At 36.2% G+C, this 48406-nt stretch carries 39 protein-coding genes; 8 read left to right on the top strand and 31 right to left on the bottom strand.

All coding sequences use genetic code 11. The features are described 5' to 3' along the window. The first annotated feature begins 595 nt into the window (after positions 1–595). Together ACE1OF_RS14455 and ACE1OF_RS14450 are read left to right on the top strand one after the other, a co-directional pair. Complete coding sequence (locus ACE1OF_RS14455) at positions 596–6706, top strand: MBG domain-containing protein (protein ID WP_448895353.1); 6111 nt, start codon at positions 596–598, stop codon at positions 6704–6706. A gap of 11 nt (positions 6707–6717) precedes the next feature. Then, complete coding sequence (locus ACE1OF_RS14450) at positions 6718–8514, top strand: ShlB/FhaC/HecB family hemolysin secretion/activation protein (RefSeq protein ID WP_448895352.1); 1797 nt, start codon at positions 6718–6720, stop codon at positions 8512–8514. Positions 8515–8606: 92 nt separating this feature from the next. Here ACE1OF_RS14450 and hemH read toward each other — a convergent pair whose 3' ends face one another. From hemH to ACE1OF_RS14425, 5 genes are read right to left on the bottom strand one after another with little or no spacing between them, the layout of a single operon-like run. After that, positions 8607–9698, bottom strand: a complete 1092-nt coding sequence (gene hemH / locus ACE1OF_RS14445; RefSeq protein ID WP_448895351.1) for a ferrochelatase — start codon at positions 9696–9698, stop codon at positions 8607–8609. Positions 9699–9700: 2 nt separating this feature from the next. Continuing rightward, positions 9701–10984: a c-type cytochrome biogenesis protein CcmI gene (ccmI, locus tag ACE1OF_RS14440; protein ID WP_448895350.1), complete on the bottom strand. Its 1284-nt coding sequence runs from the start codon at positions 10982–10984 to the stop codon at positions 9701–9703. Between the two features lie 5 nt (positions 10985–10989). After that, entirely contained in the window at positions 10990–11526 is a 537-nt protein-coding gene (locus tag ACE1OF_RS14435) for a cytochrome c-type biogenesis protein (protein WP_448895349.1), read from the bottom strand. Between the two features lie 2 nt (positions 11527–11528). Then, positions 11529–12077, bottom strand: coding sequence for a DsbE family thiol:disulfide interchange protein (locus ACE1OF_RS14430; protein ID WP_448895348.1), 549 nt, complete (start codon positions 12075–12077; stop codon positions 11529–11531). Further along, entirely contained in the window at positions 12078–14099 is a 2022-nt protein-coding gene (locus tag ACE1OF_RS14425; RefSeq protein WP_448895347.1) for a heme lyase CcmF/NrfE family subunit, read from the bottom strand. A 304-nt stretch (positions 14100–14403) separates the two neighbouring features. On the opposite strand from ACE1OF_RS14425, the gene ccmA reads away from it, so the two are divergent. The 5 genes from ccmA (at position 14404) to ccmE (ending at position 17453) form a co-directional block, all read left to right on the top strand. After that, on the top strand, positions 14404–15069 hold the full coding sequence (gene ccmA, locus ACE1OF_RS14420; RefSeq protein WP_448895346.1) for a cytochrome c biogenesis heme-transporting ATPase CcmA: 666 nt from the start codon (positions 14404–14406) through the stop codon (positions 15067–15069). Between the two features lie 111 nt (positions 15070–15180). Beyond that, positions 15181–15870 carry a heme exporter protein CcmB gene (ccmB, locus tag ACE1OF_RS14415; protein ID WP_448895345.1) on the top strand — a complete coding sequence of 230 codons (690 nt, stop codon included), beginning with the start codon at positions 15181–15183 and terminating at the stop codon, positions 15868–15870. 58 nt (positions 15871–15928) lie between these two features. After that, positions 15929–16696, top strand: a complete 768-nt coding sequence (locus ACE1OF_RS14410) for a heme ABC transporter permease (RefSeq protein WP_448895344.1) — start codon at positions 15929–15931, stop codon at positions 16694–16696. Further along, a complete protein-coding gene (gene ccmD / locus ACE1OF_RS14405; protein WP_448895343.1) occupies positions 16696–16932 on the top strand; it encodes a heme exporter protein CcmD in 237 nt (78 codons plus the stop codon). Before ACE1OF_RS14410 ends, ccmD begins: the two co-directional genes overlap by 1 nt. Next, positions 16929–17453, top strand: a complete 525-nt coding sequence (gene ccmE / locus ACE1OF_RS14400; RefSeq protein WP_448895342.1) for a cytochrome c maturation protein CcmE — start codon at positions 16929–16931, stop codon at positions 17451–17453. Before ccmD ends, ccmE begins: the two co-directional genes overlap by 4 nt. A 92-nt stretch (positions 17454–17545) precedes the next feature. Here ccmE and ACE1OF_RS14395 read toward each other — a convergent pair whose 3' ends face one another. From ACE1OF_RS14395 to ACE1OF_RS14305, 19 genes are all read right to left on the bottom strand, one after another. Further along, positions 17546–17779 (bottom strand): TIGR02922 family protein, encoded by a 234-nt coding sequence (locus ACE1OF_RS14395; RefSeq protein WP_448895341.1) that lies wholly within the window; start codon positions 17777–17779, stop codon positions 17546–17548. 367 nt (positions 17780–18146) lie between these two features. Further along, on the bottom strand, positions 18147–19451 hold the full coding sequence (nagP, locus tag ACE1OF_RS14390; protein WP_448895340.1) for an N-acetylglucosamine MFS transporter NagP: 1305 nt from the start codon (positions 19449–19451) through the stop codon (positions 18147–18149). A 143-nt stretch (positions 19452–19594) separates the two neighbouring features. Continuing rightward, entirely contained in the window at positions 19595–20728 is a 1134-nt protein-coding gene (nagA, locus tag ACE1OF_RS14385; RefSeq protein WP_448895339.1) for an N-acetylglucosamine-6-phosphate deacetylase, read from the bottom strand. 100 nt (positions 20729–20828) lie between these two features. After that, positions 20829–21782, bottom strand: coding sequence for an N-acetylglucosamine kinase (nagK, locus tag ACE1OF_RS14380; RefSeq protein ID WP_448895338.1), 954 nt, complete (start codon positions 21780–21782; stop codon positions 20829–20831). A 298-nt stretch (positions 21783–22080) separates the two neighbouring features. Continuing rightward, positions 22081–24795 carry a family 20 glycosylhydrolase gene (locus tag ACE1OF_RS14375; RefSeq protein WP_448895337.1) on the bottom strand — a complete coding sequence of 905 codons (2715 nt, stop codon included), beginning with the start codon at positions 24793–24795 and terminating at the stop codon, positions 22081–22083. 144 nt (positions 24796–24939) lie between these two features. Beyond that, the gene (locus ACE1OF_RS14370) at positions 24940–27582 is read right to left on the bottom strand and encodes a TonB-dependent receptor (RefSeq protein WP_448895336.1); all 2643 of its coding nucleotides are present in this window, start codon (positions 27580–27582) and stop codon (positions 24940–24942) included. 387 nt (positions 27583–27969) lie between these two features. Next, a complete protein-coding gene (locus ACE1OF_RS14365; RefSeq protein WP_448895335.1) occupies positions 27970–29265 on the bottom strand; it encodes an amidohydrolase family protein in 1296 nt (431 codons plus the stop codon). Between the two features lie 10 nt (positions 29266–29275). Further along, a complete protein-coding gene (locus tag ACE1OF_RS14360) occupies positions 29276–30640 on the bottom strand; it encodes an amidohydrolase (protein ID WP_448895355.1) in 1365 nt (454 codons plus the stop codon). Positions 30641–30884: 244 nt separating this feature from the next. Then, positions 30885–33104: a bacteriohemerythrin gene (locus tag ACE1OF_RS14355; protein WP_448895334.1), complete on the bottom strand. Its 2220-nt coding sequence runs from the start codon at positions 33102–33104 to the stop codon at positions 30885–30887. A 154-nt stretch (positions 33105–33258) separates the two neighbouring features. Then, complete coding sequence (gene msrQ, locus ACE1OF_RS14350) at positions 33259–33867, bottom strand: protein-methionine-sulfoxide reductase heme-binding subunit MsrQ (RefSeq protein WP_448895333.1); 609 nt, start codon at positions 33865–33867, stop codon at positions 33259–33261. Positions 33868–33905: 38 nt separating this feature from the next. Beyond that, positions 33906–34916 (bottom strand): protein-methionine-sulfoxide reductase catalytic subunit MsrP, encoded by a 1011-nt coding sequence (msrP, locus tag ACE1OF_RS14345; protein WP_448895332.1) that lies wholly within the window; start codon positions 34914–34916, stop codon positions 33906–33908. Positions 34917–34996: 80 nt separating this feature from the next. Then, positions 34997–35365 carry a glutaredoxin family protein gene (locus ACE1OF_RS14340; protein ID WP_448895354.1) on the bottom strand — a complete coding sequence of 123 codons (369 nt, stop codon included), beginning with the start codon at positions 35363–35365 and terminating at the stop codon, positions 34997–34999. Positions 35366–35503: 138 nt separating this feature from the next. After that, positions 35504–36274: a glucosaminidase domain-containing protein gene (locus tag ACE1OF_RS14335; RefSeq protein ID WP_448895331.1), complete on the bottom strand. Its 771-nt coding sequence runs from the start codon at positions 36272–36274 to the stop codon at positions 35504–35506. 72 nt (positions 36275–36346) lie between these two features. Continuing rightward, positions 36347–37588, bottom strand: coding sequence for a DEAD/DEAH box helicase (locus ACE1OF_RS14330; RefSeq protein ID WP_448895330.1), 1242 nt, complete (start codon positions 37586–37588; stop codon positions 36347–36349). Positions 37589–37676: 88 nt separating this feature from the next. After that, entirely contained in the window at positions 37677–38135 is a 459-nt protein-coding gene (locus ACE1OF_RS14325) for a DUF1456 family protein (RefSeq protein WP_448895329.1), read from the bottom strand. A gap of 120 nt (positions 38136–38255) precedes the next feature. Continuing rightward, the gene (locus ACE1OF_RS14320) at positions 38256–39527 is read right to left on the bottom strand and encodes an O-acetylhomoserine aminocarboxypropyltransferase/cysteine synthase family protein (protein WP_448895328.1); all 1272 of its coding nucleotides are present in this window, start codon (positions 39525–39527) and stop codon (positions 38256–38258) included. 126 nt (positions 39528–39653) lie between these two features. Beyond that, positions 39654–40343, bottom strand: coding sequence for a glutathione S-transferase (locus ACE1OF_RS14315; RefSeq protein ID WP_448895327.1), 690 nt, complete (start codon positions 40341–40343; stop codon positions 39654–39656). A gap of 40 nt (positions 40344–40383) precedes the next feature. Beyond that, positions 40384–40995, bottom strand: a complete 612-nt coding sequence (locus tag ACE1OF_RS14310) for a 3'-5' exonuclease (protein WP_448895326.1) — start codon at positions 40993–40995, stop codon at positions 40384–40386. A gap of 9 nt (positions 40996–41004) precedes the next feature. Beyond that, positions 41005–41427, bottom strand: coding sequence for a MarR family winged helix-turn-helix transcriptional regulator (locus ACE1OF_RS14305; RefSeq protein ID WP_448895325.1), 423 nt, complete (start codon positions 41425–41427; stop codon positions 41005–41007). Between the two features lie 169 nt (positions 41428–41596). Between ACE1OF_RS14305 and ACE1OF_RS14300 the strand changes: the two genes are divergently transcribed. Continuing rightward, entirely contained in the window at positions 41597–42565 is a 969-nt protein-coding gene (locus ACE1OF_RS14300; RefSeq protein ID WP_448895324.1) for a catalase, read from the top strand. Between the two features lie 222 nt (positions 42566–42787). Here ACE1OF_RS14300 and ACE1OF_RS14295 read toward each other — a convergent pair whose 3' ends face one another. The 7 genes from ACE1OF_RS14295 to ACE1OF_RS14265 all read right to left on the bottom strand — a co-directional run. Further along, positions 42788–43576 carry a GNAT family N-acetyltransferase gene (locus tag ACE1OF_RS14295; protein WP_448895323.1) on the bottom strand — a complete coding sequence of 263 codons (789 nt, stop codon included), beginning with the start codon at positions 43574–43576 and terminating at the stop codon, positions 42788–42790. Next, positions 43566–44021, bottom strand: coding sequence for a DMT family transporter (locus ACE1OF_RS14290; RefSeq protein ID WP_448895322.1), 456 nt, complete (start codon positions 44019–44021; stop codon positions 43566–43568). The genes ACE1OF_RS14295 and ACE1OF_RS14290 overlap by 11 nt, the downstream gene beginning before the upstream one ends. A 1-nt stretch (position 44022) precedes the next feature. Next, positions 44023–44649 carry an NAD(P)H-dependent oxidoreductase gene (locus ACE1OF_RS14285; protein WP_448895321.1) on the bottom strand — a complete coding sequence of 209 codons (627 nt, stop codon included), beginning with the start codon at positions 44647–44649 and terminating at the stop codon, positions 44023–44025. Positions 44650–44802: 153 nt separating this feature from the next. Then, positions 44803–45420, bottom strand: coding sequence for a Crp/Fnr family transcriptional regulator (locus ACE1OF_RS14280; RefSeq protein ID WP_448895320.1), 618 nt, complete (start codon positions 45418–45420; stop codon positions 44803–44805). A gap of 472 nt (positions 45421–45892) precedes the next feature. After that, a complete protein-coding gene (locus ACE1OF_RS14275) occupies positions 45893–46996 on the bottom strand; it encodes a DNA alkylation repair protein (protein ID WP_448895319.1) in 1104 nt (367 codons plus the stop codon). An 8-nt stretch (positions 46997–47004) separates the two neighbouring features. Continuing rightward, a complete protein-coding gene (locus ACE1OF_RS14270; RefSeq protein ID WP_448895318.1) occupies positions 47005–47832 on the bottom strand; it encodes an RNA polymerase sigma factor in 828 nt (275 codons plus the stop codon). A gap of 30 nt (positions 47833–47862) precedes the next feature. Further along, on the bottom strand, positions 47863–48406 hold a 544-nt coding region (locus tag ACE1OF_RS14265; protein WP_448895317.1), incomplete at its 5' end, for a hypothetical protein.

Here is a 48406-nt window from a genome sequence, read left to right as displayed (position 1 = left end):
ACAGGATTAAACCCGCTCAATTACGCATCGCAATAAATCACCTTATTCAGTAAGAAACAGACCTATAAAGTCACTATTGAGGCTTATGAAACCATTACCGTCACCAATAATTGAAGTGGTGGTAGCACTAACTCGCTGCTGTTATTGATTTCTTTTACTTTACTACTAATTCGATACAAAAATTGGTGTGATAGTTAAGTGTATTGCCCTATAACATCCTGAGAATTAAATCTCCTACCATTTCAGAATCATACTTTCGGTTGATAGGATTCTACCTTTAAAATGATAAAATCATCACTAATAGCTTAATTTTATTATGAAAAATCATTATTAGTAATAAAAATATCCGTTTAGAGCATAATAGGCGATATTCAAGCAAATAATACCAGTGTTTTTATACATTAACTACAGCTGTTTAATAAATAAATTATTATATTTTTACGTCTAAAAAACTCACAACCCGTTGTATTAACTATTAAAAATAATAAATATCTATTGTAATTATAGGTGTAACGTTAAACGCTTATAAGCGTTTAACGTTACACCTGATATGAGCACAGTGATCTTTGTATTAGAACTAAGGATTTGTAGTAATATGAAATATACAAACAACCACAAAAACAAATTTACTCTTTCTCGCCTTTTTTTGGCAATAAATGCCGTCATTTTACCGTTTGTTTGCAGAGCACAACCTGAGTCGCCGGTTATAACTCACGGTAATATTGAGTTAAGTCAAGCAGGCAATCAGCTTAATATTACTCAAACTACTCAACACGCTATTGCCAACTGGCAATCATTTTCAATTAATGAGGATGAAAGCGTTAATATTCAACAATTAAACGCTAATTCTGCATTACTTAATCGTGTTACGGGTTCTGATCCATCACAGCTTTTGGGTCAGCTTACTTCCAACGGCCAAGTTTACCTAATTAACCCTAATGGTATATTGGTAGGAAATGGCGCTCAAATAAATGCAGGCGAATTCATTGCTTCAACTTTAGATATCTCTGATGCTGATTTCTTAAATGGCGGAGAGCTTCTGTTTACTGGTGATTCTACATCGAATATCACCAACTTTGGATCAATTACAAGCTCCAATGGCGATGTTGTATTAATTGCTTCTAGTATTACAAACAATGGAACGATAGCTGCACCAAATGGTTTAGCCGCTTTGGCTGCAGGTAATGAAGTTTTGTTAGCCAATGAGGAAAATCAAAGGTTAATTGTACGTAGTGCTATTGAATCAGTTAATAAAACTGGTATTGATAACGACGGAGTTATTGAAGCAACTGAGGCTGCTCTTGTTGCTGCAGGTGGTAGTATTTACGATTTAGCTATCAATCAATCTGGTATTATTAAAGCAACTGGAGTTGAAAACAAAAATGGGCGCATATTATTAACAAGTGATTCTGGCAACATTGAATTCTCAGGCCAAATTAGCGCCCATAACGTTGACGGTAGTGGCGGAAAAATAAATATTGGTGGTGGTCTACAAGGAAACGACAGTAGCATAGTAACAGCAGCCAATACACTAATTACTGAGCGCGCCACTATTGATGTTAGTAGCTCAAATGACCGTGCTGGTGAAGTCATTATTTGGGCAGACAACAATACTGACTTTTTTGGAACGGTTAATGCTAATGCAACTGGTTTATCTGAAAATGATGCTGGTTTTGTTGAAGTATCAGGCAAACATTCTCTCGATTTTAGAGGACAAGTTGATCTAAGTTCTGAATCAGGTTCAGCTGGTACATTATTACTCGATCCTGACAAACTCACAATACAAGCGTCTGATCCAGGTGACAATGTATTATTAGTCTCTACGCTAGAAGCCCAGTTAGCAACAGGCAATGTCATACTGGATACAGGTTCGTTTATTCCATTCGATGCAAACGAAAACAGCACAATTACAATCAATGATGCCGTAGCTTGGACATCAGGTAACAGCCTTTCATTAAAAGTCAGTAATGATATTAATATTAATGCAGATTTAAATGGAGGCGCAGCAAACATAAACTTAATGGTGGGCTTTGTTGAGCCTGTAGTTCGCGGATCAGGGCCAACAGCATCCTTGGTTGTAGATAATAACGCATCTATTATTGCAAATACGTTAACAGTTACAAAAAATCCTGATGCACAGATTACTGGATCGAATAGTTTTGATGGAGCTATCGGCTCTATTTTGATTAATGGCATGCTAGATGTTTCAACATTAGATATTCAGTTAAATCCCGTAGATAATTCAAAGTTCAATAGCAGTGAAGTTAACGGTAACGTCATAATTGACAATGCAGCTAACCAGATAGAAATGTTAACCAATGGAGGTACTGGTTCCACCATTGGTGGTTTATTTACTGTTGTCGACAGTTCTGGAGGGTTAAATGTTTCAGGAAGTTTTGAAGCAGCAGATACAGTGACAATTAATACGGTTGGTGATCTTAGCCTACTAAATGGAACCAATATCACAACCACTGATACCAATGTTAATATAATTTTAGCCGCTCAAAATGGCTCTTTTATTAACAATGCCGGTACACTAGCCATTAACCCATATGCTGATGAAAGCTTTCCAGAAAGCAATGGTCGTTTTCTTATCTACTCAGATAATCCTGATAATACCTCATTAGGCGGAATAATTGCAGCACCTGTCTACAATAAATCCTGGGAAATCGATTCACCAAGTTCAATAACGGCAATAGGGAATAGAGTTTTATATGAATTAGCACCTACGCTGATATTAACGGCCAACAACAATGAACGAGAAGAAGGTAGTGCAAATCCTACTCTAACTTACAGTATTTCAGGGTTGGTAGGCGATGATGTTGCCAGCGATGTATTTAGTGGTACTCCTTTGTTGTCAACAACGGCGAATGCTGGTAGTTCTTTGGGTGATTATCTCATCAGTATTGCAAACGGTTCAGTTACTTTATCAGACTATGGTTATGGTTTATCACTACAATCTGGCACTTTGAGTATTGTAGATAATGCAACGAGTTTATTAACAGTAACGGCAAATGACTTAAGCCGAATATATGGTGACCAAAATCCTAATTTTACCGCCAACATTACAGGTTTTAAATCAGGTGAGGATGCATCCGTGGTGAGTGGCTTACAGTTTTCAACCACTGCAACTCTGGAATCTTCTGTTGGTACATATTCCATCATCCCATTCGGTGCAACTGCGGATGACTACAATTTTTCTTACGTACCAGGCACCTTAACGATTAATCAACGTGATTTAATGATTACCGCCGATAGTACTGATAAAATATTTGGTGAAGTTCTTTCTCCACTTGCCTTCACAGTTACAGGTTTAGCAAGTTTTGACACTCATGAAGCCTTAGGCACAATAAACACATCTACTTCAGGTTTAAGCCGCTTATCATCCGTCGGCAATTATGCTGTTGTCCCCAGTGGAGCGACAAATCCAAACTACAATATAACTTATGTCAATGGTAATCTTAACATAACACCTGCAGATCTCACCATAACAACTCATAATATTAGCCGTATTTATGGTACTGCTAACCCAGCTTTCAGTATTAGTACATCCGGGCTTGTCACTGGTGATTCTCTGAACACAACAGGGTTAACATTTTCGACTACAGCAACATCAAACAGTGCTGTAGGAACATATGATCTAATAGCTAGTGGCATTACTGACCCTAATTACAATATTAATTTTGTTCCAGGCTCTTTAAACATAACCCCTGCACAATTAACACTGTCCGTTGATAGTGCTTTTAGAGATTATGGCTCAACCAATCCAACATTTACTTATACGTCAGCAGGATTAACAGCAGGGGATGCTATCAGCAATATTATCAATAATACTTCTTTAAGTACTTCTGCTACGCAAAGTTCAAATGCTGGTATTTATAATATTAATTTAACAACAAACTTACTTAGTAATAATTATAAGCTCACCATTAACAAAGGCACTTTACGCATTAATAAAGTCGATGTTGATTTGTTCCTTAGTCCCGCTTCACGTTTGTATGGTGACCCAAATCCAGCACCAGAGCTTATTGCTTATGGCTTAGTGAATGGCGATTCTAGCGCTGTATTTAACAACGTTGATGTTAACTATTTAGTTGCCGATACATCTGATGTAGGCACCTACACAGCTCAATTGTTAGGGGCATCTAGTGTAAATTACAATATCAAATCTTTAAATAATGGTATTTTGAATGTATTACCTAGACCTTTAACCATTAGAGCAAATAATGCAACGCGTGAATATGGTGAAACGAACCCTGAATTTACCGTAACTTTTGATGGTTTAGCAAGTTTCGATGATGAATCAGATATTAATGGATTAACTATAAGTACTACAGCGACACCAAAGGCTAATGTACTAGAATACGGAATCGATGTTACCGCTGGCTCAAACCCTAATTACATTATAAATACTTTTCAGGGTATTTTGACTGTGACACCTGCCCCAATCAGCATTTCGATTAGTGATTATGAACGTTTTTACTTTGAAAATAATGAATTTCCCCTTTTATTAGCGGAGTATTCTGATGGTTTGAAGTTTGATGACACATTTAATGCTCTAAATTTACAATTAACATCAGATGCAATATTAACTTCAGATGTTGGCGAGTATACCATTCGTGCAATTAGTAATAACCCTAATTATGAAGTTGATATGGTTAATACAGGAACTTTATTTATTCGCCCTGTTGATCTAACCGTCAACTTAAAAGATATAACAACCATTTATGGTGAAGAAAGTAATCGTACTTTTAATGACTATTTTTCAGGGGCTTCAGGGCTTAAGACAGGTCAAATTGAAGATGTTTTGACCATTACTTCACCAGAGATAACAACTCACGTAGGTAAGTATCAATTAGAAGCTAGCCTCAATACAGATAATTATAACCTAACCGTTAATGGTGGTGAGTTTACAATAATTGAACGAAATATTGCGATAAAACCAGAAAATATCCTACGCATATACGGTGATCAAGACACAACATATAACTATATAGTGGCCGGTGATGGCTTAGCAAGTTTTGATACAATTGACGATGTTGTCTCTACTAACAATTTATTGGTTGATGGCGATTTTGGTGAATATGCTTCGGTTGGTTTAAGAACATCATTGGCACAACTTACCAATAATCCAAATTACATTGTTACAAATGTGCCAGGACTTTACGTAGTATTTCCTCGACCTATTCAAATTACAGTTGATGATGCCGATGCAGTTGGCAATTTTCCACTTCCTGGATTTAACGCTTCTGCAACAAATCTAGCTTCTTTTGATACCTTGTTTACAGCATTTCCAAATTCAACTTTTAGAATATTTCGTGACAATGAACCCGCTCCTATTCAAGTCGTTTCATCAACACCAGAAACGTTCGAAGTTCCTGAGTTATTTAAAGATGATGTAATGTTAACCCGGTTTCCAAGCAGAATAAGCGATCCAACGGCTGAGTATGACAGCAATGTACCTACCGTCAGTGAAATTGACCCAATAGAGATTATTGATATTATCGGTTCAAATGACACCATGACAGGCGTTGTTGTCTCTAACTCGTTTATTATCCCATCTAATTTTTTCTCTACCGAAGAACAATCAACCGATCAATCTGTCACTCAATACATTCAATTCTATGGTAGTAATCCAAACTACAGAATTGTATCAAACACGAGTGGGCTATTAAATTGGACAGCGGATCCATCTGTTGTAGAAAAACGACAAGAAATTGCGGCTGAACTAGCTATTTTTGAAGAAAATCGAGCCTCTTTCTGGGAGACTACATCTAATTCAGGCGACAACTTTATGGGCTTACCAACAGAAGCCTTGCCTAATGTTATTTTAGCGATACAAGAAAGACTTTTATTAGAAGAAAGTGAAGGTGAAAGTTCATTGGCATTCGCAATTGAAAGAGCTGGTGGATTGGCTAGAGGTACAGCCTCACGTAATCTAACAGGTGCTAAATATCAAGACTTTGATCTTTACGCATTTCTAGAAGCAGCTAAAACTGTGCCTGCTTATGCTCAAATTCTTGGTGAAATAATGAGTGAGTATGTTATGGACTTGATTGAAGTTGATCCAGCAACATACAGCCCAGCTCAACAAGCATTGGCTGATCATATGTCTTCGCACATCGAAACAGCACAGCAAGGTATTGCAAACAAAGCTAAAGAAAAATATAACGCTTGGGCAGAACAAGAAAGCAATATACGTGTAAATGGAATGTCAAATCTATATGGCGCGTCTACACCATATGACGAATTTATCGGTGATGCTGCTTCTGACTTTTTAGTAGAACACATCGCAGGACAGTCTGCTTTAATATCTGGCGGTATAGCGGCCACAGCTGCAATTACAACCACAGTTGGTACATTTATGGCCACAGCTACCAGTGTGGTATTACCTTATACCGCATCAGTTCATAGCATCACTACCAGTATTATAGCATCGGGAGGAACAGTAAGCTCTGCAATTGGTACTGGCGTTGGCGCAGCCACAATGCCCATAGGAGTAATAACCATAGCGCTTGTGGGTTCTATTACCCGTGCTGTGCAAGTAATGGATGAAGTTCAACAAAAAGAAGTGTATGAATCTTTGGCTAATAATCAACCTATGCAACTCTCAGATCTACATCAAACAAGAGAAAATGGTGAAAGCAATACACTCAATCAAATCATTATGGCAACAGCATTAAGCTCAATGTTTAGTAGTATTTAGGAAGTAATATAATGAAGTTAATTAATAAATTCAATTTAGCTAATGGGTTAACAGATATTGTTATTTTTATCAGCTTATTGGTATTAAATACAATACAATTTTCCCGAGCGCAAGACTTGAATGACCTCATACCTAAAAAAGTACCTCAACAAATTGCTCCAACTAAAGAACAAAGCTTGAAAGCTATAAATAGAGTTGCAAACTTTGGAGCAACAAATGATGAAGATATCATTCTAAAAAAATTAAAAGGACTTATATTTTTAGATAGTCCTGATGCGTTAAAACAAGAGCCTGCTACCTATATGGGAACAAAGATTCTTGATGTATCTCTCTTTACTTTTTTACAAGATGAAAGCTTTTCCGTTGCTGCAAATACTTTTATTGGTTTACCCGTTTCTCGTGAATCTTTAAAACGATTAGAACGCATGACCAGTATTCACCTAAAACACCTAGGACGTCCTTTTACTGTGGTGTTTCTACCCGAACAAGATATTACAGACGGTTATGTACAAATTGTTGTATTAGAGTCTAATTTTACTGGCGAAATAGAGGTGCAAGGTAATCAATATTTTTCTGATGAACAGTACCAACAATGGATACGACAATCAAAAAATGATGTCATCGATACACATAATTTAAATCAAGACATTGATTGGATAAATCGAAATCCTTTTCGAACCGCTACTGTCATCGCTAGCCCGGGAGATGAACAAGGAACAACTAAACTAATAATAAAAGCCAGAGAGAAAAAACCGGTTCGTGTATATACAGGTTTTAATAACACAGGTTCTCAGTCTACTACTGAAGATCGAGCATTAGTGGGCGTGAATTGGGGCAATGCTTTTGGCCTTGGGCATCAACTAAATATGCAATTAACATCCGATCTTGATTTTAAACGGTCTAAGAGTTTATCAGGAAGCTATAACTTTGATACCACTTGGCGTCATTCAGTTAGCGTCAGCGCGGCTTATTCAGAAACCGATGGCATCGTTCAAGAACCTTTCAGCTTAAAAGGAAAGTCTGGTCAGGTGGGCGTATTTTATACTTTACCCTTTTCCCCTAAAATGACAGGCAATTACACACATAGCCTCAATATCGGTGCCGACTTTAAAGTTTCTGATAATAACTTTGATTTTGCCGATATACCTATTTCAGATAACTTAACTCATGTTATTCACGGAAAAATTCAATATTCAGCTTCATTAGTAGATAGTTATGGCAGTACTAATGGTTCAATCACCTTGATCGCGGCTCCAGGTGGATTAACAAGCCGCAATGAGGATGAGTTTTTTAAGTTAAGCCGATCTAATGCCTCGGCAAATTATATCTACAGCACATTAAATTTAACAAGAAATACTCAATTAACGGGAATATTATCTGGCTGGCAATGGAGAGTTAGGGGTAAATTACAACTATCTAATAGCAACCTCATTGGTAGTGAGCAATTTGGTGCTGGTGGTTCAAATAGTGTTCGTGGTTATGAAGAAGGTGAAGTATTCGGTGATGAAGGGGTTTTGTTTAGTCAAGAAGTAATAGCTCCTAAGATCAGTTTAACGAAAATGGCGAATATGACTATGCCAGACTCCTTAAGTTTGTTTTTATTTCAAGATTATGCACAGACTAGAAGTGTTGTTAAACTTCCTGATGAGAAAAATTTTATTTTACATAGTGTCGGTGTTGGCTTTAGGTATCAACTAGCACAACTATTAACCGTCAATGCTTCCTATGGACACCAACTAAAGGATAGTGGAAGTAGTGATACGGGTAAAGATCACCGCTTGCATTTATCAATGCAGTTAAGTTTTTAGATTCCAACCTACTCAGTTACGATCATGTGAACAGAGCTTTAGCAATAATTTTCCTCTCAATACAATATAAATGTTTGATAGAGAAATAATACCTATTTATTGAAATAGGTATTAACTCTAGGCTCTAACATTTTAACAATAGCATCAATATGATCATCTCGATCGTTTAACGCTGGAATATAATGATACTCTTGACCACCTGCCTGCATAAATACCTCGCGGTTTTCATGCTCAAGCTCTTCGAGTGTTTCTAAACAATCAGCACTAAATGCAGGGCTCATAATAGCAATATGTTTATGCCCTGCTTTAGCCAAGCTTGCTAAGGTTTCATCAGTATAAGGTTTTAACCATTCTGCTTTACCAAAACGAGATTGGAAGGTCATCACAAAAACTTCATCTGTTAAGCTTAATTTTGTAGTTGTAACACTCTGCTCTGCTCTTGCTAATAATTCTTGCTTGAGTAAGTTAGTCGTTACTTGACAAAAATCATAATAAGGATCACCCCACTGATAAAATAATTCAGGCATACCATGATAAGAAAGGACGAGTTTGTCTGGTTTACCTTGCTTTTGAATATGTTCTTCTACAGTATTCGCAAGCGCATTGATGTATCCTTTATTATTATGATAGCTATTAATAAAACTTAAACTAGGCACATAACGCCATTTTTTAAGTTCTTTACTCACCGCATCGAACGTTGAAGCTGTTGTTGGACCAGCATATTGAGGATATAACGGTAACACAACAATGTTATCAACACCTTGCTGTTGAAATTTTCGTAATACACTCGCGATAGAGGGCTCTCCATAACGCATGGCAAGGTCAACGATAACATCTGAACCATACTTTTCTTGTAGTTTTGCCGACACTTTTTGTTGTTGATCTTTGCTAATAACCAATAAAGGCGCACCTTGATCTATCCATATTGATTGATAAAGTTTCGCTGACTTTTTCGGACGAACAACTAAAATAATACCGTACAAAATGCTCAACCAAATAAGGCGCGGTATTTCAACAACTCTGGGATCAGATAAAAACTCACGTAAATACTTACGTACTGCACCAGTAGTCGGTGCAGCAGGAGAACCAAGATTAGTTAATAAAACACCTGTTTTAGCCACAGGCTTTTTATTTGTTTGGCTTCCCTCATGTTTGTTATTTCTAGCGGTAAATCGTGATTTCATCTTTATTTTTCTTCTTCAACAAGACTATCAATCACTAAATTAATCGTCTCTGTACTATCTACAGAGATGTGACTAGCTTCAGCCTTGTAGTCCCCAGGCTTAATACCAGCACCACCAAGTTTAGAGACAATAGCAAAAATATTAACTTCGCTAACACTACTCAAGTTACTTTGTGCTGACATAGCATTGCCGTTACTTAAGGTAACCGTTTTAGGTAAATCGCTGGCCATTACTTTCAATGCGGCAAGTGGGATTCGCTGTCCATCCGTTGGAATAGCATAAACAAAAACAACTTTATCTTCACCTTGTGCAAGTTTAGCTGCAATCTCGTCAGATAAAGTTACATTAACGGTAAGCTGCGGTCCTTCAATAGCAGATGAGGATGGTTTTTCTATTGAAGGCATACCAAGACGTCTTTCTGCTTCAGTGACCGCTTCTTTTAATGCTGCAATATTGACACCTTGCTTATTGGCATCTATCACTCGTTGCCAATATTCAATAGCTTGGGCATAATTTTGTCCCATAAAATTATGCATACCTAATAAAATATTAGTTGAAGGGTCGTTAATATCTAAGGCAAACGCTCTATCGATTAAAGATTGCACTTGTTCATCTATTTGCTGGTTATTTCTATAATAACTTGCCTGAGCAATAGCACCAAGTATATCTGCATGCTCTCCTTCAATTCGGATAACTTGTTCATATGCTGTAATAGCAAAATCAAATTCACCAGCACCTACAAAGGTTTGTCCCAAATTATACCAAGCTTCACTGTCATCTGGTTTTTCTTCTAAATGTTGCTGTAAATTTTTGATATACGCTAACATTTGTTCTTGTTGCTGTTGTTCTGCTTGCTCTGTTGACTGAGCAGTTTGCTGATTAGCCGTTGGTGTCGTCATTAAAGCTTCTAACGTTCCTTGTTTCATATAGACAACCACAGTAAACACTACAATAAAAAGCGATAAACCTATTGGCCAAAATACACTAAATTGCTTACTTTCCACTGGAATATCTGATTTCTTCTCTGCTGCAGCAATATCTTGCAGTAAACTATTATCTAGTTCAGCTAACAAATATTGATAATTTTCTTCATCTATCGCACCATCACTAAAATCTTTTTCAATTTCAGCTTTGTGTTCTTTATACAACTGCACATTAGTATCATCACGCAAAGTGTGATTTATTATTTCATTGTCTTTTTCTTCCTTTGTATTTTTAAAGAAAGGTAACCAAACAACAAACAAAAATAAGACAATAAAGCCAAGGGTTATTAATACTATTTCCATAACAGTTACTTCTCTTTATTTTCTTTAGTTATATTCAAATTGTTTGTATTGATATTAGATGTATCTAATTGCTCTGGTTGTAATAGTTGTTTTAATTTTTCTTGTTGTTGGCTGTCCAGTGCTATATTTTCTTTCGTTGCTGGTTTTTTTCTTAATATCACTATTACGACAAGCACACCTATTAAGATCAATAATACGGGACCAAACCATAAAATATAAGTTACGCTTGATACACGAGGGCGGTATAGTACAAACTCCCCATATCGCCCTACCATTAAATCAATAATTTCTGCGTCTGATCTACCTTCAATCAATAAATTATAAAGATCCAACCGCAAAGCAGAGGCTACGGTAGAGTTTGAATCAGCTAAATTTTGATTTTGACATTTAGGGCAACGTAATTCTTTACTTAATGCTTGAAAACGAACCTTAGTTACTTCATCTTGAAATTCAAAAGTTTCTACAGGGCTTGCCTTAACAATATTTATAACAATAAAATTCGCTATTATTAAAAAACAAATTCCTAAAATTCTTGTTAACATCACTATTTACCTTGCTGCTTTTCGGTTATTAATTGTTTAATGAGCGGTTCAAACTCTTTACGCCACACACGAACATCAATAGCACCAGCAAATCGTTTGCGGATAATGCCATGATGATCAATAACAAAGGTTTCTGGTGCGCCAAAAACACCTAATTTAACACCAAGCAATCCTTCTTCATCAAAAATAGAGAATAAATAGGGATCTTTATAATCCGTTAACCATTTTTGTGCAGGTAATCTTTCATCTTTATAATTAACACCATAAAGCTTCACTTTAGGGTTATTAGAGAGTTCAAGTAAATAGGGATGTTCATATTTACATGTAGGACACCAAGTAGCCCAAACGTTCAAGAGCACAATATCGCCTGTCACATCAGCTTTAGATACTATTTTATTAGGATCATTAACAATAGATAATGAAAAATCAGGCATTGGATTACCGACTAAAGCTGACGGCATCTCGTTAGGGTTTAACGATAGGCCTCGATAAAGCACCACACCCAGAGCAATAACTAATACTAAAGGTAAAAATCGAATGATCTTATTCATTTAAGCATGCTCCGTTACAACTTGATTACTGTTAGCTAATTTTTTCGTTACTTCACTTTCACGGCTTACTTTAGCTTTTTTTCCACGGTAACGTTTATCCATCATGGCTAAAATACCACCAAAAGCCATAAAGAGAGAACCTAACCAAATCCAACGTACAAAAGGCTTATAATGCACACGAATTGCCCATGCTCCCCCGTCAAGAGGATCACCTAACGCCACATAAATATCTCTAAATAAACCACCGTCAATACCTGCTTCAGTCATTCCCATTGATTGCACACGATAAGCACGACGTTCAGGTTTTAATAAAGCAACAAAATCATCGTTTTTATACACATTAATTTGGCCTTGTTCGGCACTATAGTTAGGCCCTTCCACCTGTTTAATTCCATTAAACTCAATTTGATAACCTGATATTTCAACTTTTTCATGTAATGCCATTCTTACATTGGTTTCACTTTCATAACTAGAAACCAAGGTTACACCAATAATAGTAACGGCTATACCAGCATGTGCAACTGTCATACCCCATTGGCTTAAACTTAATGCTGACCTGAGTTTGTACTGATTTAATAAATCTTTAACCACCACAAGGAAAACCCATAAAGCTAAGGTCATTCCCATTGCAACTAATGCATTAAACTCACCGCCATAAACGATAGGAAATAACATACCTAACACAATACTAATAATAGAAGGTTTAATCAGCTGCTTACGCAATTCTCCTTTTTTCGCTTTTTTCCAGCGAATCAGTGGCCCAATTCCCATAATAATAAATAAAAAGCTCATAATAGGGACAAATACCGCATTAAAATATGGAGGACCAACAGAGATCTTTCCATAACCTAATGCATCAACTAAAAGCGGATACAAAGTTCCTAACAGTACTGTTGTTGCAGCAATAACTAAAATAATATTACATAACAGTAATGCTGTTTCACGGGAATACAGTGCAAAGCGACTAAAACTGGCAACATTGCTTGCTCTGAAGGCATACAAAGTCAGAGAGCCACCCACGGTAATTGCTAATAAAACGAGTATGAAAACACCGCGCGACGGATCTGCCGCAAAAGAGTGTACTGAAGTAATAACACCAGAGCGTACTAAAAAAGTGCCTAACAAGCTTAAACTAAAAGCAAAAATAGCCAGTAACACCGTCCAATTTCTAAACGTGCCTCGTTTCTCTGTCACCGCTAAAGAGTGAATTAACGCAGTACCTACTAACCATGGCATAAAGGAAGCATTTTCAACGGGATCCCAAAACCACCAACCGCCCCAGCCAAGTTCATAATAAGCCCACCAACTACCCAGTGATATTCCAAGGGTTAAACATATCCAAGCGCCCACAGTCCAAGGACGAGACCAACGAGCCCAAGCCGCATCCATTTTACCAGACATTAGTGCTGCGACAGCAAAGGCAAAGGCAACAGCAAAACCTACATAACCTAAATACAATAACGGCGGGTGAACAATTAAACCGACATCTTGCAAAAGCGGATTTAAATCACGCCCTTCCATAGGAATATTTGGCCAAAGGCGTTCAAAAGGGTTTGAAGTAAGTAAAGTAAAAGCAATAAAACCTAACGCAACCATACCCATGATAGCAAGCACGCGAGCGATGAACTCTTGTTCTATATTTTTTGAAAAAGTGGCTACGGCCATTGTCCACGCAGTTAATGAAAAAACCCAAAGTAATAAAGACCCTTCATGTCCGCCCCACACAGCACTTATCTTAAAGTAATAAGGCAAATGCGTATTCGAATGGCTCGCAATATATTTTATAGAAAAATCATCGACAACAAAGCTATACGCTAAAATCACGATACTAATTGCGGTAAAAATAAATAGACCAAAGGTCAGCGGTTTTGCATAATTAATGAGTTTATGTTGAGCAGTATGTACTCCAATCATGGGAATAACACTCAAACATAAAGCAAAGGCAAAGGCGATAACCAAAGCGAGATGACCTAGTTCTGGTATTAAACTAGGAATCAACTCAGGCAAAAGTTGGGGGTTCATTCATTTCTCCGTATACGCTTTTATAGATAATATAAATAGTCAATTTAAAAATGCTGCCAGAACAGTTGCGCAATTCTAGCACACTTTTTTTGTTAAACAGGCTAAATGCATTAATCAACTAAGCATGATAATTGTTTCTTAATGTTACAAATTCCCATATAACAAATTTGCTAAAACTTATGCTTGCTATGGTATGATATTGCACAGAGATATAATACGATCCAAATCAAAAATTCACTGACAAACATCAGTTAGACTTTGCATATAATGTATAGGTCATCAAAAAAATAGAGAAGTATCGACTTTGCCAACAAATCAAACCATAAGCGAACCTTGCCCTTTACTCAGCGCATCAAGCTTGACTTGTATACGTGAAGATCGCTTGCTGTTTGATCAATTAAATATAGAAATATATGCTGGTGATATAGTTCAGGTTGAAGGACCTAATGGTTCAGGAAAAACAAGTTTACTGCGAATTCTCGCTGGCTTATCCCAGCCTTTTGAGGGCGAGGTTTTATTCAATAACCAATTAATTAGTCAATTCCGAGAAGAATTTCATCAACAGTTACTTTACCTTGGCCATTTACCAGGCGTAAAAGGTGAAATGAATGCTCAAGAAAATTTAACCTTCAATCTTGCATTACAAGGGTTAACAACGAGTGAAAGCAATATAAAGCAAACCTTAGCAGCAGTTAATTTAAGTGGCTTTGAAGACAGTTTGGCATCGCACCTTAGTGCAGGACAACATAGACGAATATCATTAGCTCGTTTATATAAATCAACTGCGCGTATCTGGATTTTAGATGAACCATTCACCGCGATAGACAAGCAAGGTGTGCATGACTTAGAACAGCTATTTAAAACACACATAAACCAAGGTGGTTGTATTATTTTAACTACCCACCAAGATTTGCTTACATTTGAGTCATCAAACATAAAAAAAATTACGTTAGACTATATTATTGACTAACTGTAATTGAATAATAAAAATTAAATCGCAACAATTGAGCACTGAGGATTAAGTAACAAGTTATGAGCGTTAAAAAGCAAACATACCATCAAGCAAGAAGTCAAACACGCCATGACAACTGTTAATTTGTCTTACCGTGCGGTATTTTCTTTAGTACTCAAGCGCGACTTAACGATTGCAATGCGTCATAAAGACGACATTATCAACCCACTACTGTTTTTTGTGATTGTCATCACCTTGTTTCCCTTAGGCATAGGCCCTGAAGCACAAACTCTAAGCCGTATTGCCCCTGGTATAATCTGGGTTGCAGCCCTACTCTCAACTTTACTGTCTTTAGACCGATTATTTAAATCAGACCATAATGATGGCTCGCTTGAGCAAATGCTACTAAGCCCACAACCTGTATTTATTTTAGTACTCGCTAAAATTGTTGCTCATTGGTTAATTACTGGGCTTCCTCTTATTTTAATTGCCCCCTTATTAGCAGTACTACTACACTTTAATGAGCAGAGTTATGGTGCATTGATGTTAACGCTATTATTGGGCACCCCAATATTAAGTTTACTTGGGGCAATTGGCGTTGCTTTAACGGTAGGTATAAAAAAAGGCGGGGTACTCTTAAGTTTGTTAGTACTGCCTTTATATATACCCGTGTTAATATTCGCGACCAGTGCTATCGATACCGCGGCACTTGGTTTACCATATAGTGGACAACTTGCTATAATCGCAGCATTATTTTTTGGTTCGTTAACGCTAGCGCCATTCGCCGTTGGTGCAGCATTAAAAGTAAGCACTAACTAACACGCAATTTCAATAAATTGAGTGTTAGCTTTTAGTCTAAAAAAGAAGAGCATAGTTTATGTGGAAATGGTTACACCCTTACGCTAATCCTGAAGTGAGCTATCACTTTACTGGGAAATTGATCCCTTGGCTGAGCGCATTAACAGTTATATTTTTATCTATCGGTATGGTGTGGGCATTAGCTTTTGCCCCTGCCGATTATCAACAAGGCGATAGTTTTCGTATTTTTTATATCCATGTACCTGCCGCTTCGCTTTCTATGGGAATTTATTTTGGCATGGCAATCGCTGCATTTACCTCCTTAGTTTGGCAATTTAAATTAGCCGATGCCTCTGCTGCGGCAATGGCACCTGTTGGTGCTGTGTTTACTGCAATAGCATTAATTACTGGTGCTGCTTGGGGAAAACCAATGTGGGGAACATGGTGGATATGGGATGCACGTTTAACATCAGAGCTGATTCTATTATTTTTATATCTAGGAGTTATAGCGTTACATAGCGCGTTTGAAGATAAAGCGTTAGCAGGCAAAGCCGCAGGTATTTTAACGCTTGTGGGTGTAATCAATTTACCAATAATTAAATATTCGGTTGAATGGTGGAACACCTTGCATCAGGGGTCTACGGTCAGCAAACTAGGAAAACCTTCGATGTCAGTGGATATGCTTTGGCCATTTATATTTAGTTTCCTGGGTTTTGCCTTGTTGGTTGGTACAATAATCTGTATTCGATTCCGTAGTGAAATTTTAACTCGCAACAGTATTCGTCCTTGGGTAAAAGCGATTGCTTTAACACACACAGCATCAAGTAAAAGTGCGGAGATTCAATAATGCAATTTGACAGTTTTAGTGATTTTTTAGCCATGGGTGGTTATGGATTTTATGTCTGGTTATCTTTTGGTATATCAGCAGCACTAATTTTAGTATTAATTTTCAACTCAATATTGAGTCATAAACAAGTTCTTAAAAATATAGCTAGTCAACAACTTAGAGAAAATAAATTACGTCAACTTCGTAAACAACGTAGTAATAACAACCATAATACAATCAAAGAGGTTAACCAATGAATCCCCGTCGCAAAAAACGCTTAACCATCGTTGCCTCAATATTAATTGGTATTGCGGTTGTAGCTGGCCTTGTGCTTTATGCACTTAGCCAAAATATCGACTTATTTTATACGCCATCAGAAATTACCCAAGGTAAAAAAGATTCGGGTATAAAGCCTAGTATTGGCCAACGTATACGTATTGGGGGCTTAGTCGTGCCTAATTCAGTAAAACGAGATCCTGATAATTTAAAAGTATCTTTTCAGCTTTCTGATATGAAAATGCCAATAGTTTTTAACGAAAGTGATCCAATGATATGGGTATATTATGAAGGAATCTTGCCAGATCTATTTCGTGAAGGACAAGGTATTGTTGCTAATGGTACTCTTGTACAAGAAGCTGCGGGAGGGTTACGTATAGAGGCCAGTGAAGTATTGGCTAAACATGATGAAAACTATATGCCTGCAGAGCTAGCAGATGCCGCTGGTAAAGATTATAAAAAGTTAGAATATAGTGATAAACAGCTAGAAAGTAAAAATTAATAGCCTATTCCTACCGTTAAATAAAAACCGCTAACATTTAAAATGAAGCGGTTTTTATAGATAATTTTTCTTAGGTAGCAACGTTACTTAAACTAATGATTATTATCAGAAGTAACATAATTAACAGAGAGGATACGATCACCTACTTTGTTAAGTATTTGTACTTCTCCATCACACACTGCAATAATTGATTTCCCTTCTTTAAATGCAGGAGGGATAATGACTCGACCATCTTGGTTTTGTTCAAACGTTTTTACCTTGTGATGTAACTCTAAACCGTCATCCTGATAATAAATTATTGTTACTTTGCGTTCTGTTTTTACCATATTATCTACAACTTAAATTATAATATTGAATATGCGAATATACACTATCGACTAGTATAGTAAATGTTAGCCTATTTATTTTCATGTACTTTTAGTAATGGAACAAGATAAAAGCTAACTTAACAAACTGATATAAAAGCATTAATTTTTTTATAAAAAAACCCTGAACTTTTAATGCTCAGGGTCGATCAAATGACCGTTTAACGCACCCTCAACTCTCCAAACTAATGTCATTTAAAAAAACATCATTAACTAAGATTGCAGAGTTTTTTACACATACTGATAAAATATATTAAGCAAAGCTCAGATTATATTATACCAATATTTGTAATTCTATCGTTAGTCATAGCCGTTTTGTTATAACAAACTACTTCCAACTTTTCATTTTGCAGCCTTTCACGGCATAAAATAAAATAAATAAATAACAGGGTAGCATCACAACATAACCACCTTGTTGCCCCATAGAAGTACCACTTGCTAGCCCCCAAAACAAAGGACCAAATGCACCCCCTGAAATACCCATCACCAATAACGCTGAGCCAACACTGGTTAATTTTCCCATTCCTGATAAAGCAAGGGGGAATACCGCAGGCCATACAATAGCGTTAGCCAAACCAAGGAAAGCAATCAAAATAAGCGTATCAGGAAATAAAGCTTCACCTAAAATAAATGACAAGGCATTCGCAATAACAAGTGAATTATTATCACCAAGTACAACTCCTAAACTCAAAAAGACACCTAACATAGCTGACATAGTAAGTGCTGTTTGCTGCGATATGTAACGGGGAATTAATACAATACCGAGTATGTAACCAATAACCATGCACCCCATTGTATACGAGGTCATAACACTGTAATTTTCAATACCCAAAGACAACGCAAAAGTACCAATGGTATCGCCAGCAATAACCTCTACAGCAACATAGAAGAACAAAGCTAACACACCTAAAGCCAAATTAGGGTGAGAAAGCGCTTCTTTCAAATGTCCTTTATTTTCACCTTCTTCTTTTTCTAATTCAGGTAAAGGTGATTTTTTAACCGCAAAGCCTAATAAACCTATAAACAGCGCCATTCCTAAATATGGCATAACGAGAGCATCAGCCATATTATCAATTTGTGTTGTTGTTAACTCTGTACCTGAAGTGTCGCTGAAACCACTTAAAATAAGTGCTGTAAATACAATGGGAGCTACTACGCCCGCACCTTTATTTAAAATACCCATAATAGAAATACGCGCAGCTGCAGATTCTTCGGGCCCAATACGTACAACATAAGGATTAACTGCCGTTTGTAATAAGGTTTGACCTGCCCCCATGATTAACTGAGCCAATAAAAAAAGCACAAATATTTGTGTTTTAGCTGCTGGAATAAATAATAAACCTGCAAGCATCATGGTAGCCATACCTAATGCCATACCATTTTTGTAACCTACCCTACGAATAATGGCGGCAGACGGCAATGCCGTAAATGTTACAGCAATGTAGAAAGAAAACAGAATCAATGACGCCTGAAAAGGTGACAACTGTAAAATCTGTTTTAAATAAGGCATTAAAGAGCCATTAAGCCAAGTAGCAAAACCTAATATAAAAAACAATCCTGCAACGATAACCATAGGCAGTGCATTGTTTTGTTGGCTCTCTTTTGGTTTTTTTTCATCAGTAGACAATGACATTCCCCTAATTTCCTCAGTTATTAATTTGTTAATGACTACAGCATTAACGACTTAATTTTATAATGCTTGGATTTTAACCCAACTAAAGAGAAATAAATTATCCCTGCATCAGATGTTTTTTTAATTCTTAAACTCATTATTTTTTAATAAATTTTTTCTCCACCAATCCAAGTTGACACTACACTAAAATCATTATTTAACACTGTCATATCAGCCTGCATTCCAACTTTTAGTTGACCTCGACTGAGGGTATTATTTTTATATAAATACTGAGCTGGATATAAACTTGCCATGCGTATTGACTCATCTAATGGGATTTTTAGCTCTAGATGTGTATTTTTTACCGCGGTGGCCATATCTAATGAAGACCCCGCTAGCTCACCTGTCGTAGAGGTTAATTTTCCGTTTTCAACATAAACAGTTCTATCGTACAAAGGAAACTTTTTTATGTTTGTGCCAACAGGCGGCATAGCATCTGTGACTAAAAAGATACCGCCGACAGGTTTTGTTTTAATGGCTAACAGGCAACTTGCATAATCAACATGATGACCATCAACAATTAAACCACACTGCGTGTCATCATTTAATAAGGCACATCCCACTACACCGGGTTCTCTTCCTTGCAGAGGTGACATAGCATTAAACAAGTGTGTAAAACCTGAAGCCCCAGCATTTACTGCATTTTGTGCGGTAGTAAAATCTGCATTGGTATGACCTAAACAAACCTTAATGCCCAATTCAACCATACGTGAAATATCTTTTGCTGATACGGTCTCGGGCGCTAAAGTAACCATCACTTGACCAATATCTTTACGTGACAAGATTTGCCATTCAGCGTCTGCAATAGGACGGATCAGTTCAGCACAATGAGTACCTTTTTTGGCAAACGATAGATGTGGCCCTTCAAAATGAATACCAAGTATGCCAGGTATGTTCTGAGTTATTGCTTGAGAAATAGCATTGGCCGCTTGTGCCATTACCTCAATTTTATCAGTAATTAAGGTTGGCATCATTGCCGTAGTGCCATATTGAGCATGAGCGGTCATGATGGCTTTGAGTTTTTCAACTGAGGGTGAGTCGTTAAACAAAGCACCGCCGCCGCCATTAACCTGTAAATCAATAAAACCAGGCACCACAAGATCTGATACGGTAATATCAACATCATTGGTATTGTTGTCTATGGCGCTAATCTTTCCATTAGTAATAGTTAGCACTTGGTCATCAAGAAAATTTTGACCATCAAATAAGTGCTTTGCATAAAAACGAAACTGTGACATATAACATAATCCTAATTAACTGTTGGTCATTTGGTATTAACGAATGACTCTGTTACTTATTGGTTTGATGAATTCATAGTTTAACTCATACCTTAATTCATCAAGCACTTTGTTTTGCCTGTATATTTTGTTGCTTTATTTCTTGATGCTCAGATGCTTTTAACTTTTCTAACACCTGACGAGCAAATAAAACTGCACCAACCTCAGGCTCACTTAGTGGCTCTGACAATTGTGCTTTTAATGTTTCATCTAGTCTAGGTTTTAAACGTATGGCTAACCCACCTAAAATTGATATTCGTGCTGGTTTATTGGCAAGTAAAATACGCGCAATACTATTAATGTATTCAGCTCCTTCTTCAACAATTGCAAGCGCAACTAAATCACCTTGCTCTGCCGCATCAAAAACTAAGTTGGCAAGTTGAGCATAAAACGTTGCTGTTTTACCTGCAACTTTTTCAACTACCGAAGTAACGTCGTCACAACCTAGTTTTTTTAATAGCAAGTTATTCAATAGCGATGGTTTTACAATGCCGTCAAGTGATAGCAAAACCTGTTTAGTTGCTTGTAAACCAAACCAAGCACCGCTGCCTTTATCCCCTTGGGGAAAACCGTGCCCACCAATGACAACTTCTTTTCCATCAATACATGAGAAACCACAAGACCCCGTACCCGAAATAATAACAGCACCATTATTACTGTGATGCGCACCTAAACAGGCAATAAGTAGGTCATGTGCTAAAAACATTTGCTTAAAAGGGTGCTGCCATGATTGCATTTGTTTAAATAGAGCAGGTAAATTAACCCCCGCAAGACCAACACCAGCATGCAACTCATTTAACGGAATATCTTCAAGTCCAGCATCTGCTAACGCTAATTCGGCTGACTTAGTGATTGAATGACATGCTTGTTCAAATCCATGTAAAGGGTTACCTGGCCCAGAAATGCCTGTACCTAATACATCATTATTTGCATTCATCACAATAGCTTTACATTTGCTACCACCACCATCTATACCTAAAAATAGTTCTTTGCTATTGCCACTGCTTGTGAACATACTAACCTCAAAATTCTCTTAGTTATTCAATATCTTGCTTACTTGATATTCAGATTGTTTGCCTTGACTTTAACTAGCTATTAACGATAGAAAGAATGCAATCAAATTCATATTTTTATCTTACACCAAAATGACAGCGTTGTCATTTATTTTTTTACTATTTAACCTGATGTGATGGTCTCCTCCCATACGGCATCTATGTGACATGATTGAAGTTGTTACACACAATCTAAACGCGGTTTAAGCTACTTATAATCAATTGAAATATTTAACAATATTGTTTCAACTTAAGATGTTCTTAGTGTACTGGCACTTTAGTAATACGACCTGTTCTTAAACCATTTATTGACCGACTACGAATGAATACTGCAGTGTCAACAACTACTGGTTTGGTATACGTTAACCAAGGTTTATCGTCAACATTATCACCTTGTAATTGATATTCTATCGTTAACCCTGGAAAAGTAATATTTGCTTTTAATATACCTTGCTCAATCACTGCCCCTACTGTTGGTAGACGATAGTTAATACCAGCAAGCTCTAGTTTAGCAAACTCCTTTTTTCCCAAAACATTTGTAAATAAATGCCAGTTATTGTCACGTGATTTTTGCATATCGGCAGTAAAGGCTTGCGTTTTATTACTGTAAACAGCCCCTTTATAGTTATAAGGTACAGCCCAATTAGGCAAGTGCCAAGCCCGCTCTGCTAATGCTAATAACCTCGGATATATTTTATGCTCAGCTATTTCATCACTGCGGGTATTTTCACTCCATAATTGTCCTTGAACCCCCAAAAATTTTTGTCCTTTTTCTAGGGGTGATTTAGTATCATCAGCAGTGTAAGGGTTATCTTCTCTATCTAACCAAATTTCTGCATGAGCGGGTAAGTTATCAGGCATAAACTGAAATACTTTTTCCGTATTAGTATGACGAGATGCCCAGTAATAGCCATGCTCTTTAGGGTCGGCTTCGTAAGGAAAATCAAAATACAGCACATCTGGCGATGAAATAACCACTTGCCAGTTTCGATTTGCCAATGTGTGTACTTTATTATGACCCCCCCAAAATAAAACATCCCAAGCATTAGCCTGAACAATAGCTGGCATATTTTCTTTTCGAGTATGCTCCATACCATCGCTCCAACCTGCGGTTTCAATGCCAAGATTAGATAAAATACCCGCAACCCGTTCAATAAAATAAGCACCAAGCTCACTCATTTTTGTGATCCCATGCTCGTTATTTGCCACAAACGCTTTACAAGCAGGAGAATTAACCCACGCGCCTGCCGTTTCATCAGCACCTATATGGTATCGAGTTAGTGGCTGCCCAGCATCTGCATGAATTTTTTTTACTTGTGTCATAACTTCTAATACAAAAGCATATGATGACTCTAAACAAACATTAATGGTATTGTCGTTATAAAACTGTACCGAAGAGTATTGCGTTTTGTCATCAAAATCATCAAGTAAAAATTGTGTCGCTTTATGTTCATCTTCAAGGGCTTGATATTTTTTATACCGTGCAGTCATGGCCTTCATGGCCGCGCGAGAATGTCCTGGCATATCTAACGACGGGATAACTTGAATATGTCGAGCTGTTGCAGCTTGTAAAATTTCTTGATAATCACTAACACTATAATATCCGTTGACAGAAGAATGACTGTCAATGCCTGCACCAAGCTGTGGAATAAGACACGTTTGCTCTTGCTTGTCATTGTAAATAGGGAAACAACGTTTACTTGCAACTTCGGTAAGTTCTGGCAAGCTTGGTATCTCTAGACGCCAGCCTTCGTCATCTCCAAGGTGCAAGTGCAACTTATTTAATTTATACGCCGCCATTTGCTCAAGCAAAGATAAAATAAATTCTTTTGAATGAAAGTTTCGTGCAACATCAACTAACATACCTCGAAAACTGTAATGAGGTTCATCTTCTATATTCACAACAGGTAATGTTTGCCGACCTACGGTATATAAACTAGCCAGCGATTGTAGGCCATTAAAAACGCCATTGCTATCAACACCAATAATGTGAATACTTTTATTACTAACATTAAGTTGATAACTACCTATCACTTTGGTTTTATCAGCCTTTATTTGTAGTGTAACAGGGAAACCATCTAGGGTTTGCTTCAAACCTAAATTTGATAAATGCTCTAACGCTGCATTGACTTCATTTATGGCTACATTTGAAAAATCAACAGTCAATCCGCTACTAACATCAATAGTGGCTTTATTCTCATCAAACTGAATTAATTTAGGCGTTGGGATTATGGCTCGTTCTACTGCCAACAAATGTTCTAATGAACTGCCCTCATTTTGTGCATTACGTTGGTAAAGTTCTTGGCTTGTTAACCAAACTGTTTTGTCGTTACTTGTGCGTTTAAATTGGGTTGTTTCATCCGTAAAACGCTGCACAAAGGGCAAAATTTCTAAACCTGTTTCTTTTTCAATTACTGCCTTTGTACTCTCAATAATTTTAGCTTGAAGTTTACCTTGCGAACCCGAGGCTGTAACAATGTAATTTGGTAGGGCATCCGTTTCTGATAACATCCAAAAGTTGGCTCTAAAAATTATTTTTTTCGTTTCGCCCGCTTTAATGCCTGAATACTTATCTAAAAGTGATATTTTATGTAAATCACCATTTAAATGCTTAACGTTAAATATTTCACTTTCTGAAGACTGAATAGGTGATATATGGCTGAAATATATAGCCCAACCTTTAGCTAAAATAGCCTCGTTAGCCGTTAAACTTAATTCAACCTCAAAACAAGCACCATCAGCAACTTTACTATCACATTTATCTGTGGGTATATTAGTTATAAGGCGATAATTTACTACCAATGTTTTTGCAATATGATCAATTGCTTTCTGAGTAATAGGCGCAAAAGAAATGTTAGTTTTACTTAGCTCATTATTAGAAGTGTTTTTTGTAAACTCAATTTCTTTATTTCTATCACAAGAGGTTATCAGAGTTAACATTGCTACGATAACGATAATAAGTATTTTATTGTTCATAGTGTTCTCAAGTTTGGGCTAACAACGAGCGCTATACTCTTATTTAATGCCTAAGTTAGACTTTTGGTCTGTTATTCTCAATTTTTATATTCTAGCGATTAAAAAACCCAGTCGAAACTGGGTTTTTATTACCACACATATATTTTACAATTTAAAACTAACCCCTAAAGAATAGGTAGTTTCACCATTAAATGACCATGTTGGAAAACCATCTTGTAAGGCTGGTTTCACAGCAGTGCCGGTAGCAGCAGCACCATATTGCACATCATCTTCAGCCGTTAAATTAGCAACTTCAAGCCTAACGGTAATATTATCTGTTGCCTTCCAACCTAAGGTAACATCTAAAGTACCAAAGTCATCATGCATTCTGTTTCCATAGTACTTACCGTATTCACGTACCATGTATTTTGAGCGCCAGTTATAAGCCGCACGTGCAGAGAAGTCGTCATTTTCCCAATAGCCTACAAGGTTAGCTGTATGCTTAGAAGATTCTGTAAATACACCGATGTTGTCAGTATATACTTGAGCAGGAGCTTCACCATCAGATAAAGTATAGTTAGCATTTATGCCAAAACCACTGTCCCACGCGTGATTAATTTGAAGTTCTATACCGTCAATAGTACCGCCACCAGCATTGATATAATTGTTTACAGTCCAGTCATCTGCTGGAGTTTCAAGATCATTATTTATCACACCAATTTCTTGGTTGTAATCTGTAGTTGCTACAATAAAATTACTAATATCTTTAATAAAGTAGGTGGCTGATAATAAGTTACCGTCACCATAATAATATTCTAGGCTTAAATCAGCTTGAGAAGATTTCATCGGTAATAAGCCAGGATTACCATAAGTAATTTCTTCATTACCTTGGCGATCATCTGGGTACCCCGTCAAACTAGATAAAAACAAGTTATCATAATTAGGGCGTGTAATTGCTTGTGCTGCAGAGAAACGTAAAATCATATCTTCTCTTAAGTCGAAGGCTACGTTAAAACTTGGTAACACATCATTATAACTATCTTCAACAGAGTGTATTTCTTCACTCCAACCTGTATTTACCGCTAAGTCATCTGCAGGAGAATTATCAACAACATGGCCGCTTGAAGTGACATCTGTACTGATATAACGTAAACCAAAGTTACCACGGAAGCCATCTCCTGCAAAAGAGAACATACCATAGAGAGAGAAATTATCTTCCTCAATTAATCCATATGCGGAACGACTATAAGCAAACTTGTCAACTAAACTAATGGTGCCATTAAGCATTGCATCTAAATTACCTTTTGGCACAGTGTACCCAGCTGCACCCAATGGCATTGTGCCACTGTAAAGCTCTGAAGGGCTGAAAGAGTTAGCTTTGTCAGAATAAATAGCTCTGTTTTCAGATTTTTCAAACTCGTGCTGTGTAAAACGAACTCCCATTTCAAATTTATTTATTGCACCAACATCTAAATCAAAGTCAGCATCAAACTGTACATATGACTCTTCATCTGAATTTGGACCTTGAATGCCTGTCCATTGTGAAGTGCCTACCGTAGTATCAAGTTGATCTTGAGTGAAACTCATATCAGCGCCATCAATTTTGATTTGCTTACCAGTAGCATCAACGTCACCCGACCATTTAACTTGGCTAAATTTATCACCCCACCAACCATAACCAAAATTAGCACTCATTCCGGTACCACCTTCAGCACGGGTATTACCCGCGATAGCTGTAATAGTGTATCCATTACCTTCGTATTCAGCATTTAACTCAAATGTATCTGAGGTCATTTCACCTCGACGCGCCCAGTTTTGAAAAAACACATCAGTTGGTGCGCTTGCTGGCGTTGAGCTAATGGTACAAACACCTGCAGTATTAAACTGTTGACAGTTTGACTCACCTACTCCCCAGTTTGTATCAGTATTAATATACATATTAGCGCCAAGGCTATCTGCACCTAATGTAAGAGAAAGCACATGTGCACCAATTTCAAAATTTTCAGAGGGTCTATATTGAAAGGTTGCATCAATTGCCGTGCGCTCTTGGCTTTGCAGAAAGCTGGAAGGTTGGATAGAAGAACGTCCTCCCCAGTCTAAATCAGACTCGGTACCACGACGTAAATATTCACGATCAGCATAAGCACCAGAGATGAGAATACCAAACGTTTCTTCATTGTTTTTCCAGCTATATAAACCAGAAACTTCAGGCGTTACTTCTTCATTAATTGAACCATAGTTTCCTTTAACTGAGCCAAAAACGGTATTGCTTTCTAAATCAAGTGGCTTACGCGTTTTCACTATAACCGTACCACCAATACCACCTTCAACAAGATTAGCTTGGCTTGATTTATATACTTCCATTCCGCCAACTAACTCAGATGGTAACATGGAGTAGTTAAACGAACGGTCTGTATTCACTTGATCATACCAACCAGTAGAGGCAACATTTTGACCATTTAATGTGGTCAAGGTCATTAATGGATCAGTGCCACGTATTGACACTGATGCACCTTGACCAAACGAACGACCAACAGTAACACCAGGGATACGTCCCAATGCTTGGCCAACATCTGAGTCAGGGAATTGACCAATGTCTTCAGCACTGACTGCATCTACAACAGCATCTGAAAACCTTTTAGCGTTAACACTAATTCTGTTAGAGCCGCGAATACCCGTAACTTGAATAACTTCAATATTTTCATCTGAAATTTCTTCGGCAGCCATAACCATAGGTGCAGCACCACCAGCTAGGATTAAAGCGATAGAGCTCGCTAACACGCCTTTTTTAAATATTTTTGATGACATCGACTTTCCCTTAAACACGTTTGTTTTTTAAATTTATTTTTCAATACTACTAATAATAATTATATATCTTTCTACGACAGCGCTGTCATTTCCTTTTAAAAAACATGACAACGCTGTCATAAAGTAAGTAAAACCATAACGCTTATTTTTTCATTTGGCTAGTATAAATTTTAAAATAATTACACTTTTTACACTAAAAATTAGTTAAGCCTTTAAAATATCGATATTTTTATTTTTTGATTTTTTGATTTTTTTTGCATAATGCTAGAGTTTTTCTGGTTCTTTCTATCCTTAAACTGTTTAAAAAAACCAACAGATAAATAAAAACAAAAAAGGTAGGGACTTGCCCTACCTTCGTTTTATTAAAAATAAATTGAAAAATTATGACTACTTTGAATAAGCTTTTGGCATAGTAGATTTTTTTAAATAACGATCACGTAAATCATCTTGTCTAGAGCGTGTAGAAACAGGTTTACCATTAATCCACATACTGTCAACCTTGCTACTTAATTCAAAAGGATCAGCACTCCATAGTACTAAATCCGCATTTTTTCCTACCGCAACACGACCTGAATTTAGTTTAAATACATCAGCCACATTTGCGGTTAATGCTAAAAAGGCATCCTCTCGAGGTACGCCATTGGCAATAGCAATACCTGCATCAAAACGCAATTGATTTAAATTATGGCTTTCACCTTTTGGCGCAAGTATAACCTTAACACCCGCTTTAATTAATACTGCCATACTGCCTAAGGAAACATGTAATGAATCAAAGCTACTAGGTAGGTTGTCAATCGAGCTTAAAATCACGGGCACGTTAGCCGCAACAATTTCGTCTGTAATAAGAACAGCATCACTCGCACCAACTAGCACTAAGTCAATACCATATTTTTGTTTTAAAGCAATTAAAGCCAATAAATCTGTCGCTCGGTTTGCATACGCTAATAACGGTTTTTCGCCCGCTAACAAGGCATTAATGATTAGCTCATCACGTCTAGGCTCTTTTGAGTCTTTATCCTTTTTTGTTTTTGTTGTTTTTTTCAAAGCTAATGCTTTTTGAGCATCTTCAAATTTATAATCAAGCGCTTGTAGTTTTTGTGCCCTTGAACCTTCCTTTTCAGCGCCTAAGTGAACTATCACTGCATTTTGCTTTGTTATAACACTGTTGAACTCACCAGAAAGGTCAACAGCAAAGGATTGCCCAGCAAACAAGTCTTCTCCACCATGTGGGGCAACGATATTACTGGTAATTCCCCCTTTGCGCGTATAGGCAATCAAGGTTGATTTAGGGTTAAACGCCAAGCTCGCATCAAAAGTAATATCGGCCTTTTTATCTTTACTATCACGACTTCTAGCAACAGCACCCACTTCAACTAAGCCTAAGGCATTCATACTACTAATAAAACCTGGGGTGAGTATTCTGCCTTTTGCATCGATGATTTCATCAGTATCAAAATTTTCAGGTGCATTCTCGCTTGCATAAACTTGCGTAATTTTGCCTTTATCAATAATAATCGTTGCTTGCTCTAAAATGCCTTGACTAGCAAGGGTGTAAACAGTGGCATTAGTAATTGCCGTGCTTTTAGCTTGTACCGCACAAACCAAAAGACTTAATATGACAGTCGATGCTTTCAAAAACGAATGTAGAGTAATGTTTACTTTGTTAGATTGCATATATTTCATTAGTATTCCTCTACTCTTGTCCTAAAAGAAAGTCACTTTTCGCTTGATATTTGTCATCAAAACGATCATAAACTTTCGCACCATCAACAAAAACTTGTTCAGCCTGTGCGTACACACTAAACGGATTGGTATTCCATAACACTACGTCAGCATTTTTACCTGCTTGTAAACTTCCCGTTTTATCATTAATACCCAACGATTTAGCTGCATTAGCGGTAATCCACTTTATGGCATCTTCTTCTTTTAGTTTGAAGCCATTATCATTGGCACGATAAAGCACTTTACCTGCTTCTTGGTTTAATCGTTGAATGGTTGTGTCAGAATCTGAATGTACGATGGCACAAGAATTTTTTGCTGCATCCACAATTGCAACGTTTTCTTCCACCATGTCATAAGCTTCCATTTTAAAGCCCCACCAATCTGGCCACATAGCGACACAATTACCATTCTCCGCAAGCTTATCCGCAATTTTATAGGCTTCTATACCATGGTGAAAAGTGCCTGAATGGTAGTTAAATTCTTTACCTATATCGATCATTACAGCCATTTCTTCGGCTTTATAACAATGATTGTGAACTAAAATATCACCGTCTAATACCCCCATTAAAGTATCTAATTCAAGATCTCTTATTGGTGCTTCTGGGTTTTTTCCTGCCGCATAGTCACTTTCATACTTATGCCAAGCACGTTTATATTCAACAGCTTCAGCCCAAGCAGCTCTGTAACCAGCAACATTACCCATACGTGTTGACGGGGCTTGTTTTTTGCTACCGTAGACACGTTTTGGATTTTCACCACAAGCCATTTTTAAACCATAAGGGGCATCAGTAAACTTCATCGCTTGCATTGTTTGACTCGGTACATTTTTTAAAGTGACACCGCGACCACCAAACAAATTTGCTGAACCAGGTAATATCTGCAACGTTGTAATTCCGCCAGCTCTTGCAGCTTGAAAGCCAGGGTCTTGTGGCCAAACACTGTGCTCAGCCCACACCTCTGAGGTATTTGGAGCCGTCATTTCGTTCCCATCAGAATGAGATTCAACATTTGGGCTGGGGTAAACGCCAAGGTGTGAATGCACATCAATAATACCTGGTGTTATCCATTTGCCTTTCGCCTCTATAATCTCTACGTTGGCTTCATCGGTTACATTTAATCCAACCCCAATTTTGATAATTTTGCCATCAACAAACAAAACATCTGCATTATCAATGCGCTCACCAGTTCCAGTTAATACAGTAGCGTGAGTAAATAAAGTGTTTTGTTGCGGTAATACTTGATAAGTACTTGGAAATGGATTTTTATTAATAGTTACTTTGTCATCTTGCGGTTCATTAGGTAAGCAAGCCGTTAAAGTAAGCGATATTAAAGCCATAACCAAACTGAGTTTAAAGGGAGGTTTATTCATAAAGATTCCTTGCGGTATTAACAGGCTACTCAATTTTCTGTATTTCTTTAATAGAAAACTATTATTATATATTGAATAGGATTAATTTAGACTTAAAAAGAATATTACCTTTTTGCTCTAACGACAAGTCCTCAGCAAGGGATAACGCTGATTTAAAGGGAGAATTACGACCAGTGGTAATAAAAATAAGTTAGTTAACATGATTCGTTTTTCACAAACACACAACCCTGTTTCTTCCTTGATTTTTAGCTTTATAAAGTAATCTATCCGCATCAGAAACGAAGTCTTCTGCACTAGAAAACACATCTTTCTGCCACTGACTTACACCAATACTGGTGGTTAATTTAACAATATTATCATCAATAGTGATATCAAGATTTTCAATATTTTTTCTTAAACGTTCTGCAAACTGATAAGCACTTTGCACATTAGTTTTAGGTAAAACAATCACAAATTCTTCACCACCAATTCGTGCCACAACATCATTACTTCTCACTGCTTTTTTGCAAGCATTATAAAAAACAATTAACACATCATCACCAACACCGTGACCATAGGTGTCATTTATTTTCTTAAAATAATCAATATCAAGCATTAAAATAGATAAGTCCTGCTGATCTCTATTGGCACATGATATTTCCTCATTCAACACATGATCAAATTGATGGCGGTTTACGGCACCAGTTAAGGCATCAGTAAACGCTAACACTTCAAAACGTTTCTGTTGTGACTTTCTATGAGCAATTTCTTTTTTCTGATTATCAACTACTGATTCAAATATTCCTACTTGCAATAATTTCCGTCGCAACTCTTCACATGCTATTTGTATAGAGCCGATTTCATCATCAATAGATACATGATTAAAATAAATGGTTAAGTCACCTTTAGACATACTATTTAATGCATGGGTAATATGTCTTATTGGGTTAATAATGCTAAAATTCAAAATAGAAGAAAACAATATCATACCTAATAAAAAGAAAGACAATATAAACAATATAGCTAAATATTGTAGCCGTAAACTTTGACTTTCTGCAGCAACAGTATTTTTTAAATTTAATGTTAACGTACCTGTAAAAACTTTTAATTCATCAATTTTTCCTGACATAAAATCAAACCAATATTGACTTTTTTCATCCACAGTATAATTATTCATCATATAGAAAAAAGTTTGTTTAAGCATAGCAACGTACTCAGTTTCATTGCAAAAATCGGCACAAGCTTTTATCTGCTGTTCATTAGCCGATGATTTAAAAACACGTAAAGCATGCAGTTGCTTACCAACCAACAAGCTAATCTCTAAATGGCTGTATATGTCACTGCTGTTGTCATGAAGTTTATTCATGCCTATCGCTCTAATCTGCCCCATATACTCTTTAAATACCAACATAGAGTTAATCGCTGAAATGTTATTTGCCAACGGTGAATTCATGTCTATATTAGTTAAATTTTCAGAGATAGACAAAAGCTGTTTAATTAATAAGGTATATTCCCTATGTACTTCAGAAAAACTTTCAGATTGATCATCTAAATGTTGTCTATGAACAGCGAGTTCTTTTAGACCCAAGCGAACTTGTTCAAAATAAGCCTGAATATTTTTTTGCACTGATGGGTCTATTTCATTTTCCATTAGGGTTAACAGTTTAGTAACAGCTTGATCTGTGACTAATCGTTGATTAAATAAAGCACCTGTTAAATTATCGGTACTAGAACTGACTACGCCAGAGGAAAGTCCTCGTTCTGATTGTAAAGAATGACTGACATTATCTACTTGCATAATAATATTATTTAAACTCAGTAATAATGTCTTGTTTTTATATGCTTGATAATTATCTTGAATCACCATTAAACTCAGCAACAGCACGCCAAAAACAGGAATAAAAGCAATGAGAAACAATCGCTTATTTAGTTTTGTTTTTTGAGAAACAAAATAAGAAAACTTGGCTAATAAGGAGTTATTTTCTGAATGATTAGAAGCACCATGTGGAGTGCTTGACTCTGTATTTTTTAAGCCTTGCACCTCTGGACTGTCATTGCTTTGTAAAGCACCAATATAATCAAAATCTTCTTTGAATATATGCTCAACAAGCCAATTATTTAAAAAAGAAGTAATTTCTTCGCAGCATATGTCATTATCTCTCGTTAACCACTTACGTTTGAGTTGGGGCAGTTTTTCAATAAACTTTTGATGACTAGCTTTATGCTTATTAAGATCTTTATAACCTACTTTTTCTAATAGTCGTTCCTCTCGGCTAAAGTGAATGATTACATAGGTTTCAAGCTCAGCAAAAATTTCTTCTATGAATTTATCGAAGATATCATGGCAGTTAATGGTAGATAATTTAGCAAGTATCGAGATGATCTTTTTATGATCTTCATCAATAGCGTCAATGCCAACACTCATGCCGTCATTCCATACTAGTTCACTCATTATTCACCTAATTATGCTAAACACCTTATCAGTATAGAATAACTACGTATTTTCTAACATGATTCAAAACAACATTGACTGATTATTCTATCTCTAGCATCAAAAAAAATCACTATGGTGTATGAGAATATTATTTCAAATCGATTAGAAGAAATCAGCTAAACTTTTTTAGAACCAAGCCTTTTATTTTTTTGTATCGATATAATAACAATACAATAGCCATCAAAAAGTAAAGTCCAGGTGATGTTAATTCAGATTTAACCGACCAATAAAAATGAACACAGACAAGCAGAACAATAATATAACTGGTATTATGTAATCGTTGCCAAGATTTACCCATTTTCCGCTTAAGTTTATCAATTGAGGTGATAGCCAAGGCAGTTAGCAGTAAAAAAGCCAGCATACCAATAGTAATATAAGGACGTTTAATTACTTCACTAAGAAACAACTTAACATCAAATTGTACTTCAAAAGCCAAAAAATTGAGTAAATGAAATACCGCATAAGTGTATGCATAAAGCCCTAATACACGCCTTGTTTGCAATAAATATCCCTGCTTAGCAATTTTAGCTAAGGGCGATACGCATAAAGTAATTAACAACAAATTAAGCGCACCAATACCAGTAAAGTGAATCACTGTTTCAACTGGATCGGCTCCTAATTGATCATTAAATGCTAAAAAGTATAAATTCACTAAAGGCAATAATGCGCCTAAATGAATTAGCACTTTTAGCAAGATAATTTTAGTATTATTTTTAATCATATAAATTCAAATAAATATTCAGGCATGCTAAAAAATCATTAGTAATATTTAGACAAATCCATCCCTTTGTATAACTCAGCCACTTCTTCGCTATAGCCATTAAAAGGTAGCGTAGCGATTCGATTTCTTGAGAATATTCCGCCCGTAGTAATTAGGCGCTCGCTGGCTTGACTCCACCTTGGATGATCATGTTCAGGGTTAACATTGGCATAAAAACCATATTCCTTTGCGGCTAACTGATTCCACGTTGTAGGAGGCTGGTGTTCTACTAATTTAATGCCAACAATAGATTTTATGCTTTTAAAGCCATATTTCCATGGTACAACTAACCGAATAGGCGCACCGTTTTGTGGTGGTAAGGTTTTTCCATATAACCCTACGCTCATTAGAGTTAATGGATTCATCGCCTCATCAATTCTCAAACCTTCAACGTAAGGATAATGAATACCGCCTCCTAAACGCCTATTCTCCTGACCAGGCATTTGCTTAGGATCATACAAGGTTTCAAAAGCTACATATTTTGCTTTTGAATTAGGCGATATTTTTTTTAATAAGTCTGCTAATGAAAAACCTATCCAAGGAATAACCATAGACCAAGCTTCAACACAGCGTAGTCGATAAATACGCTCTTCCAACGGAAACATTTTAGTTAAGTCATCATAATCTAATACGATTGGATGATCACATTCGCCTGATATCGTTAATTTCCATGGTTCAACCTTAAAAGCCTGAGACAATTCTACAGGTTCATTTTTTTTCGCTCCAAATTCATAGAAATTATTATGCGAAATCACCTTTTGTTCCGGTGTTTTAGTTAATGTTTGGTTTTGTTTGTCTTGAGCATAAGTTAGAGGAGTAGTTTTAAAGGTCGGCTTTTCATCGTTACTAAAAAAACTCGCGCTAGCTTTTTGTGAAATAGCAGAGCTTAATAAGGCACCAGCACCTAAAAAACCCATTTGTTTTAATAACTGTCGACGTTTGTCATAAATCTTTTCTTCAGTAACACTGGCGTCTTTTAGGTAATATTTTTTTGGGGTTTTAATTAACATAGCCGAGCCTAATAATTCAATTTAATTTACGTACATAAATTATTAGACACGAATTGAAAAGAAATAATTTCAATGCATTTTTATGCGGCTTTTACCTGCTGCTTTAAATAAGCAATAACATCGTTTGACTCATATAGCCACTGAACTTCACCTTCTGGGTTTTCAATACGCAAACAAGGCACTGTACGCTTGCCTCCTTCCCTGATAAGTTCTTCTCGGTAATTATTTTTTTGATTGATATTACGCAACTCTATATTCAATCCTTCACGCTTCATTGCACGACGCACTTTGACACAAAAAGGACAGCTAGGCAGTTGATACAAACTTAAGTTTTGCGTTTTTGCATCTATTTCTCTTTGTGCTTCAACGGTTCTTTTCGGTGAGCTTGGCGAAAATATAAAGTTAAGTAATAAAATAAGACGGCCTATTGGCCAGCGTATAAGTGACATGATCATAACGTTAATTCTTTTTATAAAGTGTGTTTAAAAGCGTTTTTTACCTGCGCCATTTGATTTAAAAATCAAATGGCGGTGAAGTTTACCACAAAATATAACGTTAAGCTTATAGCAATACAAATAGCAAACAGACTAATTGTTATTAATATTTTGATCGTATTCATTCAATGCGTTAAATTTGATCATCGCTCGTAATTCTTCGATGTATTCTTCTCCCCTTTGGGAGTATTTAATTAGCCCAGCAGCTAAAGCCGAACCAGTAATGGGTTGATTTTGTTTTCGGCGTTGTGCGCGAATATCACGTAATAGCTGGTAAGCAGGGTGGCTATTTAAATTATTAATATAGCTTTCAAGCGAGGCGACTGGCGTATCAAAAGCCGCAACTTCATGCACTTCGCCTGCACTTCGTTGCATGGGCACAAAACCACACCCTTGCTCATAACACCATTGGCCAAAGTAATTATTAGCCACTTTTGCAAACCTTGAGGTTCCCCAAGCACTTTCATTTGCTGCCTGTGCTAAAACCAATGAAGGCGGAAGTACATCAACCCTTTTAAGTAATTTTTGCCATGATTCTTCATCGTCAATAGTAAAGTTTTTTACTCGGTATTGAATAGCTAAATCCACAAGCTTGCGTTCATCCCACCAACCAATATTCCCTTTATTTTTATGCCAAGATAGTAGTTGTTTTCGTGTATTTTCTATTGATTGATTGTTTTCATCAATCAGCGGAGCAAAGTAACTGAAAAAAGCCATTTTTCTCTCTTTACCTGCTTTAAAATCTGAAAAATTTGGCGTACTTGGTTGAGTGGGAAAACGTAAAATAATGCCAACAATAATACCGAAAATAATGACGACAACGAACAGAATGCGTAGAGGCTTGCTTTGAAATTGTTTTTTCATCGTTATCCTCTCGCAACCTAGTCGTTCACCTAATCTTGGCTTAGTTATTATAGCTAATAGCTGAGTTTTTCATTAACGTCGTGTGTTTGCGTTAGATTTATTTTCGGACCTTTTGTTTTTAGGTACATAATTCAAAATAGAAAGAGGTACCACTTTTTTAACATCAAAACCATCAAACTCTTTTCGCTCAATAATATACCCCAAACGACTTTCAATAGCGCATAAGTTTCTAAAATTGTCTTTAGAAACAAAAGACACAGCTTCTCCCGTCGCGCCCGCACGGCCTGTTCGGCCAATTCTGTGAATATAATCATCAACCTGATCGGGCAAGTCATAATTGACTACACGCTCAAGCGCACCAATATCAAGCCCACGGGCTGCAATGCCTGTTGCCACTAAAAAGTTGATCTTTCCCGACTTGAAATCCTTCAATATTTGTTCTCGGTTTGCTTGCGTTCTGCCACTATGAATAGCTTCTGCTTTTATGTCACGTTTTTCAAGCTGACTCACCAGTTTAGCGGCACCATGTTTGGTTTCAATAAAAATCAACGCACGTTGCCATTGTAACGTTTTAATCAAATGACTTAACAATGCCGACTTATTCCCTTTATCTACTGTCACCAGCCATTGTTCTATTTTAGGTGCTGAATCAACATGTTGTACAAGTGATATTTCTACAGGGTTGTTAATTGTTCTTTTTGCTAATGCTCGTACATCATCTGAAATAGTAGCAGAAAATAATAAATTTTGACGAGCCTGCGGCAAGCGCTCAATAATTTTATTAATATCATCAATAAACCCCATATCAAGCATTCTATCTGCTTCATCTAGCACTAACATCTCAAGTTCATCAAAATGTAACGCACGCTGATGAACCATGTCTAAAAGCCTACCTGGGGTGGCAACAAGTATATCAATTCCCCATATTAAACGTTGTTTTTGCGGTGCAGCATCTACACCACCGTACATTGCCATTGAGGTAAGAGATAAATTTTGACCGTATTGAGTAATGCTGGCCTCAACCTGCACAGCTAACTCACGCGTAGGTACTAGAATAAGTGCACGTATACGCTTACCTCGCAGTTTTCTACCTACGTTTTTTTCAGCACTTTTTTCTTCAGTGCTTAGTTGTGCTAAAAGTGGTAAAACAAAGCTCGCCGTTTTGCCTGTACCCGTTTGCGCGGCAGCAATTAAATCTTTTCCTGATAACACCACAGGAATTGCTTTTTTTTGAATTTCTGTCGGTTTATCGTATCCTAAATCAGTTACGGCTTTTAGAATGGGCTGAGGTAACCCAAGGGTTGAAAATGACATGTAAATCTCAGATAAATAAATGCTTAATAGAAAGCGACCGTCAAAATACAGCCGCATACACAGTCCAGCCACCTACAAGAATTACAGGCTATTGTTGTGACTGAATTTTTAAACCTTTTAAAAAAGTAGAAAGCACGTCGTCACTACAATCACGGTAATGTTTATGATTCACATTTCTAAAAAAAGCACTGAGTTCATATTTTCCTAGGCTTAAACCAGCCAACTCAAGAATAGCAATAACATCATCAGCCTTTAACGCAAAGGCTATTTTTAATTTATTGAAAATAGTATTATTACTAAGCTGTTGTTCTGCTTGACGTTGAGGGCCATCTTTTTGCCCTCTTTTTTCAATAATTAAACCGTTTAAAAAACTGGCTAGTTGAACATCAGCTAATACCTGATACTCAACATCATCTTTTTCTTTAAAAAAAACAGTTAACTGCGCTGCAGTAATTTCGCATTGTCCTAATGAAAACACACGCAGTATGTTTTCATTATTAAAGTTTAAAATCGTGCTAATACGACGAAGAAGGTCATTATTTATCATTAAATTGCCTAGTTTGGTATAAGATATGGGATGGTGAAAGTGCTTATAGTATAACGGCTATCAGCCTATAAGCGCTATCACATTCACAAAACAAGCAATTTTAATGTTAATAAACGCTAATTATGCTTTTTCTAACGCTTGTTCAATATCAGCAATAATATCGTCTATATGTTCAATACCCACTGAAATTCTCACTAAGTCTTCAGAAACACCCGCAGACTTAAGCTCTTCTGGGTTTAGTTGTCTGTGTGTTGTTGACGCTGGATGACAAGCAAGTGATTTAGCATCGCCTATATTTACTAAGCGTAATATCATTTCTAAAGCATCAATAAATCGTCCGCCCGCTTCACTACCGCCTTTGATACCAAAACTTAAAATACCAGAAGCTTGACCATTGGTCATTTTTTGACAAAGGGCATTATAAGGGCTGTCAGGCAACGCCGCATAATTAACCCAGCTGACTTTTTCATGTGCGTTAAGGAATTTAGCAACTTTTAACGCATTTTCGCAATGACGTTCCATGCGTAAACATAAGGTTTCTAACCCTTGCATGATTAAAAATGAACTGTGTGGTGATAATGCAGCACCTGTATTGCGAAGTGGTACAACACGACAGCGACCAATGTAGGCAGCAGCCCCGAGAGCTTCGGTATACACAACATCGTGATATGACGGATCAGGTTCATTTAGCATAGGAAATCTATTTTTGTTTGCTACCCAGTCAAATTTTCCTGAATCAATAATGATGCCGCCAATAGTTGTACCATGGCCGCCAATGTACTTAGTTAGCGAGTGCACAACAATATCTGCACCGTGCTCAAAAGGACGACATAAAGCAGGACTCGCCACAGTATTATCAACAATTAAAGGTACGCCATGTTTATGCGCTATTGTTGCTAATCCTGCTAAATCAATTATATTACCTGCGGGGTTCCCAATAGATTCACAAAACACTGCCTTGGTGTTCTCATCAATCAATTGATCAAATGATGCTAAATCATCACCCGAGGCAAATCTCACTTCGATACCTTGTCTTGGTAAGGTATGGGCAAATAAATTATACGTGCCACCATAAAGCTGACTTGTGCTAATAATGTTATCGCCTGCCGCCGTAATAGCCTGAATGGCGTAAGTAATAGCTGACATACCAGACGCTACAGCTAAACCAGCAATACCACCTTCCATTTCGGATACTCGTTGTTCTAACACATCCGTTGTTGGGTTCATTATACGTGTATAAATATTGCCTGGAACTTTTAAATCGAATAAATCTGCACCATGTTGTGTGTTATCAAAGGTATAAGAAGTCGTTTGATAAATAGGCGTTGTTGCTGCCTTTGTAGTGGCTTCTGAGTCGTATCCGTGGTGCAGTGCTAGTGAGGCTAATTTCATAAAAATTCCTGATTGATGTTAAGTTAAGTAGCTGCCATTAACTTAACCTAATGGCTAAGTATTTTAAATAAAAATATCATCACTATTCACTATAAATTATGCCAATGATGCTTGTTAGCTAAAGTTTCATCCTCCCCAAATAACCCTGTTGTCACCATCTATCCATAAAGGGTACTTAGTCATTACTTTTGAAAACATAGGGCTTTGTAAATAGTTATTCAGCCATTGGCGAAGGTTTGGGTAAGGTGCTTGTAAATACCACTGACGTTCAACCCTAGCAAATTGTCGAATAAATGGTAATAAGGCGAGATCTACCAAACTTTCTTTATTTGACATGATATAAGCATGTTGTTTTAACTGTTTTTCAATAGTTTGAATATAAGCTTCACAGGCTTGTCTATATTCAAGCAAATTATCCTCATGATAACGTTTAGCACATTTATATTTTTCTAAAGCTGCTTTAAATTCATGATCAAAAGTAGCAATACTACTCAACATATTTTGCAACGACTCACCGTTAGACATTGAGCTTTGACCTAAAAGGTTATCGGGATCATTTATCTGCAATGCCCAAAGCATAATGTCTAAACTTTCATCAATAACGTTGAACGTTTTATCGTTATTCTCGAACACTAAAATAGGTACAGTGCCTTTGGGAGATGCATTGAGCATGGCTTGTGGCTTATCACTTAACACAACATCGCGTAGTTCAACCTGTTGTTTCGATTTAAATATCGCTAACCGCGCACGCATGGCATAGGGGCAATTTCTAAGTGAATAAAGAATAGGGTATGTTGTGCTTATTTTGTTCAGCATGGCAAAAATCTTTAAGGTAAATAATGTAAATTAGGTGTGATTAACCGTAACTAGCTAAAAATTTATTCACATTCGCTTTGGTTGTTTTAGATAATTGTTTAATAAGAGAAAATGGTACATTAGTAATATTAGTTCGTTCCATAATATCCTCAAGCATAGCCAACCAAAGCTTTGTTGTCATTTCAGAGTCATATAACGCTCTATGATAACTACCATTTGAAGTAATTCCTTTATAGCTAACCAATGTTCCTAGTTTGTGGTTAGGTGCTGTTTGATATAACCGACGGGACAGCAATAAAGAACAGGCAAATTGCCCCTGATAACCTCTAGAAATACGTTTTAATTCGCTATCTAAAAAGCGTTTATCAAATGACGCGTTATGCGCAACAAGATTTTGCCCTTGAATAAAATCAGCAAAGCGCTCCATCACTTCATCACATGGCGCCGCTTTACTTAACATACGATTAGTTATACCCGTATAATCTTCGATAAAATAACTAACACGGCAACCTGGATTCATCAACTCTTGAAAATGGTCAGTTACCACACCGTTAACAAGTTTTACAGCCCCAATTTCAATGGCTCTATCACCGTTATCAGGTGAAAGCCCTGTTGTTTCAAAATCAAGTACTATCAATGTATTAGCATTCATACAGATAGACTAACGAGTAGAGTTAACAAGCTGATGACAAATACCAATAACCGTTTCAGCCTGTTCTTTTGATAGTTTACTCATACAAAAAGCCTGTTCAGTAATTTTTGTACTCTGCTGTGATAACAATCTACCTGCATTCGTTAATGCAATATTTTTTTGTCGTTCATTACCCTCTAGCATTTGACGTTCAATCAATTCTTTTTGCTCTAAACGCTTTAATAACGGGGTCATAGTTGCCTTACTAAGCCTAGCATTTTTTGCCAACTCACTAATCGAAATATTATCTTTTTCCCACAACGCCATCAGTACGATAAATTGTGTATAAGTTAACCCCAACGGCTCTAATAACGGTCGATAAATACTGGTTAGGTGATTAGACGCTGAATACAAAGCGAAACATAGTTGTTCATTTAATTGGGCTACAGACAAAAAAATCTCCTACTTCAAAATAGATTAACTTAAAAACTTTATCAATTTTGCCTGTATATTATTTAATTAACAACTATTTGCTAGCAAAAGATTCGTATGCAAATAGTTTGCTAACAAATAAAATTATACTTATACTAATCAATCCAACAACAATTCAAGAGTAACAAAAATGATAAATTCAAAAATAATAACGCTAGCTTTGTTAGTGGTAACAACACCTTTAGTGTTTGCCAATAATATTGAAACAGCAAGTGATGGTGTTAACACCTTTGAAGAGCTCTTTGGTGTTACAGAAGGTAAACGTCGTAATCACACTAAAGGCTTTTGTTTTTCCGCAACATTAAAGCCAAAAGACAAAAAAATTCAACAATATAGTAACAGTAGTATGTTTACAAAAACCTCGGAAGTGATTGGTCGGCTATCTCATAAAGGCGGAAAATACTTGGCCGCCGACAATAAGCCAGGAGAATATGGTATGGGTTTGTCGATCACTACAGCTAGTAATGAAAATCACATAATGTCGATGAACACTTTAGATTTTTTCCCCGTTGCAACACCCGAAGCATTCGCAGAATTAATGCATGCGAAAGTTGCTGGCTCAAATGCAGTAAAAGCATTTAAGCAAAAAAATAAAGATTTACAGCGCTTCAAAGCCCATGAAGCAACAAAAACAAAAACACTTAAACCATATGAGGCAAACACATTTAATAGTGTAAACAGCTTTTATTTAGTTAATAGTAAAGCAGAAAAAACAGCAGTTCGCTGGTCTTTTGTTCCCCAACTACAGCAAACATTAGTGGTAACGCCCGAGCAGGATTTTTTCTTTAAAAACTTACAACAAAATTTAACCAAAAATACTGTTGCATGGGATATGATTATTACTTTGGCTAATCCAGAAGATGATGTTAACAATGCTGCTATTGCGTGGCACGGTGAGCATCAAAAAATAATCGCTGCTGAACTAACAATCAAAGCAATACAAAGAGAAGAAGCAGGAAAGTGTGACCTAATTAATTTTGATCCCTTAGTTTTATCTACGGGGTTTGCGCCATCTGCTGACCCATTACTACAAGCACGACGTAATGCTTACGCAGTATCTTTTGATAGACGTTTATCTGAAAAGAATTTAATCAAATAGCAGTTATACAAAGTATATATTTAAATTTTCTTAGCAATATAGTTATCTATATTGCTCTCTACTTTTATATTTTCACTTAGCTCCAAGCCCAAATCATACCCCACTTTCGGTATATTGATAGGCATTTCGGATAAGGTTAGTTAACACAATATGGCAAGCTGTTGCTTCGATATTAATTATTGTATTTTTCAACATCAGCGTTGATAAGCACTTTCAAAATGGTTATACACGCTGGTAATTGTTAATTAGAAACTGCGCTTGAAAGCCTAATTTATCATACAGAGGCTTACCTGCATGTGATGCTTGTAATACAATATGTGTACCTTTCCATTCTGCACAATTTACAATAATTTCAGACATCAATAAACGTGAAAAACCTTTACCTTGTACTTCAGGTTTGACGCCTACCTGATGTACACCAATAATACTTCCTGTTTTATACATAAGTGCAGTGGCAATAGCCTCGTCATTATCATAAGCTAATAAAAGGCGAATATCAGAATCATTCATTAAACTTTCTATCACTGATTGATCTATAACATATCCAAATGCTTTAGACGCAATATCTACCCATGCCATTAATTCTTGTGTTTTAGTTACCAATTTAACAGTAAAACCCTTACGCAGTTTTATTTGATCTTTTATCGTGAAAAGCACAGCAGGCGATATAGCTAGGTACATTGCAGTTTGACTGAACAAACATTGCCAGCCCTTTCTAACTAATTCTACTTCTAAACTCGATTGTTTCGTTAAAAACAGCTGTGAACTTAAATTACTGTTCTCATTTGCTTTAATGTCTGCGTTTTCAAGTTCTGACCACATTGGTACAATAGCGGTTGTATCAATATGTTTTAACTGTAAATAATTTTGGACCGATGCAGGAAGATCAAACCAGCAACGATAAGGCCAAGAAGTGTTTTTAATCAACTGCGTATTTCTATCAATAATTTGAGCGCCATATTTTTTCCATAAACAAGTAAGGTTATCTATATTCGCCTGATTAATATCCATATTCTGTCTCCCAATTAATTAATAAAACCCCAATAATTAACAAAGTTGCGCCCACTAATTTTATAGCGCCAATTTGTTTTATAGGTAAATCAAACCAGCCCATATGACTAGCAATTATTGCCATTAACAACTGCCCAGTTAACGCATAAGACATCATATTGCCTACACCCATTTTAGGAATTAAATAATAAAACAGACTAATACCTAAAGCACTTAACACGCCACTAAACCATAAAAACACAGGTACAGATTTTATTTCTACTAGCCCAGGGTACTGTTTAGTAAATACCAACATAACTACTGCCGTAAAAAACAAACTTGTGAAAAAAGCGATACTTGTTGCTACCATTGAACTGTTTAATAATACTCCTAAACGAGCATTCATTGCTGCTTGCACAGCAATTGCGGCACCTGCTACCAAGGCCATACAAGAAAATAAGAACATGTCACATCTCCACGACTATTTCATTGTAATCAAACCTAACTTTAGGAGAATCAGCTTGAGTGTCAGTTTCATGACGATAACCTATAGGGCATATTGCGGTTGCGGTTAATTTCTTTGATGCTAAATCTAAAATGGCATCATATCCCGCACTCTCAAAACCCGTCATTGGGCAAGTATCTATTTGCATTGCCGCAGCACAAGTTAACAAATTGCCCAAGGCAATATAGGCTTGCTGATGTGCCCATTCTTGTTTTTCTTCGGGTGTTTTTAAACTTAATGCTGATTTCATAAAATCAGAAAAGTTACTAAGACCCTCAACACTACCATGAGTAATTTGTGCATGTTTATTAATATAACAATCAACTGTATCATTACCCACATTAGTATGTGCTGCCAAAACAATTAGGTGTGAACTTTCAGCTACTTTATTCTGCCCGTAAGAAAAAGGCAGTAACTGCGTTCTAATATCTGCTGACTCAACCACAATAATTTTATAAGGCTGAAGTCCATAAGACGAGGCACTTAAACGTGTTGCATCAAGTAATGTCCTTAAGGCTGATTTGGTCACCTTTTTATCTGAAAATTTCTTAACCGAATAACGCCATTGTAGCGCTTCTAAAATATTCATTATTAATCCTCTGTTTTTCGGGAAAATCACAAACCTTAAACAAATACAAACTTATCTAAGTTAAGCGTATACATTGGTTTGTGATAAGATAAAACGGATAATAAAGGGCTAATTCTTTAAGTGCATTTACATAGGTTGATAAATGAACTTTATTTATAGAACACTTTGTATAGGTTGGATCAATAAGCTTTTTCTAATACGGCTTAATTGCGTTGGTGTAATAGCAAGATGTGAAGCAATATGATATTGCGGTAAACGATCAACCAAAACAGGATACATAGCCACAAAACGTAAATAACGTGCTGTAGCATCAGTTTGCACTATTTCTATTTCACGAGCCTCTTTTTCCAGCAGCCAGTTTTTCTCCAAATAATAAATTTGAAATAGCATGATTTCTTTGTTCTTATGCATGAGTGCACGATATGCCATAAAATCAATTTCAATAATAAGAGAGTCTTCCAATAACTCACAAGCAAGTTTCGATGGTGTTGACGTTAACAAAGCTGCCATTGATCCAGGAAACATACCTTCATCAAAAAATATTTTGTTGTATTCATTACCCTTTTCGTCACACGTAAAACAACGTACTAATCCCTTAAAAACATAAGCATATGAATTAGGAACATCGCCGATACTATAAAGCACATGTTGTTTTTTTAGTGATTTAAATTTACAAATCTGCTGAAATTCATACCAAGTATCGTCACTAATAGGGTAATAAAAAGACAGAGACTCCCGTAAAGCAATAAAAGCATTATATTTATCTGACATGGTTACAGTATAACTCGAAGCTTAAACCTAAAGAATATATGAATCATAACCACTAGCCTATTTAAAATATAGAGGGGATGGTTGAAATATCTATGTATACCTATGGCTAATACCAATTTCATTAAGTTTGTGATCTTGTTGTGCGAAGGAAAAATAAACCAGAACAACGTCGCCATGGAGTATTTTAACCAGCACAAGTGGGCAATAATTTAGTGAAATTAATGGTATGGATCCTCTCCACTTTATTCCTATCGCTTAACTTAACTCCTGAACTCAACAGACTGGTGTGCCACCACCATGGTCATTCGTTTAATATAACTATCATGATCTAGTCGGTAGTTGTTCGCTCACCAATTTCACTATCTAAGATCCGTTGTACCTATGCTTGATTATACTCACTGTTCTGTATTTTATTTTTAAATCACTGCTTGAGTTACTTGTATGTTGATGGGTACAAATACTGTCTTATTTATTAAGCTGTTAGTTGGAAACTAAATTTTTCAAATTCGTTCCCATTTATAATAATTGAAAGTTGGTGAAGTCCTGTATAAAACTTTCTTGTAGATATTATCTTAAATGATTGCTTGCGGATTATATGATTAGTTGAATTTTTGACGTATTCTTTTTCGCTTATTTTAAATGTTCTTTTTGATAACGATCCATTCGATTTTTGATAATAAAGTCCGTATTCTGTTCTGATCTTTATATTCTCGCTTCCTAAGTTAACCAGTTTAAAAGAAAACTCCAAAGCTTCACCTATTTTTACTGAAGGTGTGTTGATACTAAACTCATCAATTCTAATATTTTCAATTGTACCAAAACCAAACATTTTCATTGCGTCTGAATACCCTTTCTTTAGAAGTGTTCTACAACCATGTTTGATTAATTTATCGGTATTTAAAGAAAGCCCTTGCCATTTTTTTACTATATTTATCACGGTTAGTGGATTGTCTTTGGCTATATCATTCAAGTTATTGGCAACACTCTTTCGAACAAAATCAGATCCATCATTTTTCAACTTTTCCAAAATTGGAATAATCATTTGAGGATTTTTTTTCAATTTCGGTAGATCCATCGCCCAAGGTAACCTTGGTCTACAACCCTCTGAAGAAAATCGTCTAACAGTAAAATGATCATGATTTGACCAAAGTAACATTTGCGCCATCATTTTTTCAGGATAGAGAATGATAAATGGGCGAACAGCAAATTCACAACTGGTGAATTGTGTGATTTTTTCTATAGCATCAATTGAGGTTTCATAATCATCTAAACCATACTGTTCAATATAATCAGCAAGAAACATGTACCTTAACGATAAGCCACTTTGTTTAAGTTTTAGCTGTTCTATTAATTGCAGTATTACCTCAATAGCTTGCTTATAATCATCAGGTAAATGAATTTTCAATATGGTGGACAAGTGCCTCATTCGCTGTTTCAGCTTCCTGTCTAACCATTGAACGTCAAATACTTGTGCTAAAAAAGTATTTTCATCAAAATTTGGAATAGTTTTATGCAAACCTTTTGTTAATTCATCAAAAAAGGCGGTGTTATAGATGTTTTTAAATAATTCAGCCATAGTTATTATTATTCTTTTAACCTTAATATAGATTTTAATTGTTCATCGTTGAGTAACTCATCTAAAATATTTATTGAAGATTTTTCAAATGGATGTTCTTGAAATAATTTTGTATGATATGTCTCTTTAAGATTATCTAAATCATCAGACTTTTGAACTAAGTTATCCTGTATTTTAGTTATGAAATTGCTATTAAATTCTAATTTATCTGGATTTACATATCCTACTTTAATAAAACCTTTGGTTTTTTTGCTACATGAGCAGGGATTACTTTTGTTTACTAAGCTGCATTTATTATTCATGAAGTTGAATAATTCTTTTCTAGCACGAGATAATTTTTTCCGATAATTTTCTAAGCTAACATTGAATATTTCACTGCCTATTTTGTGATTTATATTAAAAATATCTCCTAAAACATAAATTAATCGCTGTTCTCGGTCTAAACACATTAACATGCCTGACATACAACTAATTTTTGCTTCTTCTACTGCCTCCATTAAAATGCTTTTTTCTTCAGCATTTAATTCTTGAGTAGCAATACTGTCCAAATTGTCACTATAACCATCAAAGCCTTTTGATATTGCGAGTTCAATGCCTTTCTTTTTCATATCTAGCATATGATTAACTGTTATTCTGTATAGCCAGGTGGTAAATGTGCTTTTATGATTAAACTTTTTTAAACTAACAATCGTTTTTATCCAAATTTCCTGATTAACATCTTCTGCATCTTGGTGGCTATATAGCATTTTAAGACAGATATTAAAGGTAAATGAATAATGTTTGTCTATTAAATTGCGTAAGGCAGCCTTGTCTCCAGACAAGGCTGATTGTATCAATTGGGAGTCACTTATCTTAAGATTCATAAGTTATGCAATTAAATACCAGAAGCCTAAATCCATTGTTTCAGGATCACACATACTCATCATTTTCATTCCTGATTCGTTATTCAAATAGCCATAACAAATTTCTTTAGTACCCCCAAGGGTTTTTCCAAACGTAATTTCTGAATAAGTTTCATTATCTATTTTACCAATAAAATGCGATAAGGTATTTTCAAAAGTGTTTAGGTGAGTATTTTCAATTTGTTCAGAAACTGAAAGTAAATTGGCCTCAAAAAAGTCACTATTATCCTTTGGCGAAAATGTACCGTGTTCAAAACAAGAAAAAATTTCAGGTATTTTAAAATTGTCTTTTAAGATCTTGTGATAATGAATTTTTACTGTTTGTGGTTTTATTGATTTCATAAATTCTTTGGCGGTATCACTACTGCTAAAACCGTTCTCGATATTTGTTATGCTTTGCATGTCCTCCGCAAAAAGCAGATTAGCATATTCACCCTTCAAATTTCTTACTAGGCAATGAAATATTAAACCTGATTGATTTTTTAAATAATCACTTTCAAATTTCATC

It is taken from the genome of Colwellia sp. E150_009 (assembly GCF_053543955.1).
Note: the sequence above shows the minus strand (reverse complement) of the source record. Positions and strands in the feature narration are given on the sequence as shown.

Excerpts from the sequence above, each read along its gene's own strand:
- ACE1OF_RS14450 (WP_448895352.1), top strand. The coding sequence starts at position 6,718 with ATGAAGTTAATTAATAAATTCAATTTAGCTAATGGGTTAACAGATATT.
- ccmE (WP_448895342.1), top strand. The coding sequence starts at position 16,929 with ATGAATCCCCGTCGCAAAAAACGCTTAACCATCGTTGCCTCAATATTA.
- nagA (WP_448895339.1), bottom strand. The coding sequence starts at position 20,728 with ATGTCACAGTTTCGTTTTTATGCAAAGCACTTATTTGATGGTCAAAAT.
- ACE1OF_RS14315 (WP_448895327.1), bottom strand. The coding sequence starts at position 40,343 with ATGCTGAACAAAATAAGCACAACATACCCTATTCTTTATTCACTTAGA.
- ACE1OF_RS14275 (WP_448895319.1), bottom strand. The coding sequence starts at position 46,996 with ATGGCTGAATTATTTAAAAACATCTATAACACCGCCTTTTTTGATGAA.
- ACE1OF_RS14365 (WP_448895335.1), bottom strand. The coding sequence starts at position 29,265 with ATGAAATATATGCAATCTAACAAAGTAAACATTACTCTACATTCGTTT.
- ACE1OF_RS14430 (WP_448895348.1), bottom strand. The coding sequence starts at position 12,077 with ATGAATAAGATCATTCGATTTTTACCTTTAGTATTAGTTATTGCTCTG.
- msrP (WP_448895332.1), bottom strand. The coding sequence starts at position 34,916 with ATGTTAATTAAAACCCCAAAAAAATATTACCTAAAAGACGCCAGTGTT.
- ACE1OF_RS14425 (WP_448895347.1), bottom strand. The coding sequence starts at position 14,099 with ATGAACCCCCAACTTTTGCCTGAGTTGATTCCTAGTTTAATACCAGAA.
- msrQ (WP_448895333.1), bottom strand. The coding sequence starts at position 33,867 with ATGATTAAAAATAATACTAAAATTATCTTGCTAAAAGTGCTAATTCAT.
- ACE1OF_RS14435 (WP_448895349.1), bottom strand. The coding sequence starts at position 11,526 with ATGTTAACAAGAATTTTAGGAATTTGTTTTTTAATAATAGCGAATTTT.
- ACE1OF_RS14335 (WP_448895331.1), bottom strand. The coding sequence starts at position 36,274 with ATGAAAAAACAATTTCAAAGCAAGCCTCTACGCATTCTGTTCGTTGTC.
- ACE1OF_RS14320 (WP_448895328.1), bottom strand. The coding sequence starts at position 39,527 with ATGAAATTAGCCTCACTAGCACTGCACCACGGATACGACTCAGAAGCC.
- ACE1OF_RS14300 (WP_448895324.1), top strand. The coding sequence starts at position 41,597 with ATGATAAATTCAAAAATAATAACGCTAGCTTTGTTAGTGGTAACAACA.
- ACE1OF_RS14455 (WP_448895353.1), top strand. The coding sequence starts at position 596 with ATGAAATATACAAACAACCACAAAAACAAATTTACTCTTTCTCGCCTT.
- ACE1OF_RS14310 (WP_448895326.1), bottom strand. The coding sequence starts at position 40,995 with ATGAATGCTAATACATTGATAGTACTTGATTTTGAAACAACAGGGCTT.
- ACE1OF_RS14295 (WP_448895323.1), bottom strand. The coding sequence starts at position 43,576 with ATGGATATTAATCAGGCGAATATAGATAACCTTACTTGTTTATGGAAA.
- ccmI (WP_448895350.1), bottom strand. The coding sequence starts at position 10,984 with ATGGAAATAGTATTAATAACCCTTGGCTTTATTGTCTTATTTTTGTTT.
- ACE1OF_RS14340 (WP_448895354.1), bottom strand. The coding sequence starts at position 35,365 with ATGTCACTTATACGCTGGCCAATAGGCCGTCTTATTTTATTACTTAAC.
- ccmB (WP_448895345.1), top strand. The coding sequence starts at position 15,181 with ATGACAACTGTTAATTTGTCTTACCGTGCGGTATTTTCTTTAGTACTC.
- ACE1OF_RS14330 (WP_448895330.1), bottom strand. The coding sequence starts at position 37,588 with ATGTCATTTTCAACCCTTGGGTTACCTCAGCCCATTCTAAAAGCCGTA.
- ACE1OF_RS14355 (WP_448895334.1), bottom strand. The coding sequence starts at position 33,104 with ATGAGTGAACTAGTATGGAATGACGGCATGAGTGTTGGCATTGACGCT.
- nagP (WP_448895340.1), bottom strand. The coding sequence starts at position 19,451 with ATGTCATTGTCTACTGATGAAAAAAAACCAAAAGAGAGCCAACAAAAC.
- ACE1OF_RS14395 (WP_448895341.1), bottom strand. The coding sequence starts at position 17,779 with ATGGTAAAAACAGAACGCAAAGTAACAATAATTTATTATCAGGATGAC.
- ACE1OF_RS14290 (WP_448895322.1), bottom strand. The coding sequence starts at position 44,021 with ATGTTCTTATTTTCTTGTATGGCCTTGGTAGCAGGTGCCGCAATTGCT.
- ACE1OF_RS14280 (WP_448895320.1), bottom strand. The coding sequence starts at position 45,420 with ATGTCAGATAAATATAATGCTTTTATTGCTTTACGGGAGTCTCTGTCT.
- ACE1OF_RS14370 (WP_448895336.1), bottom strand. The coding sequence starts at position 27,582 with ATGTCATCAAAAATATTTAAAAAAGGCGTGTTAGCGAGCTCTATCGCT.
- ACE1OF_RS14410 (WP_448895344.1), top strand. The coding sequence starts at position 15,929 with ATGTGGAAATGGTTACACCCTTACGCTAATCCTGAAGTGAGCTATCAC.
- nagK (WP_448895338.1), bottom strand. The coding sequence starts at position 21,782 with ATGTTCACAAGCAGTGGCAATAGCAAAGAACTATTTTTAGGTATAGAT.
- ACE1OF_RS14325 (WP_448895329.1), bottom strand. The coding sequence starts at position 38,135 with ATGATAAATAATGACCTTCTTCGTCGTATTAGCACGATTTTAAACTTT.
- ccmD (WP_448895343.1), top strand. The coding sequence starts at position 16,696 with ATGCAATTTGACAGTTTTAGTGATTTTTTAGCCATGGGTGGTTATGGA.
- ACE1OF_RS14375 (WP_448895337.1), bottom strand. The coding sequence starts at position 24,795 with ATGAACAATAAAATACTTATTATCGTTATCGTAGCAATGTTAACTCTG.
- ACE1OF_RS14360 (WP_448895355.1), bottom strand. The coding sequence starts at position 30,640 with ATGGCTTTAATATCGCTTACTTTAACGGCTTGCTTACCTAATGAACCG.
- hemH (WP_448895351.1), bottom strand. The coding sequence starts at position 9,698 with ATGAAATCACGATTTACCGCTAGAAATAACAAACATGAGGGAAGCCAA.
- ACE1OF_RS14285 (WP_448895321.1), bottom strand. The coding sequence starts at position 44,649 with ATGAATATTTTAGAAGCGCTACAATGGCGTTATTCGGTTAAGAAATTT.